This window comes from Parendozoicomonas sp. 209JJ7-1, from assembly GCF_058147085.1.
In genome coordinates, this window is the sequence record NZ_JBYVJU010000002.1 from 173,014 (window position 1) to 230,684 (window position 57,671).

The following is a 57,671-nucleotide window of genomic DNA, read 5'->3' on the forward strand; positions in this document are numbered from 1 at the left end:
TTGAACGCTTTTGCGGAAGGTCTGGATATTCACAAGGCGACAGCGGCGGAAGTGTTTGATGTGCCTCTTGATGAGGTGACATCCGACCAGCGCCGAAAGGCCAAGGCGATTAACTTCGGCCTTATTTACGGTATGTCCGCTTTTGGCCTGGCCAAACAGTTGGAGATTCCCCGTGGAGATGCCCAGAAGTATGTTGAGCTTTACTTTGCCCGTTACCCTGGCGTGAAATCCTATATGGACCGTACCCGGACCCTGGCCCATGAACAGGGTTATGTAGAAACCCTGGCTGGCCGCAGGCTGCATCTTCCCGAGATTAATGCCCGTAACAAGATGCGCCAGCAGGCGGCTGAACGAACTGCAATCAACGCTCCGATGCAGGGAACGGCCGCGGATATTATTAAAGCGGCGATGATCTCTGTAGACAGTTGGCTTCAGGAAGGTGAGTTCGATGCCCGCATTATTATGCAGGTACACGATGAACTGGTGCTGGAAGTCCGGGAAGATCAGAGTGATGAGGTGGTATCTGGCCTGAAAGAGCGTATGTCGGCAGCGGCAACCCTGGATGTGCCATTGGTGGTGGATGCCGGTATTGGCGATAACTGGGATGAAGCCCATTAAAGTAAGCCGTTAACCGGTTACAGATCCGTTCCTTGATTTACTGCGATTTTCACTATACTTCCGGTCGCAGTGAGGAGGAACGGCATGCAGAATATAAGAAAGCACTGGGCCGGTAGTGTTTTGTTATGTATTTGCCTGGTTTTTATTCAGGCAATACAGGCAGAACCTTTTCATCAGGCTTCTGATACAGAAGGTCTGTCTGCTGCCAGGGATTTTTCCTTCCTTTCTCCATCTTTTCCCGGTATTACCAGTATTGCCCTGCCCCAGGGTGATGATGGGCCTGTGACTGGAGAGATGTCTCTTGAAGAAAGGGGAATGGGTGAAAAAGCCGCCTCCCTGGTTCTCCAGGCCATGCCAGACAGCAAGAAACAGGAGTTTCTCTCCCGGCCCTGGGACTGGCAGGATACAGCCTGGAGATTTGGTAAATCAGAATCCCTTCATATTGCTGCCGTTGTTGGCATGCTGGCGGCCTCTTCTGTAGCCCGTAATGCTGTTAATTATGTTTTTGGACAGTCAGGCCCTGTTATTACGGCCCTTGGCCTACAGACAGTTATGGATTACGTCTCGTCTGGCAGCAGGAGGGACTTCCTGCTTCGTACAGGTTCGAATTTTTTTGAAAGAATTATTGACGGAGGCCAGCCTTCTTTCTGGAGGCGTGGGCTGGCTTTTGCTGTGGGCCATAGTGCCCTTGGTGCCAGATACTTACCTGAAATTGTGAAGCAGACCTACAGCTATTATGAGGGTTCCCGGCGAGTGCGATTTATGTCGGATTCCCTGGATCAACTTGTTGATCTGGAACTTGTTGCCCCAAAAGGTCTCGGTGAAAATGCTGAACTGGTTATCAATGTTGAGAGCAATGGTGGCGTTGGCGAAGGGATGGCTTCAGAACCTTTAACTGCCGCATGGCTGGATCTGGTCAAGGTTTGCCTTGCCCATAATGTCAGCTCTGTTCGTATTAAGCCCTGGGATAGTGGCCGGAGCCTGAAGGTTCAGCTTTGGGATCATAACCAGCTATCGTCAGAAGCTACCCTTATGTTGTCATTCTCAGGCAAGACTCCTCCTGTATGGGTCACAGACTGGCTGGTAAACAAAACCTGGCCTGAAACACTGGGAGAGGAAAGTCTTTTTAATCCTCTGGCTAAACCAGTGCTGACAACTATTACCTCTTTTATCAACAGCGGGTGGAAAGGGACGATAATGTCCTCCGGGCGGGTAGATGGCTCAACAGGGCCGCAAAAGCGACTGGCTGTTTTTTCCATGGGGGGGGTCGGATACCTGCTGGCAGACAGAAACCACACGGGGCTTATTGAACTGCCGGAGCTTTGGTTAAATACAGGGGAAGAATGGCCGGCTGGCGATATGGGCACCGCCCTGTCGTACCTGGAAGAACGACAGATTCCCGGTAACTTCCGTGGCATTGCTGGTCTGGGGATTGAGCTTTTGCGCAGTCTGGCAACAAGGGTTGCCATAACGGTTGGTGTGAACTGGCTTAACCCCCAGCAGACAATTAATGAGGATGATTTGCGTGCGGGGCATTGGGACAATAAAGAACTGACCCTCTCAAAAAGGGCGGAGCCTAAATTGTCACCAAGGCGGCACCGAATGACTAAAGCGAGGTATGGTTTTTACCCGGCAGAGCTTGAAACGGTTGATTTCAAAACGACTGTAAGCAAAGGCGATCCCGTCAGAACCCCCGCAGCCTGGATGGCATTGCCTGAATATCAGGGGGTTCAGGTGGAGAATTATGACCATTGGAAGAAGCATACGGATGGTTTCACTCAGGCGTTTTTCAAAAACAAAATTCCCCAAGAGGTGTTTGAGAAACTTCTTTGGTCAATAGGGGCTGGCGCAAGGGAGGGGCAATATGAACCCTTCCAAAAGCAAACTGTCCAGAAATAGTGTTGGAATATTCAAGGAAAGCATAGCGTCTAATCCTGCTCGAAAAGTCACTGAAAGCTGTTCGAAAAACAGACAGATGATGGACTTGAGAAAAAAGTAAAAAAAATTCAAAAAAGACGGAACTTTTTTCGAAAGGTGTTGTCTGAATATATGAGCGGTATGAAAACCCTCATTACTCCTTGTGTGTGTTTGGTGTTGTGACCCTGAAGAAGTGTGTGCTTCAGGGATTAAAACTTCCTCCGGTTATCTTCCCCCAGGTAACCGGAGTTTTTTTATGGAGGGCTTAAAAACTACTCTTCTTCCCACCCTTTCCCATCAAAGTCTTTACTTGCAGGTTCATCATCTATTTCCTGGGTAAACCAGGTATCCAGTTTTGTGCTCAGTTCATCGACTCCGTTTTTGTTCAGGGAGGAGAACAGCTGGATGGAAACCAGATCAGATATATCTTGCAGCTGGCTGCGCAGCTTCTGCATGGTGCCTTTTGCCGCGCCGAATTTCAGCTTGTCACTCTTTGTCAGCAGAATGTGCAGGGGCAGATGACTTTGACGAGCCCAGTCAATCATGATCTGATCAAACTCTTTCATCGGATGGCGGATGTCCATCAGCAGCACAACACCGACGAGATTTTCCCGCTGTTCCAGATAGGCACCGAGGTGTTTCTGCCATTCCAGTTTCATCTTTTCCGGCACTTTGGCATAGCCATAACCGGGAAGATCGACCAGTTTGTGCTCTGTATCGACTTCAAAGAAGTTGATAAGTTGTGTACGGCCCGGGGTTTTACTGGTCCTTGCCAGTTTATTGGAACCGGTAAGGGCGTTCAGGGCACTGGACTTACCTGCGTTGGAGCGACCGGCGAAGGCAATCTCCCTGCCAATGGCAGGCGGGCACTGATCCAGTCGGGCAGCACTGACCATAAATCGGGTGGCACGATAGTTCAGTTGAACGTGAGAAGACGTGTTTTCTGGCATGCAGCAGGCTCGTTTTAAAGACTCTTGTGATTTCTCAGGGATTGAAATAAACGCCTGAGTTCAGATTTACAGAAGGCATAGTATATAATGACCCCGCCTTAGCGCGAGTCTGCATATAAACAGGCTTGCAAAGAAGAATATATAAAGACAACAGCCTGCCCCGTGCGTGTTCCGTCAGAGTATGGGGATGCCCGGAGGCCTGACGAGGCCCTATGAAGATAATAACCAAAGCAACATTACTCCTTGGTGCTTTTCTCGTGGCTCAAGCGGGAATGGCTCAGAAAGCGCCGGAAGAGATTTATCAGAAGTCATGCCGTATCTGCCATGATTCCGGTGTCGCGGGAGCGCCCCGTAAAGGTATTGCCGGTGACTGGGATGCCCGGCTGAAGAAAGGTATGGGTTCTCTGGTCATGAGCGTGAGCAAGGGAATGGGCGCAATGCCTCCGAAAGGCATGTGCATGGATTGCAGCACTGAAGATTACAAAGCCGTGATAAGCTTTATGTCCAGCTCCCGGTGAAGGGGTTGGTTTGAGATCCATCGATAAAAAATAACTGAAGCCGGGTTGTGTTGATGAAAAAGCTAATAGTGAGTTTGCTTGTAAGCTTGGGGTGGGTCGGTTACGCAACCGCCGGGGGAAATGCCGCAGCAGGAAAAGATAAGGTCGCTACCTGTTCGGCCTGCCATGGCCCCGTAGGCATTAGTATTGCGCCTAACTATCCGAACCTCGCCGGTCAGGGCGAGGGTTACCTGATAAAACAGATCAATGATATCAAGAGCGGTGAGCGCAAGGTTCTGGAGATGACCGGCATGGTTGACAATCTCTCTGAGCAGGATATTGCTGACATAGCCGCGTTCTATGCCAGCCAGACTGCCGCTACCGGCCAGGCGAAAGAGTCTTCCGTAGCTATCGCCCAGAAGCTGTACCGTGGTGGTGATATCGAGAAGAAAATCCCAGCATGTACTGCCTGCCATATGCCTTCTGGTGAAGGTAACACCCTCGCGAAGTTCCCCTATCTTGCTGGCCAGAGCCCACAGTATCTCGCCAAGCAGCTGCGTGACTTCCGTGAAGGTGATCGTATCAACGATGGGGACACGAGAATCATGCGTGATATAGCTGAAAAGCTGAGTAACAAGCAGATTGATGCCCTCGCAAGTTATATCAGCGGTCTGCGTTAATTCTGTTACAGGTGAAGTCGTTCTGCGGCTTCATCTGCTTCCTCCTGCTGTTTTTTCCTGAGTCCCCCTCTTCTGAGCTTTTTACCTGCTAATTTAAAATAACCTGCTTTGAAATTGCCGGGAATTCTGGAGGGTATAATGCGCAGAGCCTGGAAACTGATCTTTCTGGTTATTTTGGTGATCCCTTACACGGGACATTCAGCAGAATATCAGGAAGGAAAGGATTTCAAGATTCTTAAACAACCGGTACCTACGTCCTCTCCGGGTAAGATTGAGGTAGATACCGTGTTCTGGTATGGCTGCCATCACTGTTTCGATCTGTTAAAACTGCAGAAAGACTGGATCAGGAAACAGAAAGACGATGTTGCTGTCAAAGAGGTTCCGGTGATCTTTGGAAAACCCTGGCAGGCCCATGCTCAGCTGTTTTATACCATTGAAGAGCTTGGCCTGCCGGATAAAGCAAGCTTTGCTGTGTTTGATGCCGTGCAGAAGCAGGGTAGGCGCCTGGATACTGAAAAGGAGATGAAAGATTTCCTTGTCAGTGAGTTCAAAATCAAACCGACCGATTTTGAACGGGCCTATAACTCTTTTGGCGTGCGCAACCAGATTCAGAAGGCAAGTGCCCTGTCACGGGGAACCCAGTTAACCGGAGTCCCCGCGATGGTTATTGACGGGCGTTATGTGACTGATCCGCAGCAGGCGGGTGGGTTGGAGAAAATGCTTCAGATCAGTGAGTTTCTTATTAGAAAAGTCAGGACCGAGAGAAGCGCAGCTAAAAAGAGGGCCGGAGAGGAGAAAAAGTGACATATCGGCCGGTTAAGCTGGAGGCACTCGGTCAAGGCGGTGCCAAGGTAGTGAACTATGCCGTTAAAAACCGTACAGGGCATGATCATCCGCCGCATGCATGAACACCGTTCTACGCAGGGTAGAGGGTTCACAAGAGAGCATGTGGCTACTTCCCCGCTGAGAAATTCAGAGGTTAAGCTAACTAATATAAACACCCTGCATCTGCTCAGTTTTAATATGCAGGTTGGTATCAGCACCCAGCAATACGGCCACTATGTGACTCGTAGCTGGCAGCATTTCCTGCCGTCCTCAGCCCGCCAGAAAAACCTCGACCGTATTGCGCGGCTTATCCATGATTATGACTTTGTTGCCTTGCAGGAAGCTGACGGTGGCAGTCTGCGTAGCGGGTTTATCAACCAGGTTGAGTACCTTGCCCATCGGGCGGACTTTCCCTGGTGGTACCAGCAGTTGAATCGTAACCTGGGGCGCATTGCCCAGCACAGTAACGGATTACTGACCCGGTGTTGTCTGGAGCAGTTGGAAGATCACAAACTTCCGGGATTAATTCCCGGCCGGGGAGCGATTGCAGTGGAGCTGGGACAGGAGAACCCTATTCTGGTTGTGATTATGCATCTTTCCCTCAGCCGCCGAGGAAGGGATAGGCAGCTTTCCTACATTAGAAAACTGGTGGAGAGATATGAACACGCCATCCTGATGGGAGATATGAATACCCACGCTGAACAGCTGCTGGGGGATTCACCACTATCCGGCCTTGGCTTGCACAGTGCTTCACTGGATGTAAATACGTTCCCGAGCTGGAGGCCCAGCAAATCACTGGACCATATTTTGTTGAGTTCTGAGCTTCACGCAAAATGCTTTTCGGTGCTGAATTTTCCCCAGTCAGATCATCTGCCCATTGCGGTTGAGGTGGAACTGCCTCCGGGTCTGACTGTCAGGTGCAAAACTGTTCCAGCAGTTCATTAAGGAACAGGCTGCCTCTGCGGGTTGGCTGCAGCCGTTCATTGTCGTCTGACAACAGTTCAAGATTGCGGGCTTTGGCCAAAGGTTGCTGAATCTCTTCAATGGGAAGACCTGTACGCTGTGTGAAGGCCTTGGCAGGCAGCCCCTCTTTCAACCGTAAGACATTCATCATAAATTCCAGGGGCAGCTCGTCCTGTTCCAGTACCCGTTCTCCGGCCTGAAAAGGTTTGTCAGAGTTGAGATAGTCAGCGGGTAATCGGGTTTTCCAATTACGCTTGATGGTCTCGGTTGTACAGCAGGTGATTTTCCCGTGGGCTCCTGCACCAATACCGATGAAGTCTCCGAACTGCCAGTAATTGAGGTTATGGCGAGACTGGCGGTCAGGCTGACTGTAAGCAGATATTTCGTACTGCGCATAGCCGTGTTTGGCCAGCAGTTCCTGACCTCTTTCCTGAATGGCCCATAGAGTGTCGTCTTCCGGAATCTTTGGTGGTTTGCTCCAGAAAACGGTATTGGGCTCAATGGTTAGCTGATACCAGGAGATATGTTCCGGATTCAGCTCAATGGCCAGTTCCAGGTCTTTCATTGCCAGTTTTTCAGACTGGTTCGGAAGACCATGCATCAGATCCAGATTTATATTGTCGAATCCGGACTGTCTAGCCATGGCAGTGGCACGCTGTGCCTCATCACCGGAATGTATACGACCAAGTTCTTTCAGACAGCTGTCGTTAAAGCTCTGCACGCCAATGGAAAGACGGTTGATACCCGCCTTTCGAAAACCATTAAAACGTTCCTGTTCAAAGGTGCCGGGGTTCGCCTCCATGGTGATCTCAATATCATCACTGAAGCTAACCTGTTGCTTTAACCGCTCAAACAGCTGTTCATAGGCTTGTGCTGTAAACAGGCTGGGTGTGCCGCCACCAATAAAAATACTCTGTAGGGTTCGGCTCTGAATATTGGAGCATTCAGCGGTGAAATCTGCCAGCAGGGCATCAATATATTGCTGTTCGGGAAGGTCCCCTTTCTGGGCGTGGGAGTTAAAGTCGCAGTAAGGGCACTTGCGAATACACCAGGGCACATGGATATACAGGCTCAGGGGTGGCAGCTGCAGCCCCTGATGAAGAACAGGCTGATTCACAGATTTTTAAGCCCTTCCAGCAGCTGTGCCATGGCTTTTGCCCGGTGACTCAGACGGTTTTTCTCGGCAGGTTCCAGTTCCGCCGCAGAGCAGTGACGTTCCTGAGAAAAGAATACAGGATCATAGCCGTGGCCATGATCGCCAATGGGTTCTTCAAGAATGTAGCCTTCCCAGGAACCCTGGCAGATCAGGGGAATAGGATCATCTGCATGACGGAGGTAAACCAGCAGGCACTGGAAGCGTGCGGTGCGTTGCTCGGTGGGAACACCTTCAAGCTCTTTCAGCAGTTTCTCAATATTGTCGGAGTCTGACGCGTTCTCACCGGAAAAGCGGCTGGAGTAAATACCGGGCGCGCCATTCAGATGATCAACTTCCAGGCCGGAGTCGTCTGCGATAGCGGGCAGTCCGGAAACCCGGGCGGCATGGCGGGCTTTCAGAATGGCGTTCTCAACAAAGGTCAGGCCGGTTTCTTCAACACTTTCAGAAAAGAATTCACTCTGGGTGCGCAGATTAATATTAAGGGGTGTCAGAAGCTGGCGGAATTCAGCCAGCTTACCGAGGTTACCGGTGGCAAGTACGATTTCACGACCTGTGTCTGATGGGTTGCTAATATCTGAGGACAAAATATTTCCTGCTATTGTTCGTGAGCTATTGTTCGTAAAGCTGCTGCCTTATTAAAACTACTGCTCGTAAAACTTCTGGCTGAATTTGATGGTTTCGGTGCGCATGCTGTTTTCGGGGGTTACCCGAATGGTGAAGTGTAGCAATTCATCATTGGTGAAACGAAACCTGGCCAGATAGTAAATGGCATCACCTTCATCTATTAACTGGTATTTCAGTTTTTTCTTCTGTCCGAGAAGGTTGCTACTTTCCACCTTAAGCTCTGCCTTAACTGGCTTGCCCTTTTTCAAAACAGAGATATTAATCAGGCCGAGGGTTCTGGAGCGTTCCAGATTGTAGGCTTTCGCTATCTTCGGCAGCAGGAACGTACTGTTAAAGGCGTTGAAGTAAACAACGTAATCACCAAAAGCCAGTTCTTTTTTCTCGTGATCTGATTGGCTGGCCGCAAAGCTGGTATTTACCATCAACAGCATGATCAGAGCTGAAAAAGTGGTGAACAGTCTACGGATTCTGAATATATTCATGGCCGGTCAGTCCTGGCTGTGGTTATTAACTGAGCGATTGTTAACTGGACACAGGTGATAGATTGCCACTTCTCCAAACAGGTTGGGAGCCATCTGTGCCAGACGGTTATTATGATACTGTTGATCCGCGACAAGCCGGTTAAGAATTTTCAGACTTCTCTGATGACACAAGGCTTCAAAATCCTTAAAGGTACAGAAGTGAATGTTAGGAGTATCGTACCAGCTGTAGGGCATAAACTCGGATACAGGCATCAGACCTTTAAGGGCAAGATGCGTACGGCAACGCCAGTGGCCAAAATTGGGGAAGGTGACGATGCACTCCTTCCCTACCCTGAGCATCTCATCAAGAACCTTATCCGGGTTGTGCAGAGCCTGCAGGGCTGAAGTCATCACAACGGTATCGAAACTGTTGTCAGCAAAGTTGGCCAGACCTTTGTCGATGTTCTGTTCGATAACAGAAACACCCCGTTCCAGGCATTTGTGAATATTGTCCGGGTCAATTTCCAGGCCATAACCCTGAATGTTCTTATCGTTTCTCAGTTGTTCCAGCAGGGTGCCATCACCGCAGGCCAGATCAAGAATATGGCTGTTGGGCTGAATCCACTGGCTGATAATATCGAAGTTTTTCTGCACTACACCCGCTCCATCCAGGTTCTCAGGGCCGCACTGTAGCGGGGAATATTCATAAGAAACGCGTCATGCCCCTGGGGAGCGTCTATGTCCAGATAGCTGACCTCTTTTCTGGAGGAGTGCAGGGCGTTCACAATTTCCCGGGAACGCTCAGGGGCGAAACGCCAGTCGGTTGTGAACGAAATCACCAGGAAGCGGGCAGTGGCCTCAGAGAGAGCGTTCACCAGATTATTGTCATAACGGCTGGCCGGATCATAATAATCCAGAGCACGGGTCATCAGCAGGTAGGTGTTGGCATCAAAGCGTTTGGTAAAGGATTCTCCCTGATAACGCAGATAGCTTTCTATCTGGAATTCCACACCATAATCGAAGTTAAAGCTGTCTTCCTTCATTTCCCGGCCAAACCTGGCCTTCATGGCATCATCGGAGAGATAGGTAATATGGCCAACCATACGTGCCAGGCCAAGGCCGCTGGCGGGAATAGCGTTTTCCTTCTGGTAATGTCCGCCATGGAAATTCTGGTCGGACATAATGGCTTGCCGGGCCACTTCGTTAAAAGCGATATTCTGAGCTGACAACTTGGGTGCTGAGGCAATAACTACAGCATTGCGTATTCTGTCCGGGAAGCGAATGGACCACTCCATAACCTGCATGCCCCCCAGACTGCCGCCAACAACGGCAGCCCACTGTTCAATTCCCAGATGATCTGCCAGCCGGGCCTGGCTTTCCACCCAGTCTTCTACGGTAACAACAGGAAAATCCGGTCCCCAGGTTTCACCGGTTTCCGGATTAATGGAGGTTGGTCCTGTACTACCCCCGCATCCCCCAAGGTTATTCAGGGAAACCACGAAAAATTTATCAGTATCAATGGGCTTGCCGGGGCCGATACTGGTATCCCACCACCCGGGTTTGCGGTCATCCATGGAGTGATAACCCGCTGCGTGATGATCACCGCTGAGGGCATGACAGATAAGTACAGCATTGTCCCCCTCGGCATTCAGGGTGCCGTAGGTTTCTATCACCAGTTCGTACTGGCTGAGCGTACGTCCACAACTAAGCGTCAGAGGTGTGGCAAACGGGATGGTTTCCGGTGTCACCAGCCCTACAGAGTCCTCTGGAATGATCTCTGGCATCAGGTTTGTTCTGCTCCGGATGGAATTTTAAAATTCGGTTTATGCGGGCAGTCTAAAGAGCACCGGGCCGGTGCGCAACCAGAGCCAGTGCGGGATGGGAGAGTTTCTACTTACGCGATAGCTGGGCCTGTGTGAAGCCTGACAATATTATCCTGGTGCATACCGGGAGCCGGGCGTCGAACCTCTTTGATCAGTGACTCAATTTGGGCTAGTTGATGCTCGTTATTGTGGATAAATGTATCGAGTTTCCCCAGCAGGTGTTCCCGGTTGCTGTCGGTCAGGCTCAGAGCCCGCAGCTGGATAAGCTGCTGCTCCAGCAGTTGCTTCTGCTCCAGGGCGTGCTGGATCATTGGCAAAAGGGCATTATCAGCCCAATTGCTGGCTTCTGCGGCCATTTCGTTGTGGAGCTCTGTTACCTTGGTGGCCAGGGTGTTCAGGAAACGCTTGGCAACTGTGTTCTGGTTGGTGAATACAGTGCTGAAGCTCTTGCGAAAATATTCTGCCTGCTGGCGAATTTCTTCCAGCCTGACCAGATAGACTTTTGCATCGTAAGAAGGCGGGCGCAGGGGGTCTTCGCCGGAAGCGTTGCGATGACGTTGGTAGATGGAGTCGATTAACCGGTTAGCCAGTTTCGCCTCTGTTCCCAGCTGGTAAATATCATCGTGGATCAGGCTAAAGAATACTGATATGGCTTTGCTGATACCGCGGGTGGTGAGGCGGGTGCGAATCTGGGACTGTACATTGTTCAGCCGGTTTCTGAACAGTTCCGGGCGACAGGCACGAACAAGGGATTCCCCTTGTTTCATAACCAGTCGACGGCTGGATTTTAACGACAGCAGCCGACGATGGTGAAGGTTGTACAGTTCCCGTGTGCGTGTGGTCAAATCACTTATCAGATAACGGTTGCCCTTGCGACTGTTGTTCATTTTCCACTGCTGGGACAGCAGGTCTTTCTGCCGGGTTTGCAGGATTGAACGACTGTTGTTCAGCAATGTCAGCAACTTCTGAACTATACGTCGGCTAATTAAATCTTCCTGGCGGGCAATCAATTCTTTTGACAACAGGTGCTCAAGTATATGGATACCACTGTCTTTAACCTGGCTTTGGTTATTGGTGATGCGTCCACTCAGCGCTTTGCGGGCTGATAAAGGTAGAACATCATCGGTGGAGATGCCGAGCTGGCGTGCCGTTGTCTGGCGAATATCTTCAATCATGGTATGAACCTGAGTCTCAGGGGTCAGGTCGTCATACAGGGAATCGATTTTATTCAGCACGGCAAACCGGTTGGACGGACGATAGCTGTTCAGCTGGCAGATATGATCGTTCCAGACGCTCATATCACTGGCTGTCACCCCGGTATCTGCCCCCAGCATATAAATAATGGCATCGGCAGCGGGCAGCATATGCAGGGTCAGTTCTGGCTCAGCACCTAAAGCGTTCAGACCGGGGGTATCCAGAATACGCAGGCCATACTCTAGAAGCGGGTGCTCAATATTCAGGATGGCATGGCGCCAGGCAGGTATGCAGACTTTGTCGCTGCAGTCTGCCGTATGTTCCAGATGTTCTGGCTCAAATCCTAATTCAATGGCTTCTTCCCTGGACACTTCCCGGGTGTGGGTTACAGAGGCCAGTGCCTGGGCAAGGTCTGCCGGGTTGCCCGGATCAAGAGGAGCTTCAAACCACTCTTCCGGCTGCAGACGATAATCGGCAATGGTCTTGTTCTGCAGGCGGGTTTCTATGGGCAGAAGCCGCAGGCCAGTGGGTTGTTCGTTATCAAAGAAGATTTCTGTGGGGCACATAGTTGTGCGACCGGCACGGGATGGTAACAGGCGTCTGCCGTAGCCGGAAAAGAACAGCGCATTAATAAGCTCTGTTTTACCCCGGGAAAACTCACCGATAAACGCCAGTGTCAGGTTATTACTGGAAAGGGTCTGGTGAGAGGATTGCAGAAGATTATCCAGCTCCGGAGATTGCAGGTGGTTGTGCTCCAGCCATGAGCGGTATCGACCCAGTTGTACCAGCAGCGAGCGCTTCCAGACCTGGTGGGCTGACATTTCCGTATTGAGCTGTTGCACATCAATCTCCTGTGATGACAATTTATTATTAAACCGATTTTTTGTAGCCACTTGATGCACGATTAAACCATATATTCTTTTACCGTGAAAATGTCCCCCAAGCATAATCATGCTTGGGGGGTATTTTCCGCTCATGGCTGTTTATGCGTCAGTTCCTTGCTGCTGTAACACCTTACATAACAGAACGTGCAGAAACAAAAAACGCCTGTCATTGGCAGGCGTTTTGGGAAAGTCAGTAAAGCCGGTTAAGACATCTCACATGCCTGGCAGGCCAACGGCAAAAATTGTAGGCAGGAGTTGTTTCAGGAAAAAGATACCGAACATTACCACCATTACGGAAAAGTCCAAGCCACCCATGGGAGGAATAATCCGGCGTACCCGGCTGCAAAGGGGCTCGGTCAGCTGGTTCAGAAGCAGCAGACCGGGGTTGTAGCTGTTGGGAGCTACCCAGCTGGCAATTACCATAATAATCAGGGCAAAGGTATAGATATCCAGAACGGCTTTGACCAGCAGATACAGGGTCAGGACAGAAACAGTACCCAGAGGAAAAGCCGCTGTGATGTAACCGAGGAACTGCATTTTCAGCAGTACAAACGCAAATTGTACGATAAAGGCCAGAACCAGCGCAGCGATATCAAGACCAGCAAAACCAGGGATGATTTTACGCAGCGGACTCAGCAGAGGGTTGGTAACTTTGACTATGGCCTGGGAAATCGGGTTATAAAAATCAGCTTTAACCAGCTGCAGTAAAAAGCGCAGCAGAATGGCCATCACAAACAGGCCACCAATGGTGTCGATCAATAAGGTAATTATCTGCATTTAAATGGAATCTCTTTTTTTGCCCTGCTCTGTTGAAATATGGGGGACATTTTCCTCCGATTCAATTGTACAGGGGCGTTAGTGTTATATGATCAGGCGCTTCCCAGCTCATCTGCCATCTCTTTGGCCCGTTTTTTACAGGCAACCATAGCCCTGCTAACCAGATCTCGCATGCCGCCCTGCTCAAAGGTAAGAATGGCCTGTTCTGTTGTTCCGCCTGGAGAGGTTACCCGGCGACGCAATTCCGCAACATCAACATCACTCTCTTTTACCATGGCTGCCGCCCCAAGAGCGGTTTGGGTCACCAGTTGGGTAGCCGTTTCCCGGGAAACACCCATTTTTTCTCCTGCCTCAATCATGGATTCCATCATCAGAAAGAAATAAGCAGGGCCGCTGCCGGATAGAGCGATCACATCATCAATGGTATCTTCGGTTTCCACCCACAGGCTGATACCAACAGCATTCATCACTTGCTCAGCCAGTGCTTTTTGTTCATCAGAAACCAGGTTGTTGGCATAAAGACCTGAGGCGCCTAGTTGCATCAGGGCAGGCGTATTTGGCATACAGCGCACGATAGCGAGATCGCCACCGCCCCACTTGCTCAGGCTGGCTTCGGGAATACCGGCCGCAACCGATACTAGCAGGGGCTGGTGTTCCTGCAGAGCGGGAGCAAGGGGCTCCAGCACGTTTTGCATAATCTGGGGTTTAACCGCCAGAACAATCACGCTGGCTTCGGCGATAGCGGTGCTGTTGTTCTGGGTGGCACGGATACCAAATTCTTCGGAGAGTTGCTGCAGTTTTTCCGCAGAAGGCTCTGCGGCAATAATATTTTCAGCAGGCCAGCCGTTTTTAACCAGCCCGCCAATAATACTCCCGGCCATATTTCCGGCACCGATAAAACCCAGAACGGGGGACGAAGCTGATGTTGCCATAATGCTTGGGTATTCCTGTGGACTGTCGTTTTGCTTAAGGTTACCGGTTAAGGTTACTGAGCCCGTTCTCTCGCGCCGAACAGGGCTGTACCAATACGAACCATGGTGGAGCCTTCTTCTATGGCGGCCATCATATCATCACTCATGCCCATGGACAGCGTATCCAGACCGGTTGCATCAGGGTAGCGTTTCTTCAGGGTTTGCAGGAGTTTATTCATGGCTCTGAACGGTTGGCGTTGCTGTTCCAGATTATCGCTGGGGGCGGGAATGGCCATTAATCCCCGCAGTTTGAGTTGTGGCAGGGTGAGGATTTCACTGGTAGCTTCAACAACCTGCTCCGGGGTGAAGCCGGATTTGGTGGCCTGATGGTCGATATTCACCTGCAGGCAGATATTCAGGGGCGGCAGGCTGTCGGGGCGTTGCTCACTGAGGCGACGGGCGATTTTTAACCTGTCTACACTGTGAACCCAGTCGAAGTGTTCAGCAACCAGACGGCTTTTGTTAGACTGAATGGGTCCGATAAAATGCCATTCTATACCTGCAAGGTCTTCAAGGGCCTGAATCTTGTCCACGCCCTCCTGGACATAGTTTTCCCCAAAGGCCCGCTGACCCGCCTGCCAGGCTTCCCGGATCATTTCTACAGGTTTGGTTTTACTCACCGCCAGCAAGGCCACTTCATCCCTGCGACCGCAGCTTCTGGCTGCGTCTTGAATCCGTGCGCGGGTCTTCTGAATACGCATTTCTATTGAGCTCATTGCCGTGTAATATCTTGTGGATATGGTGTTTCCGTGCGCTGCCGGAACAGGCACCAGAATAACAATCTCAACGATTATAAAGCGAATAATGTGTGCCGTCCGGGGTGACAGAGTAACCCGGGCGATCTCCGGGAGAACACATGGAAATTACCGAACTGCTGGCATTTGGCGTTAAACAAGGGTCGTCCGACCTGCACCTGTCTGCCGGCCTGCCTCCAATGATCCGGATCGACGGTGATGTCCGTCGTATCAACCTTCCCGCCCTGAATCACAAAGAAGTTCATGCCCTCATTTACGACATCATGAACGACAAGCAGCGGAAGGATTATGAAGAGAATCTGGAAACGGATTTCTCCTTTGATGTTCCCGGCGTGGCCCGTTTCCGTGTCAACGCATTTAACCAGAGCCGTGGCGCTGGTGCGGTTTTTCGGACGATTCCCTCGAAAGTCCTGAATATGGATGATCTGGGAATGGGACAGGTGTTCAAGGACATCGCCAACAAACCCAGGGGGCTGTGTGTGGTAACCGGGCCGACAGGCTCCGGTAAATCAACAACTCTGGCGGCGATGATTGATTACATCAACGAGAATCACTACGGCCATATTCTCACCATTGAAGACCCTGTTGAATTTGTTCACGAACCCAAGAAATGCCTGATTAACCAGCGGGAAGTCCACCGGGATACCCACGGTTTTAACGAAGCCCTGCGTTCAGCCCTCCGTGAAGACCCGGATATTATCCTAGTGGGGGAAATGCGGGACCTGGAAACTATTCGTCTGGCCCTGACCGCCGCGGAAACCGGTCATATGGTATTCGGAACCCTGCACACTACCTCAGCCGCTAAAACCATTGACCGTATTGTGGATGTATTCCCTGCTGCGGAAAAAGCCATGGTGCGCTCCATGCTTTCAGAATCCCTGCAGGCGGTTGTTGCCCAGACCCTGCTAAAGAAGATTGGCGGCGGCCGGGTGGCGGCCCATGAAATCATGCTGGGTACACCGGCGATTCGTAACCTGATTCGGGAAGACAAGGTCGCCCAGATGTATTCCTCTATCCAGACCGGTGGCAGCCTGGGCATGCAGACCCTTGATGGCTGTCTGCGTAATCTGCTGGATAAAGGCATCGTTTCCCGGGAAGCGGCTCGGGAAAAAGCAAAAACCCCGGAAAACTTCTAGTTTTAAAATAAATGTGGCTTTCATAAGAATGCTACGGGCTGACAGAGAAAAATTAAGAGGAACACCGGACAATGGATTTAACCCCGCTGCTCAAGCTGATGGTGGAAAAGAAAGCCTCAGATATGTTTATCACTGCGGGTACACCTCCAAGCATAAAGGTGAACGGACGGATTGTGCCGGTCACCAAAACACCACTGTCCCCTGAGCAGACCCGGGATACAGTGCTGGAGGTGATGAACGAAAGCCAGAAAGAGGCTTTCGAGCGGGAGCATGAATGTAACTTTGCGATCAGTGCCCGGGGCATAGGCCGTTTCCGGGTCAGTGCTTTTTACCAGCGCAACCTGGCCGGCATGGTACTGCGGCGTATTGAAACCCAGATTCCCAAGGTGGATGACCTTGGTCTGCCGGATGTGGTTAAAGAGCTGGCCATGACTAAGCGTGGTCTGATTATCTTTGCCGGTGGTACTGGTACAGGTAAGTCAACGTCACTGGCGTCCATGATTGGCCACCGAAACAGCAACAGTTCTGGCCATATCATCTCTATTGAAGACCCTATTGAATTTATCCATCAACACCGAGGCTGCATTGTCACCCAGCGGGAAGTTGGTCTGGATACGGAGAGTTTTGAGGTCGCCCTGAAAAACACCCTTCGTCAGGCTCCCGACGTGATTATGATTGGTGAGGTGCGAAGCCGGGAAACCATGGAGCATGCGGTGGCCTTTGCGGAAACCGGCCACCTCTGTCTGGCAACCTTGCATGCTAACAATGCTAACCAGGCGCTGGATCGTATTATCCACTTTTTCCCGGCGGATCGTCAGGGGCAGGTGTGGATGGATCTGTCTCTTAACCTGAAAGCGATTGTCGGTCAGCAGCTGATTCGTACGCCGGATGGTAAGGGTCGTCGCCCGGCGGTAGAGGTTCTGATTAATACACCTCTTGCGTCGGATATCATCCGTAAGGGGGATGTTCATGAGCTGAAAGCGTTGATGGCCCGCTCCAACGAGCAGGGTATGCAGACTTTCGACCAGGCTATTTACGAGTTATACAACAACGGCGAAATAACTTACGAAGATGCCCTGCTTCATGCAGATTCGGCAAATGACCTGCGTCTGATGATTAAGCTTGGTTCAGAAACAGACGCAGAACATCTCAGCAAGGTTGCCGGTGGCTTGAGTATCCAGGATGACGGTGACGAAAACCGGATTTAAATATTCAATCCGGTTTAACCAGAAGCTCGGCCCCTTCGCCGTTCATCCAGCTTTCCAGAATTAACTGGGCTGCCATGCCATCCACAGGGTCACTGCCATAGTGGCCTTTGTGCCCCAGTTTGCTGGCCCACTCTTTAGCTTCAAAGGATGTCAGTCGTTCATCAACAGGATGCCAGGGTTTGTTGAACCGGCCACGGAGGCGATTACCAAATTTTTTTGCCCGGCGAGACATTTCTGATTCCGTGCCATCCATATTTAATGGAATGCCAACAACAAAGGCATCGGGTTGCCACTCTTCAATAATCTTTCCAAGCTGGTTCCAGTCAGGGATGCCGTCCTTTGCACGAATAGAAGGAATGGCATTGGCTGTACTTGTTATGGCCTGGCCCATGGCTATGCCAATATTGCGGGTTCCGAAATCGAACCCCATGACGAATTTGTACACTCTATCTTCACTTGCTGGGTTATCTTCACTTATGTGGCTTGGATGTCACGCATGGCCGGTCTCATGGCTGAGAAGGGAAAGATCAATGCCAATACGTGATGCCGCCAGGCGCAGGCGCTGGTCATAAGGCGTGGAAAAAAGAATAGTTTTATCGGCCGGGCTGTTCAACCAGACGTTTTCCGCCAGTTCGTGCTCAAGCTGGCCCGCTCCCCAGCCGGCATAACCAAGGGTAACCAATCTTTGGTGTGGCTCCTGCCCTGCTCCGATTTTTTCAAGAATTTCCCGGGAAGAGCTCAGGGCGATATCCTTGCTGATGGTCATTGTGGTTTTTGGATCTGGCTTTTCGGAATATGTATGGAGAATAAAGCCGTGCTGTATTTCCACAGGTCCGCCCAGGAAAACCCTCTCAGCCTCTGTATGCTCCGGTGCCCCGGTGATATTTATCTGTTTCAGCATTTCGGCAAGGCTGATATCCAGGGGACGATTGATCACAATTCCCATGGCGCCGTCCGCATTATGCTCGCACAGATAGATGACCGCTCCGGTAAAGTTGGGGTCACCCATCTGAGGCATGGCTATCAGCAGTGTGTTGCGCAGGCTGGTTTGGGTAATGTTTCTTACCATGGTGCACCTTGGGCTGTACCCTTGGGCGTTAACCGCTGAAACTGTCGCCGGGCTCAAAGCGCCAGGTTCTGATGATTTCGATAACGTCGTGTTCTCTGAGTTCCGGAGGAAATGGAGAAAATGGCGCTGCCATACGCACGATATTGATAGCTGCGTCATCGAGTACCTTGTGCCCGGAGGAGCGAATAATTTCAACCTTCTTTAAGCTACCATCTCTGCGAATTTGCACAGCCACCCGCAGTTCGCCGTAAAGTTTCTGCTTTCTGGCCTGTGCAGGATAGTTGATGGTACCGATTCGCATAACCTTCCTGCGCCAGGCTTCCTGATAGTAGACATCTGCCTTGCGTGTTGAAGTGGAATTGATGCGATGGACTTTAGGTTTTTTAGTGTAGGCCTGACGCTTCTTGAAGAAGTTAGCCTCCAGGCTGGCGATTTCCTTGCTGAGGTCAATCCTGCGCTTTGGTGTTTCGTCCTGCTTTTCCGGAGTGGGCTTGCGCTTCTTGTCTTCGGTATGGGTTTTCACCGGCGATTGAACGGATGTCACGCGACGGGATTCCTGGGGCTCGCTCTTGGGCAGCTGGGCCTGTTGTTGCTGAACCTGAACAGGGCGCGGTGTATTGTCCTGGAAGGGAGCGGGAAGATCACTGGATGGCCGGGCCTTTTTGTCAAGGGAGCCACTGCCCTGCTGGTTTTCCTGGGCCAGGTAGTCAGCCTTGTCCGGGGCTTTTTCTGTCGCGAAGTTAGCGAGGGTGATTTCCAGGGTCTGGGCAGGAGGCTGTGGCGGCTCCAGGGTGAAACCCAGACCGTAAATCAGTAGGCCGTGTACAACAGCTGCTGCAGTAAAACTAATGACAACACTGGCCGGAGGCATGACCTCGGCGAGCTTTTCGAAAAACGTCTTTATTGTTCAACTCCTGCGTTTTTCAGATTTGGAGGCCCATTTTCGGAGCCTCCTTTTTATTAAGTGCGTATTTCTAAGCGATTCCGTGAAGCTTCACTCTGCTCCGGAATTCTCAAGGGCTTCTTCAATCGCGTCCATAAGCTTGTCTGCGGTTTTCAGACCCTGCTGGTCTTCCAGCTCTCTTACGCATGTTGGGCTTGTGACGTTTATTTCAGTGAGATGGTCACCGATTACGTCCAGCCCCACAAACATCAGCCCTTTCTCTTTCAGTGTCGGACCAACCTGTTTGGCGATCCATAAATCACGTTCGGAAAGAGGCTGGCTGACACCACTGCCACCGGCCGCAAGGTTGCCACGGGTTTCCCCTTTTTGAGGGATGCGGGCCAGGGCGTAGGGCATCGGTTCCCCGTTCACCATCAGGATGCGCTTGTCACCCTTGGTGATCTCTGGAATAAATTTCTGTGCCATGATCTGTTGTTGACCATAGTTCGTCAATGTTTCAAGGATAACATTGATATTGGGATCACCTTTTGTCACTCGGAAGATGGCTGTTCCGCCCATGCCATCGAGAGGTTTGTAAATTACGTCTTCGTGTTTGGTGGCAAAACCCTTAAGGGTGTTCATATCCCGACTGACCATGCTGTCGGTCGTGCACTGGGGGAACAGGGTGGCAAAGTATTTTTCGTTGCAGTCCCGAAGGCTGGCGGGTTTGTTCACGATCAGGGTGCCTGCCTGTTCGGCCTGCTCCAGCATATATGTGCTGTAGATAAATTCGTTATCGAAAGGCGGATCTTTACGCATCAGGATAACGTTCAGAGAAGAGAGTTCCTGAGGTTCTTTCTCACCCAGAGTGAACCAGTCTTCCGGGTTGGCCTGCACTTCCAGGGGGGCCATATTGCCCATAGCTACGCTGTCCTCCTGATACAGATCGCTCTGTTCCATATAAAACAGCTGCCACCCGCGCTTTGCCGCAGCCAGCAGCATAGCCAGTGAAGTGTCTTTCTTATAATTGATGCCCTCGATAGGGTCCATCACAATGCCGAGGCGAACAGTCATGGTTTTTGGCTCACAAAAGCGTCATATCAAGGTTTTATTCTAACGGAACAGGGATATTCAAAGAACCGCCTGCAAAGAATCAGTGAGTAGAGCTTGCAAAAGGAGCAACTGAGCGAGTGCATTAAAGAAAAAGTCAGACCTGTTGTGCAGGCCGGAAAAGCGTCTATAGCATGGATTCTGGATGTGTGTTAAAAAGGGGAAAACGCGTATACCGGTTGCAGACAACATAAAACATTTACCCGTACATATTCTCTTAATGGTATTGTCGTCTAACCACAGGCGGTACAGAACTCTTAAAATACGCACTGGCAGAGATAACGGGCACCCTTTTGGAGAAGGTTATAAGAATTATGAGTGATAATTTCGCAAATCTCCGGGTGATGATCATTGACGATAGCAAGACCATCCGGCGCACTGCTGAAACCCTTTTAAAGAAAGCTGGTTGTGAAGTCATCACCGCTATAGACGGTTTCGACGCTCTGGCAAAAATCGCAGACAATGAACCACATGTAATCTTTGTGGACATTATGATGCCGCGCCTGGATGGCTATCAGACCTGTGCCCTTATCAAAAATAACACCCATTTCAAAAGTACCCCGGTGATTATGCTGTCCAGTAAGGATGGTCTGTTTGATAAGGCCAAGGGGCGAATTGTTGGTTCGGATGAATATCTGACCAAGCCCTTCAGTAAAGATGAGCTGCTGGACGCTATTCGTGAATATGCGCCGGAAGTCGCATGATTGCATCTGTATACGGTTACGGACGTTCAGCTAGATAAAAGTATTCGGCGGCCTGCATGTTGAGCTTTCAGGCAGGCCATTGCATTAGTAGGGGTAATTATGACTCGGATATTAATTGTTGATGATTCGCCAACAGAAACAGCGATTCTGGAAAAGTTTCTGACCAAAAATGGTTGTGAAGTTCTAAAAGCGGACAATGGCGCTGATGGTGTGGCCTTGTGCCGTGCCGAAAAGCCAGATGCTGTGCTGATGGATATTGTTATGCCTGGTCTGAATGGATTCCAGGCTACCCGGCAGTTGAGCCGGGACGCGGAAACAAAGGATATTCCGGTGATTATTGTCACCACCAAGGATCAGGAAACGGACCGTGTCTGGGGAGAGCGCCAGGGTGCCAAGGGTTATCTCACCAAGCCGATTGATGAAAGTGTTCTGATGGAAACCCTTCGCGGCCTGATGGCTGCGGCTTAACGGTAGCCAGACTATGAAAGCACCTTTTGATCTGTTGCTGGATTATGACCAGCGTGCCAGACGTTACGCAGCAGGTTTGCCGGCCCAGGATGACGTTAAAAATTACTGGAATGGTGTTGGTTTTATCCTTCGCGGGCAGCGTTATGTGTCGCCCCTGGATGAAGTGCAGGAGATTCTTCATCTGCCGGATACGCTGACCCAGATTCCAGGTGTTTACCCCTGGGTGAATGGTGTCGCCAATGTTCGGGGGCGGCTGTTGCCGCTGATAGATCTGGGGAGTTTTCTTGGTCTCGATGGTACGCCGGAAGGCGAACAGCGGGTTTTGGTGATCGAGCAGGGTGAACTGTTCTGTGGCCTGGTAGTGGATGAAGTCCTGGGTATGCAGCACTTCGAAGTGGAACGTTATCGCAACAACATTCCGGCCACTGTACCGGAAAGCCTCCGCTTCTGTATGGCTGGCAGTTACTGGAGGGAGGCTGAATACCTGGTATTCAGCCTTCAGGCTCTGGCAAAGAGCGACCGGTTCCTGCAGGTGTCACCGGGCAGTGCCGTTGCCTGAGGCCTGAAAGGGCAACGGGCTGCATAAGAAATGAGCGGGATATGTCGTTTAGCTGAGGGAATAGGGCTGCGACATTTTCAAAATAATAAAACAGGGAATATCGCGGCTAGCGGGAGCCAGTGAAACAATGAAAGTTAACGAGTCAGGAACAGGAACGGGCAGGGTAACAGGGGCCCTGTTTGTCTTACTTATTGTTGCCCTGGTCGCGATGGTTGGTGCTTTCTGGTACATCAACAAGCAGGCAACACACGATAAAGAATATATTGCCAATGCTGGTGAATTGCGGGTTCTCTCAGAGCAGATCGCAAAAAACGCCTCGGAAGCTGTGTCCGGTAAGGAAGAAGCCTTCGCGTTGCTGCAGTCCGGTCGGGATGAATTCCAGCGCCGTTACAACATTCTTGAAGGTGGTGATGCGAAGATGGGGCTGCCCCCCGCATCATCCCAGCCAGGTATTGTTGAATCCCATATGGTCGATCTGACCGAAACCTGGAACCGTGTAAAGGGTCATGCCGATAACATTATCAGTAACGAAGAAACCGTACTGGCCCTTCACGATGTAGCCGCGACTCTGGCGGAAACCATTCCCCAGCTGCAGGTTGAATACGACGAAGTCGTACAAATCCTGCTGGAAAACAAAGCTCCTGCAGATCAGGTGGTTATCGCCCAGGAGCAGTCCCTGCGTGCGGAGCGTATCGTAAACAGCATTGGTCGTGTACTGGAAGGTGGCGAGAACGCTGTAATGGCGGCAGATAGCTTTGGTCGTGACGCCAAGCTGTTTGGACGGGTACTTGATGGCATGCTGGAAGGTAATCTGGCCATGGGTATCGACAAGGTGGCCGATGAAGAGGTTATCGACCTTCTTACCGAAATCTCCGACCTGTTCGCCTTTGTATCCGGCTCTGTAGACGAGATTCTGGAAACATCCCCTGAACTGTTCCTGGTACGTGAAGCTTCTGACCATATCTTTACCGACTCCGTAGAGCTTCTGGGTGATGCTACCAATCTGGCCAACTCTTTTGAAAACCTGGCGTCTGAACGGAGTATTATTCAGGGTAACGAATACACGGCGATTGTCCCCGGTATCCTGGCTCTGGTTACGGTACTGCTGATTGGTGGCGCTATGGTTCGTGACGCCCGGGTTCGTTTGGAAGAAACCGCTGCGAGCAACGAAGCCAACCAGTCTGCGATCCTGCGACTGCTGGACGAACTGGCGGACCTTGCGGATGGTGACCTGACCGTAAACGCGACGGTAACCGAAGACTTTACCGGTGCGATAGCCGACTCCATTAACTTCTCTATTGAACAGCTGCGTACTCTGGTAGAAACCATCAACCAGACTGCGGTATCGGTAGCAGGTGCTGCGGACGAAACCCAGAACACCGCTCACCACCTGGCCGAAGCTGCCGAGCACCAGGCCCAGGAAATTGCCGGAGCTTCCGCCGCTGTAAACGAGATGGCGGTGTCCATCGACCAGGTATCCGCTAACGCCGTAGAATCCGCGTCGGTTGCGGAACGTTCGGTAGATCTGGCGAACAAGGGTAATGAGGTTGTACACAACACCATTACCGGCATGGATACTATCCGTGAGCAGATTCAGGATACCTCGAAGCGAATCAAGCGACTGGGTGAATCTTCCCAGGAGATCGGTGATATCGTATCTCTGATTAACGACATTGCCGACCAGACCAACATCCTCGCACTTAACGCCGCTATCCAGGCATCCATGGCCGGGGACGCGGGTCGAGGCTTCGCAGTGGTTGCGGACGAAGTACAGCGCCTTGCGGAACGTGCATCTGCGGCAACCAAGCAGATTGAGGGACTGGTTAAGACCATCCAGACCGATACCAACGAAGCGGTAATCTCCATGGAGATGACCACCACCGAAGTGGTACGTGGTGCCAGTCTGGCCCAGGACGCGGGTGTTTCTCTGGAAGAGATTGAGTCCGTATCGAAGAGTCTTTCGAACCTTATCTCGAACATCTCCAACGCAGCCCGTCAGCAGTCTTCGTCTGCTGGCCACATCTCCAATACGATGAACGTAATCCAGGAGATTACCACCCAGACATCGGCCGGTACCAACGCAACAGCCCGTTCAATCGGTAACCTGGCAGAAATGGCCAGTGACATGCGTGAGTCCGTGTCCGGCTTTAAGCTGCCGGAGCTGGACGACCATGAGCCGGTTAAAGAGGTTGTGGAAATTGGTCTGGAACCGGACACTGAACAGGCAACAAAAGAAGTATAACGGGGTCTGGGGTTTCGCTGCCTGACGCAGCGGAACCCTCCTGAGGAGTCAGTATCATGCCGATGCCAACATGGATTAGTCATCCATTGCCAGATATGACCCGGGAGCAGTTTAATCGCTGGCAGACCCTACTGGAGGAGCGGACCGGTAATCATTTCAGCTGGCAGCGTCGCTCTATTCTGCAGGCTGGCCTTGGTCGGCGTATGCGTGAGCATGGCATGGATAATTACGATCGGTATCTGGAGCTGGTCAATGAGCCTTCGGCCCATATGGAATGGACCGCGCTTGTTGAAAACCTGACGGTGAGGGAAACCCGTTTTTTCCGTCACCCGTCCTCCTGTGATCTGGTCAGCAAACATCTTGATACTCTCCTCAAAAACCCGGATAAACGCTCTATTGAAGCCTGGAGCGTGGGTTGTTCCAGTGGTGAGGAAGCCTGGACTCTGGCCATGCTGATCAGTCAGAAAGTCAGCACCTTTAACCGGCTTATTCGGTTTGGCGTAACGGCCACGGATATCAGCCTGGAAGCTTTAGCACAAGCCCGTCAGGGGATTTATGACGAGCGCCGTATATTCCAGCTGGACCCGGTGCTTCAGGAACGCTTTTTCCGCCCCTGTGGTAACGGCAAGGTACAGGTGACAGAACGGCTGAGTGAACGGGTGTGCTTCTCCCGGGTGAATGTTTTGAATCTCAATCGGTCTCCGATGCGCAATATGGATCTGATTTTTTGCCAGAACCTGTTGATCTATTTCCGCCGCTGGCGACGGATAGCCATTTTGGAGCAGCTTGTCGAGCGCCTTGCGCAGGGGGGGCTGCTGGTCATCGGGCCTGGGGAAATAACCAACTGGCAGCACCCCGAGCTGGAACTGGCAGGCAGCACTGAGACGCTGGCTTTTATCCGGCGTAAGCGCTGAACACAGAATAAACAGAACAGTCGTGGTGAGAACCACGATGGACAGGAGAGATTATGGGGGATCGCCGCGATCACGGTGGGCGCAATCCAATGGAGTCCAGCCAGTCAGGACATGGCACTCAGTCCCAGGACTGGATCGCTCTGGATTGGGTGCGTGGGGAAATTACCGATACCCTCGCTCAGGCCCGCCAGTCTCTTGAGGCTTATGTTGACAATCCCCAGGACGACACCCGTCTGAGGTTCTGCCAGAACTATATCCATCAGGTACATGGCACCCTGGAAATGGTGGAGTTCTATGGGGCGGCTCTGCTTGCGGAGGAAATGGAAAGCCTGACCCGTGCCCTGCTGGATGAAACCCTGCCGGGCCAGAGTGAAGCCCTGGAAGTGCTGATGCAGGCTATTCTGCAACTGCCGTCTTATCTTGAGCAGATTCAGGTCGGTCGCTGTGATATTCCCCTGGTGATACTGCCGATACTAAATGACCTGCGCAGTGCCCGTGGCGAACACCTGTTGTCGGAAACCTCTCTGTTCAGCCCGGATCTGTCGTCTTTAACCCCGCCAGTGGAAACCAATCCCCTTGAACAGCTGAATAATGATTCTCTGGTTCAGTTGCTGAAAAAACTACGGCAGATGTATCAGTTTGCCCTGGTTGGCTTTTTTAAATCCCCGGCGGAGAAGTCCAATCAAGAATACCTCACCAAGGTATTCAGTCGCATGGAATCCCTGAGTAAAGAACTTCCGGTTTTTGATCTCTGGCCTGTGGCCCATGCCCTGATGCTGACTATGGTATCCGGCGAGGTGTATAACAGTCCCACGGTCAGAAACCTGTTCCGCCAGATTGACCAGGTTCTGCAGGGCCTGATTTCCAACGGTGCGATGGCGTTTAACCAGCCCCTGCCCGATGATCTGCTGAAAAATATTCTGTATTACGTAGCCGGCAGCGAAAACGCTGATCCGGTCACCAGCGCTGTCCGTGAACGCTACAAGTTGAGTGAAGCGCTGGTTGATGACGAAACCCTGGATCGTGAGCGCCAGCGCCTGAATGGCCCGGATCAGGAGGCCATGTCCACTGTTGTTAAGGCTCTTTCCGAAGAACTGATGACGGTGAAGGATGCTTTGGATCTTTATGTCCGCAACGCCGGTGATGCTCTTGAAACACTGTCTGCGCAACTGGTCGTCTTACGGCAGGTTGCGGATACTTTGGCAGTGCTTGGCCTTGGTGTTCCCCGGAAAATCATTCTGGAGCAGATCGATACTCTATCGTCCATGGTGAATAACCAGAGCCGTGATGATAACCAGCTGATGGATGTGGCTGGCAGTTTGCTCTATGTGGAGGCCACCCTCAGCGGCATGGTCAATGAGCCCAGTGCGGTCGTCCGTGAAAAGGAAGATGCCCCGGCTGATTTCCACAGTGGTCGTCGGGCGGTTATCCAGGAGGCCTGCTCAGGACTGGAACAGGCCAAAGAGAGCATTGTCGATTTTGTCGCTTCCAAGTGGGATAAGAACTGTCTGACTCCTGTTCCTGAAGTTCTTAACTCCGTATATGGCAGTCTGGAAATTATTGGCCAGCCCCGTGTAGCCGGGTTGATGAAGTCTGCCAGTGATTATATTTCCACACTGCTGGAACCCGCTGCCAGAGAACCTGAGTGGAGCAATCTGGAGCAGCTGGCGGATGTTCTTGCCGGAGCAGAATACTACCTTGAGCGTCTGGGTGATGAGTCCGACGAGCAGAGCATATCCATTCTGGATATGGCGGAAGAGAGTCTGGGTAAACTTCTAGCAACTGAAAGCGCTGCTGAAGAACCTGCAGAACCAGAGCTGGATATTGTTCTGGAGATCGAACCCGAACATGAGCTTGACGTTGATGTTGACGCGGAGCTTGATACTGATCTGGCAGATATTGAGGTTGATCCCAAAGGCTCTGAAGGCGATGAGGAAGAGATTGTTCTTGAGCTGGATGATCTGGAATCTGACGAGGCTGAAAACACTCCCGTTGAATTTTCTCTGGAAGATATTGCGGAGGAGCCGGCTGAAGAAATCAATATCGAGTTATCTTCCGATACTGAAGCTATAGCTGCAGACGTTGAAGAAGACGAAATCGAGATTGATCTGGACTTGGATCTTGAGCTTCTTGATCTGGATACAGAGGTCACCGTTGAAGAGGCTTCAGCTGAAGAAAGCGTTGTTGCTGAGCAGGGATCAGTCGAAGAAGAGATTGAAATCACGCTGGAAGATATCAATCTTGAAGATTTCTCTGAAATAGAAGAAGCGGCTCCTGTTGCTGAAGAGGAAATCATTCCTGATGATCTCAACCTTGAAAACCTGACTCCTATCGAAGAGAGTTCTCAGCCAGAGCCTGCTATTGAAGAGTTTGCTATTGAAGAGCCTGTGGCTCAGATGGTCCTTGAAGAAGATGAAGACGACAATGACCAGGAGCTGATTGATATTTTCGTGGAAGAAGCCGGAGAAGTGCGGGAAGTTCTATTGGATTACTTCCCCCGCTGGCAGGCTAACCGTGAAGATCAGGAAGCCCTGAAAGAATTTCGCCGTGGCTTCCATACCCTGAAGGGCAGCGGCCGTATGGTTGGCGCGACAGTAATAGGCGAGCTGGCCTGGTCTGTTGAGAATATGCTCAATCGCGTTATTGACGGTGCCACTGAAGGCCATGATGCCATGGTCAGTCTTGTGGAAAAGGTCATTACTCTGTTGCCTGAACTGGTGAACGAATATTCTGCCGGTACGCAGAAAATTACGGATACCGTGCAGACATACATGGATGGAGCCGATGCTTACTCCCGTGGTGGTGAAGTTCCTGAGCCTGTGACTGCTGAGCCAACACCGGAAATTGAACAGTCAGCAGAAGTTGAAGCAGAGCCTGAAGAAATGCCAGCGCTTCCGGTTGATACTGAGCTTGTGTCTATTTTCTGCAAGGAAGGCCGGTCTCATCTTCAGGTTGTTAATGATTACGTTGAAAAATTTAATGAAGCTGATGGCACCCTGGCTATCAGTGATGATCTGCAAAGAGCGCTGCACACTCTGAAAGGCAGCGCGGCTATGGCGGGCATTACCGCAATTGCGGTGCTGGCCGATGAGCTTGAGCATACTGCGAAAGAGTTTCGTTCTCTGGGGGTTGAGGCCGGTGAACAATTTGTCAGCATTCTTGCCCGTGCCAGCCTGATGGTTGAGCAGGGACTGGACCAGGTTTCCGGTTCCTCCTCCAATACCCTGGTAGAACTGGAAGGCAGCTCGGAACTTATCGCTGAAGTTCTTGCCCTGCTTGAACAGTGCACGGCTGAGCTTGAAAGGCCGGAAGAAGAGCAGGGGTCCGCCCAGCAATCCATGTCCAGCTTCCTGGCTGAACATATGAACCTTGTGCTGGACGCAACGCCGGGGCTTATGGCCTGGGACAGAAACCCGGGCGGAGAGTTGCTGGTGTCCCTGCAAAGTGGACTGCAGGAACTGGTTGATGATGCTCGACAGATAGAACTGGATGTGGTGGCTGAGCTGGGTGAGCAGCTGTCGGTGACTTATCAGGCTTTGGTCCATAAAGGCCAGCCAGCATCTGGTGAGGCTGTTGAAACTCTGATTGCCGGTCAGGACCAGTTGGTGAATATGCTGGATGAGATGGCCGGCCAGCAATTGCCGACAGCTTCAGAAGATGTACTTGCACGTCTGCAGTCGTTGACGGAAGAGCTTGAAGCCGAGCCTTCCCTGGATGACGTCCATGATGCAGCGGAAGATATTGTTGAAGATGTTGCGGAATCTCTGACGGAAAATTCTCCGGTAGCAGAAACACCTGTTGCTGTTGTTGAAGAGATTGTCGTTGAAGAAGTCGCTGCCGAGGAAACAGCTATTGAGCAGCCGCAGCCTGAAGTAACCGTTGTTGATGATGACCATGATCCGGAACTCGTTGCCATTTTCCTTGATGAGGCAATGGATAATCTGGATACAGCGTCGTCTGCCCTTTATCGCTGGCTGGATAAACATTCCGACCTGAGCATTCTGATGGAACTTCAGCGCTATCTGCACACCATCAAGGGTGGCGCGTTGATGGTTGGTATTTCTGAAATCAGTGATCTCAGCCATGAGCTGGAAGATATTTACGAAGCTCTGGGCCTCGGACGCCTGCGGGCATCCAATGACCTGATTAATCTTCTTCTGCGCGGCCACGATACCCTTGAAGAAATGCTGGGATCTATCCGCTCCAATCGGGATTGTGTACCCGCAGACAAGCTGTGCAGTGATATTCGCGCGGTTATGGCACAGGCGGATCAGCAGGAAAAAGATATTACTGAATCTGCTGGTGATACAGTTGTCAGTGTTGAACCTGTAGAGGTGCCGGAAACGGTATCCGTTTCTGATTACACAGATAATATTGATGATATTGACCCGGAGATGTTCGCCATCTTCAGGGAAGAAGCCACTGACCTGCTGGAACAGGTTGAAAGCCAGATTGCTACCTGGGGGCAGGAACCGGGGAATCCGGAATGTCCGGCGCAGTTAATGCGTGCCCTGCATACCCTGAAGGGCAGCGCCCGTATGGCCGGTCTGGCTGAGCTGGGTGAAATCAGCCATGAATTTGAGGTACAGGTGCAGGCTCTGCAGGAGTCCGGTAACCCGCAGGTGGGAGATATCAGCGCCTTTGCGTCCATGGTTGGGAAGATTCAGCACAGCTTTGATGCCGTTGTGGACTCCTTTGGCCAGGAGACGGAAGCTGATTCCCAGGCAGTTGAAAGTCAGCCAGAACTTCCTGTTGAAAAACATGAACAGGGCGGTAATGTTGTCAGTTTCCCTGGTGTGGAAGTTGAGGCTGTTGAACGTATACAGGCTCCTGCCAGCGAGCTGCTACAGAAAGCCGCCAGCGCCAATATTCATCTCGCAGACCGGGAAATGGTGCGTGTACCTGCGGATTTGCTGGATCAGCTGGTGAACCTTGCCGGTGAAACCAGTATTTCCCGTGCCCGGATTGAACAGCAGATCAGTGATTTCAGTTACACCCTGAATGAAATGCATACGACCATTGATCGTCTGCAGGAACAGCTGCGTCGTCTTGATATAGAAACCCAGGCGCAGATTCTGTCCCGTCACGAAGGTGAAGTGACCAGCCATCCCGATTTTGACCCCCTGGAAATGGACCAGTATTCGGAACTGACCCAGTTGTCCCGGGCACTTGTGGAATCAGCCACTGACCTTGCGGATCTTAAGGAAGCTCTGGAAGACAAGAACCGGGATTCAGAAACCCTGCTTCTGCAACAGTCCCGTATCAATACCGAGCTTCAGGAAGGCCTGATGCGTACCCGCATGTTGCCGTTTAACCGTCTGGTTCCTCGCCTGCGACGAATCGTACGGCAAGTGTCTTCGGAACTGGGTAAGCAGGTTGAGCTGAAAGTTGTGAATGCGGAAGGGGAAATGGATCGTTCGGTGATGGAACGCATGGTGGCCCCCCTTGAACATATGCTCCGTAACGCCATCGACCATGGTATCGAAGATATTCCGGCCCAGCGTGTGGCCCAGGGCAAAAACGAGATAGGTGAAATCAGTCTGAACCTTGCCCGTGAAGGTGGTGAAATTGTTCTTTCCCTGGCGGATGATGGCCGTGGTCTTGATCTGGATGCAGTTCGTGGCAAGGCTGTTGAACGTGGCCTGATAGCCAAAGGTGCAGAAGTCCCTGATGCGGAAGTGTCCCGCATGATCTTCCAGCCCGGCTTTACCACAGCCAAGAACGTGACCCAGATTTCCGGTCGTGGTGTGGGTATGGATGTGGTGAACAGCGAGCTTAAGCAGCTGGGTGGCCATATTGACATCAGTACAACGGAAGGCAAGGGAACCGAGTTTGAAATCCGTCTGCCCTTTACTCTCTCTGTTAACCGGGCATTGCTGGTTAACCTTGGTGAGGAACAGTTCGCGATTCCCCTGAATACACTTGAAGGTATTGTACGTCTCAGCCCGTTTGAACTGGAGAAACATTACCGTTCAGACGATCAGGGACTTGAATACGCTGGCCGTCATTACCAGCTGCGTTATCTGGGCGATCTGCTCCATAACAGTAAGCCCCGTCTGGATGGTATAAACCATGAGCTGCCGGTTCTGCTGATTCGCTCCGGTGACAGTGGTGTGGCTATTCATGTAGACAGCTTGGTGGCCAGCCGGGAAATCGTTGTAAAAAGTCTTGGCGCTCAGTTTGCCGGTGTTCGAGGGGTTACCGGCGCGACAATACTGGGTGATGGTCGTGTTGTTGTGATTCTTGATCCGGTAGGCCTGTCCTTCGGCCAGGGTGTACGGCAGAGTCTTGATGTTGCAGTTCAGTCCGCACAGGAAACAGTGGCTGAGCAGGAAAACAATCTTGTTATGGTGGTGGATGACTCAGTAACGGTACGGAAGGTAACTGGCCGTCTGCTGAAGCGGAATGGTTACAGCATACTCTTTGCCCGGGATGGTGTAGAAGCCATGGCCCTGCTCCAGGAGCATCGCCCTGCGGTTATGCTGCTGGATATTGAAATGCCCCGTATGGATGGTTTTGAAGTTGCCACAGCTGTACGAAATAACCCGGAACTGAAACATATACCCATTATCATGATTACTTCCCGGACCGGTGAGAAGCACCGTCAGCGGGCTAAGGAAATCGGTGTAAATGAATATCTTGGTAAGCCTTTCCAGGAAGGTCCCCTGCTGGAAACCATAGGTAGTTTTGCAAAACGCCATGATTGATAAGCCAAACCGTGCAGGAATAGGCATTATCGCTGACCGGGCTCTTGTCCGGCAGCGGTTGCGACAGACCCTGGAAGAGCAGGGTTTTGTCGTTGTTGCCAATATACCACCGGAGGGCTATCGCCCTGGTTTGCTGGAATCTCCCATGGTGAAAGTCTGGATTGTTGATTTAGATAACGAAGACGACAATGATCAGTTACTGGATCACCTCGCCGAATATCCCCGGGTGCCGGTTTTCTATAACATTGGCCTGCCGGAAAGCAGTACATCCTCTATTGAATTCAAGCGCTGGCAGCGACGTCTGATCGGTAAGCTGGAGCCGTTCCGGGAACCGGAAACACCTGTTGATCAGGATAAGAGCCAGCGGGTTGTGTCCTGGCCAATAAAATCGTCCCGTCAGCCAGATAAACGCACCAGTAGTAAACCCGCCGAACATGTCTGGGTGCTTGGGGCTTCCCTTGGCGGCCCCAATGCTGTGAAGCTGTTTCTCGACGCTCTTCCCCAGAACTTTCCCTGCGCATTTGTTTATGCCCAGCATATTGACCGGGAGTTTGAGTCAGTGCTGATGTCCACCGTAGCCAGGCACAGTGATTTCAGTATGGTCAGTGCCAGCCCCGGATTAGTGTTGAATGATGGTGATATACTGCTGGCTCCTGTTGAACAGAAAGTTGAGTTTGACAGCAAGCATCGCCTGCATCTTTTGGATACTCCGTGGAGCGGCTCCTATTGCCCCAATATTGATGAGGTGATGGAAACCGTCAGAAAAACCTGGCCTGATACCAGCGGTACAATTATTTTTTCCGGTATGGGGAGGGATGGTTGCAGAGAAGCTGCGATTTACAAATCCCATGGGCGGCCAGTCTGGGTGCAAAGCCCGGAAACCTGTGCCAGCAGCCTGATGCCGGAAGCCATTATTGATGAAGGGTTTGATAGTTTCTGTGGTAGCCCCCAGGAGCTGGCTGGCAAACTGGTAAAAATAATAAACCGTGAACGAGAACAGGTATCCACAGCTACTTCCTAGGGTCGTTTGCTGGTTTTGAGAAGAGAATAGTAAAGACGATGGCACAAGATAACCGACAGATCACAGCCATGCTGGTTCCGGTCATTAATGAGAAATTACTGATCCCGGGCAGTGTTGTTGCCGAATTAATACCCTTCTTAACTCCACAGGTTGTGAAAGGTACGCCGGACTGGCATATGGGAGAGATTTCCTGGCGAAGTCAGTCTATCCCGCTGATCTCTTTTGAGCGCCTGAATGACAAGGATTCATCATCTGCCAATATGGGCAAATCTGCTTATGCGCGGATTGCGGTTATCAACTGTGTTTCGGAAGACAGCAGCCTGCGGTTCTACGCCATTCCTCTGCAGGGAATACCCAGCACCCTCAGGGTGTCTGGGACAGATATCAGCAGACTCAAGAAAGCTGAACAAGGCATTGGTAAAGTTGAAAAATGTCAGATTCAGGCGACAGGTATTCAGGCTGTGATTCCTGACCTGGATCAGATTGAAAGACGTCTGCTTGAACTTTAAAAAGGCTGTTCATTTAAAAAGACTTCTGCTGACTGCAGTCTTTCTTAAATGACTGTTGCATCTCAGTGAGTTGTTTCTGGGTCAGTATAAACTGGGGTGGAGATATCTCCGGAAGGATTTTCTTCAGGCAGACTGTGCCAGCGTTTCCGCTTTTGCCCGTAAGGTTGTCCAGGGTTGCTTTGACAAGTTTTTTGCCCCCTGACAGTGTGTGGCCCTCAGTTATTGAGCCAATGCAACAGATAGCGCAATCAGGTAGCTCGCTTGCCGCCTGCTGGGATACTTCTTCTTCCTGACCATACTGCATTAATCCCAGGGCTGTGATTTTTCTTGTTATCTGAAATTGGTCCGGTGCAGTAATGGCAATTTCCTGAATACCACCATGGCAACGGTCTCCTCCTGGAATCTGTTTCACGACTTTGATATTTACATCGTGGGAAAGGTTTGTAGCCAGTGGCAGACCCTGTATCAGAAGTGCATAGGTAAAAATTCCGGTTCCCCCGCTGTTTTCTGTGTAGTTGATAAGGGTATGTTTGTCCTGCAGCTGCCCTATGATCTGGTAGTGTATGAATGTCGGGAGATTTCTGCTTTCCGAGCTGTCTTCCGAGTGCATGTTGTTCCATGTAGCCTGCCATAGGCCAGAGGTCTGTACCGGTTCATCCCTATAGCGGGCCTGGCAGGAGGCGAGGTCAAGGAGTGTTTTTGAAGCCTTTCCTGTTGCCTGCTGGTTCACCAGTTTATGAATGCACAAAGGGTGAACCGGCAGCATGTTTGCGCTTGAGGCGATAGGCAGTAACGCAAACAGTGTAAGAACGGTAAGCAATAGACATTTCATGGCGAGGCAGTGTAGTTGGCCTTATGATTCCTGCCAGTCACCCCAGAGATATTGTAAAAGGCTGAGAGCTGCCACGGGCGCTGTTTCGGTTCTTAAAACCCGAGGACCCAGTGTAAGTGAATGAAATTTTTTCTGTTCAGCCAGGGCGATTTCATCTGCACTCAAACCACCTTCCGGACCGACAAGCAAAGAGACAGATTCTGGTGTTTGGTAACCTGTCAGTGTTTTTTCTGTACGATGGTGAAGCACAAAATTGAGATTGGTTGTACGGTTTTCCAGCCATTCATTTATGTGTTGGGGCGGGTGAATAACCGGCACAATATTTCTGCCGCACTGCTCACAGGCGCTTATAATTACCTGTTGCCAGTGGCGCAGGCGCTTATCCTGCCTGTCGCTGTTAAATTTGACTTCGCAGCGTTCGGTAAACAGGGGCGTGATTTCTGTAACGCCGCACTCCACCGCTTTTTGAATGGCATAATCCATGCGTTCTCCCCGGCTCAGGGTCTGGCCGAGGAATATCTTCAGAGGGGATTCCCGGTCTGCATTACAGAACTCCAGGGGAACAACCTGAACCTTTTTCCTGGTCACTTCACTGACCCGGGCCTGCCAGAATCCACCCTTACCATTAAACAGAATCAACGGATCACTGGCTTTCATGCGCAGGACACGGCCAACATGGTTAGCGGCGGATTCCGGAAGGTCAATAGGCTGATAGGCCTGAAAAGAAACAGGAACAAAGATTCTGGGATTGCGCATGCAGTGTATGGGATATGAGAGGATAGAAACGGCTATTGTAACGGATGGGCCGGGAGGAATGTCCAGACCCATTGATAATGGAGGTTACTTCCCGGGATAAAGACCCAGATTTTTCAGAATGGCCAGAGAAGGCGTGGACTGGTTCAGGGTGTAGAAGTGAAGTGATGGAACACCAAAGCTAATCAGCCGTTCGCAAAGGCGGGTAACAACTTCTTCTCCAAACTGGCGAATGCTGGCGCTGTCATCGCCGTATGCTTCCAGTTGTCTGCGCAGCCAGCGGGGCAGTTCCGCGCCACAGGCATCGGAGAAGCGAGCCAGTCTCATGTAATTGGTGATGGGCATAATGCCGGGAACAACAGGAACATCTATGCCCATGGCCGCAACGCGATCCATAAAGTAGAAGTAGCTGTCGGCATTAAAGAAGTACTGGGTGATGGCGGAATTAGCCCCGGCTTCTACCTTGCGACGGAAATTATCCAGGTCGGAATCCATTGAGGCAGCCTGGGGATGGACTTCCGGATAAGCGGCTATCTCAATATGGAAGTGGTCACCTGTTGCTTCACGAATAAATTCCACCAACTGGCAGGCATACTGGAAATCAGAACGGTCAAAGCGCCCCATACCCGATGGCAGGTCGCCCCGCAGGGCAATAATTCTGTTGATGCCAAGGGACTGATAGTCCTTAAGCAGAGAGCGAATATGGTCTTTGTTATCACCAACACAGGCCAGGTGGGGCATAATAGGGAGGCTGGTGGCTTCCCTGGTAAGCAGCAGAGTGTTCCGTGTGCGGTCACGGGTAGACCCCCCTGCGCCATAGGTAACAGAGAAAAACTCGGGATTGGCCGTTGCAAGTTTTCCGGCGTGAACTTTTAACTTGTTAGCCCCTTCCTCAGTCTGGGTCGGGAAAAACTCAAAACTGACTGCAGTCATAATTGGTCGGGCCAGCATTTTTGGCCGTACCCGTTCTCCTGATATTTGTTTTATTCGTTTTTAATATTATCGAGCGTACCGGTACCGGAGTGTGTTGGAGCACTCCGGTACAGACGGGTTTAGTATTTGTAGTCGTCAGTTTTATAGGGGCCATCCACAGGCACCTTGATATAGTTGGACTGCTCTCCAGTCAGGCGGGTAATTACACCACCAAAGCCCTGTACCATGTATCTGGCCACTTCTTCGTCCAGTTTCTTGGGTAGAATATCAACATAGAGAGCGTCTTTCTTTTCGTCTGCGGGCAGATCAGCGAACTTACCTTCAAACAGGTGAATCTGGGCCAGAACCTGGTTGGCAAAAGAACCATCCATAATGCGTGACGGGTGACCTGTAGCGTTACCCAGGTTCACCAGGCGGCCTTCAGACAGAAGCAGGAGGTGATCGCTGTTGTTGTCGCTGCGGTAAATCTTGTGCACCTGGGGCTTGATCTCTTCCCAGCGCCAGTTTTCACGCATGTAGGCTGTGTCGATTTCTGTATCGAAGTGACCGATATTGCTGACCACACAACCCTTCTTCAGGTGACGCAGCATGGTGCTGTCACAGACATGAACATTGCCTGTGGTGGTCACAACAAGGTCAGTGGTTCCCAGCAGCTCTTTATTTACGCTGTTGTCATCACCTGTGTTTACACCATTGATGTAGGGAGATACGACTTCAAAGCCATCCATACATGCCTGCATGGCACAGATAGGGTCGATTTCGGTAACCCGGACAATCATCCCTTCCTGGCGCAGTGACGCCGCAGAACCCTTACCCACATCACCATAACCAACAATCAGTGCTTTCTTGCCAGCCAGAAGATGATCTGTAGCACGCTTGATAGCATCGTTGAGGGAGTGACGGCAGCCGTACTTGTTGTCGTTCTTGCTTTTGGTTATAGCGTCATTCACGTTGATAGCCGGGACCTTGAGGGAACCCTCTTCCAGCATTTCCAGCAGGCGGTGAACACCAGTGGTGGTTTCCTCGGAAATACCGTGGTTCTTTTCCAGCAGCTGGGGATATTTGTCGTGCAACAGGGCAGTCAGGTCACCGCCATCATCAAGAATCAGGTTGGGTGCCCAGCCGGGTACGTCAGCACCAACAGTTCGTTCCAGGCACCACTCGTACTCTTCTTCTGTTTCACCTTTCCAGGCAAATACGGGAATACCTTGGACAGCGATAGCGGCTGCGGCATGATCCTGGGTGGAGAAGATATTACAGGAAGACCAGCGTACCTCTGCACCCAGGGCTATCAGGGTTTCGATCAGCACGGCCGTCTGAATGGTCATATGAATGCAGCCCATAATGCGGGCACCTTTCAGGGGCTGGGAAGCCTGGTATCGCTGGCGAATGGCCATCAGGGCGGGCATTTCTGACTCAGCGATTTCAATTTCACGCTTTCCCCATTCGGCCTGGGTTATATCAGCAATTTTGTAATCACTGAATTCCGGAATATTGGCTGCGTTCATATTGCTTCTCTTATGTTGAGACAGGCTGGGTGATGCCCGGTTTTTTGATGATGTTCGTGAGTCTAACAGTTGATTTATAAAGCATCAAAATATTTTGATATAGATGTGGAGCTGTGTGTGCTGGTAAACGCTGGAATACGAAACGGGATAATCCATTATCTTTCCCAGTGCTTTTAAAAGGGTCTGCTTTAAAAGGGTCAGAGAAAATAACACTTCTGTCAGAGGGTGAACGGGAATGTTTGTGGTGAAGATCTGTCATAGGCATAGACCACGACGAGAGTCCTAATGGTCAGCCTGTGGCCGTGACCAGGCCATAGGGGTGAAAAAATCAGGGGTGGAAAAATCACTATTCCCGGACACTCAGACTGAAGGAGAATGCAGGGATGAAAACAGTACGACAGACAGCCAGATTGATCAGCATGCTATTAGTCGTGGTTCTTGGTGTCATGTTCAGCGTGAATGGCAGTGCTCAGATTGTGGCTAAGAAAGAAAGCCGCATTTACGCGGCAGGTATCGTAGAGAGAGCCGGTACCAAAATGTTCAGAAAAAGTACAACAAGGCCGGGCAGCACTCACACACAGCCCACTGTTGTAACACCAGTATCAAGTGTTTCAGATTCAAGTGTTTCAGATTCAAGTGATTTCAGAACTGTAACTCACGCAGGTGAGGTTAAACCTGTTCAGGAACAGGAAAGAGAAGAGCCTGTGGTTTCGCCACAGGATATAGACACCATCTTTGATGGTAATCTGATGAATGATGTAAAAAAAGCCTATGCAGGTGGAGTCAGTTCTATTCGTATGGGCGATTATAAAACCCGTATACAGAAGGCATTTCTTCATCTGGTAAATAACCTGCCCACACAGGGAGCTGTGCAATCAACGGGTGTCAGTGACGACGGATACACTGTGCCCCGTATGTCTGGAAACTGGTTCAGCACTTTCCCTATGGTTGCTGCCAATCTGAATAATGAGAATGGCGGAGCTGTTGCGGTTAACGTCAAGTTCAAAATGGTATTGGCTGGTCAGGAGAGAACAGAAAGCAAAGGTGTCTGCGGCCTGAGCAAAGAAGGGACGTTTGATGGTTTCTTTCGGGTATCCATAGTCAGTACTGGTTCGGCCGGGCAGTGGGTGGCGTATCTTCATCCGGTTTCGGAGAATGAGGAAGAAAGCAAAAAAGTTATTAAAGACTGTCTTGTAAATTATAGAGTGCCCTTTGGTCTGGGAGTAGGTGGAGGTCAGGTTGCGGGGCATCCGACACCAATGATGATTGAAGCCATACTGCTTATGGCTGCCAGAGGCCAGGTTTCTGGTACAACAATCACTTGGTTCTCCTCTGTCTACTCGTTTGAGCTTGACGGGAGGGACACGACTGCCCTTCACAGAGCTCTGAGAAATCCGTCAATCCGGAAACTTCCTGTCAAGATTACAGAGCAGGAATTCTCTATTGATCAAAACGACTGATTTAAGAGAGAAGTTGTGGAGATAAAAAACGGAGCCACAAGGCTCCGCTTTTTTTATGGTTTGCAGACTGTTTATTACAGCCCAGCCTGCACACGCAGCGCGTCAGCTTTATCGGTGAGCTCCCAGGTGAACGCTTGGTCTTCCCGGCCAAAGTGGCCGTAAGCGGCAGTTGCCTGATAAATCGGACGTTTCAGGTCGAGCATGGCGATCAGGCCTTTAGGACGCAAGTCAAAGTTTTCACGCACCAGCTCAACAATCTTTTCATCGCTGATTTTGCCTGTTCCGAAAGTGTTTACGCTGATGGAGGTCGGTTCGGCAACGCCAATGGCGTAGGACACCTGGATTTCACAACGGTCGGCCAGACCTGCGGCTACGATATTCTTGGCTACATAGCGTCCGGCATAAGCTGCCGAACGGTCAACCTTGGAGGGATCCTTGCCGGAGAAGGCACCACCACCGTGGCGAGCCATGCCGCCATAAGTGTCCACGATAATCTTGCGTCCGGTCAGGCCACAGTCACCTACCGGTCCACCGATCACGAAGTTACCGGTGGGGTTGATGTGATACTGGGTATCTGCATGAAGCCATTCGGCAGGCAGAACAGGCTTGATCACTTCTTCCAGAATTTCTCTGCGCAGCTGCTCCAGGCTGACCTCAGGGTCATGCTGGGTAGAAAGAACCACCGCGTCAATGGCAACGGGCTTGCCGTCGGAACCGTAGCGCAGGGTAACCTGGCTCTTGGCATCCGGGCGCAGCCAGGGCAGGGTCTTGTTCTTGCGCAGATCAGCCTGACGCTCAACCAGTTTGTGGGAGTAATAGATGGGAGCGGGCATCAAGGATTCGGTTTCGTTTGTGGCGTACCCAAACATAAGTCCCTGGTCGCCTGCGCCCTGTTCGTGGCTTTCGGTTTCGTCCACACCCATGGCGATGTCTACAGACTGCTTGCCGATCGCATTCAAAACCGCAACGCTTTCACCATCAAAGCCCAGGTCGCCATTGTCATAGCCAATGCTTTTCACGACATCACGCACCAGTTCTTCTATATCTACATAGGTGTTGGTACGCACCTCGCCGGCCACGATAACCATACCGGTCTTGACCATGGTTTCTACGGCTACACGGGCATTGGGGTCATCCTTGAGGATGGCGTCCAGAATGGCATCAGAAATCTGGTCAGCCACTTTGTCCGGGTGACCTTCGGAAACAGACTCTGAGGTAAACAGTGAGTATTCAGCCATGGTTTTTATTCCTCTGATAATCCTTGTCTTTGGCGCAGTCGGTAAAACCGTTGCACCTGAATTTGAAAGCCGTTACGCAGCCCTAAATACTGGGCTTCACCAGCAGTGAGGCCGGCTTCCCGTGCCCAGCCACTTAATTCCTGGGTACTGAACCCAAGCCACAGATCACCGCAGGTTTCCCGTACCCATTCCTGGTCATGACGGCTGAGTTCGCTGATAAACAGACTGGCACCTGGTCGTAATAAAGTAGCCGCTTCCCGGAAGATGGCCGCAGGGGCCGGCACATGGTGCAGAACCATGTTGGCAACAATGCAGTCTACGGAGAGACCTTCATCCGCCAGCAATGAAAGCTCTCCCAGGCGATATTCAATATTGGCAATTTTATGTTTGCGGGCATACCTGCGGGCTTGCTCCAGCATTTCCCGGGAGTTATCCAGGGCAATAACTGTTTTAAACCGGGAGGCAAGATCGGGCAGGAACGCGCCCTCACCAGGGCCAATTTCCACCACACTGTGATTTCCGGGCAGTTCTGTTTTCGCCAGAACTTCAAGTACTGTATTGGCGTACAGGGTGTGATCTGCGATCAATTCCTGGTGTTTTCTGAATGCCTGAATATTGCGGGAAAAGAACAGCCGGGATTGCTCTGCCCTGCTTTGACGAATTTCCTGAAGCCTTTCCCTGTGTATGGACTCAAGGGGAGTTTCGTCAATAGCTTCAAACATGGCCGCTATTACACGTCCACAGGCGGATTCCGCTGGCGGTAGGGCCCGGCGGTAAAAAATGGAGTTACCTTCCCTACGGGTAGAAACCAGGCCAGCTCTGGCCAGAACCTTAAGATGGTGGCTCAGTCCGGACTGGCGGGTATTCAGAATACGGGTCAATTCCAGAACCCCCAGAGATTCCGTACGCAACAGGCGCAGAACCTCCAGGCGCAAAGTGTCGCCCATAGCTTTGTTAAGGGATGCGAGTTCCAGTAACTGATAGTTGTGTTCTGCCGTTTGAGGCTGCGCGAGTGGGGCGGTCATAGCGAGGCAGTCTAACAGTTACGCTTAATAGCATCAAAATATTTTGATATAGGAGGTGTGGGGCTGAACGTACATAACTGGAAATTTGGCGAAAAGCGGATAATCTCATCACAGGAAATTGTGTAATCGTAAGGATGTGCTTGGAAGATGAGTTCCAACCCCTTTTGAATCTGTTGCCTGAGTGGTACAAGAGGCGGTTGCTATATGCTGACTCTTTTACTGAAGCGCCGCCCAGGGGGGAGACTGCAACACTGGCTGGCTTCTGTTCTCCTGCTGTCTATGCCGGTCGTGGCTGGCTCCGGCAAACTTTCAAAATCAATCTCTTTCCCCAATCTGCATGAACTATCCGCACAGAGTGAGCAAACTGACAGGGCAAGCCGCTTCAACACAGAGCCGGTGTTTAACCCTGAAGCAGGGCTGCTTTTTGTGGCCCAGGATTCTATAGGAAGCAAAGATACAAAAGGTGGAGGTATACACAGGGCATACAGGAGAAATGAGTTGAGAAGAACTGCAGGTGCAGAAACATGCAGTGAATCTTTGTGCCAATCGAAAGCAGTTCATTCTCCACAGCTTACAAGGCAGGACTCAGGTTACTTGAGTGATGCATCTGTAAAACAAAAAAGTGATGACGCTGTAAGCAGTCCGGAATCAACGGTTCCTTCCAGTCCTGTCGAGCCTGTTGATGCAGATTCCTCAGAGCTTCGGCACAGAGTGCCCTGGGGGGCTACGGTCGCTGAGCTGACGGAAGGTGTTGAAAAATTAAGCCTTGATTCAGCTCAAGAGGGAGTGGCGGAAGAAAGTAGTGTTGTAAAAGAAAAGCCGATTACGGCGGCCGTGGCTACAGAGGGTTGTGGAGAGGGTGCGGATAACAGTTTCCATAAAGAAGGTGCTGATTTCAGGGAAACTGTTGTTATTAATCTGGAAGAAGTGGAAAGAGTATCTGGCACCGATGGTCTTGAGGAACCAGATATTCTTCCAGAAGCAGAGTGCTGTAGCAGTCTTTCCGAGCGTCTGCTTATTGAATTTGGTTATCTGGAAAAAGCTCACCGGGAAATTGTCATGGACGTGGTTGATTCCTGGCTGAAGCTCAATAATATCAACCCCCAAAAACGCCCTGTCACAGCCGAAGATAAGAGAAAATGGGTCAGCATTGGACGCTCCCTTGCCAGGCTGGCACATGTTATTAATATGATTATCACTTGGGCGACATATACGGGAGCGGCTTATGTTATCACCTCTTATCCCAGTGAGGATGCCATTGCCACTATAGTGATTGGCCCGGAAGAGTGTCAGGCACAAGGGTCAATAAGTGGCCGGGCGGTTACCTATGAAATTGGTGATCGTCACTATATTCCCAGTGTTATGAGGGCTGTTGTTCTTGTCTGTCCGTTGTTAATGAATACATTCCTCAAGCTCAGCCTGGAGAAACTCGGGCACAAGATGATTGAGTATGCGGAACGGCATATCTGCAAGGGAGACAACTGTTGTTATATCGGGCAACCCGGAGGTGAGAAAAAATGCATACTGACCGATCCCCAGATCCAGGCGTTTGCCAACAAGATTAATAAAATTCCCCCTGATGCCCGTGAAAAAATTATTCGGGAATTTATGCGCCTGGAAGGGAAAAAAATCTGGGTAGACAAGAGTTTTCCCCTCACCGCAGATATTGTCGAGGTTGGAGAAAATCTCATTTTAAAGCGGGATACAAGATATACCCTTCATGGTTTAATACAACTGACAGGGCTTGGTCTCTGGGCAGCCTATCTGACCGTCGGGAGAAATCTGGAAGTCTTTCTGGCGACAAGTCTTGCCAATGTCACCATGGGGGGAAATGGTACCGCTGTTAACTGCACGATGCAGGGGGATGTGGTTGAGGCAAGAGCCGTTGTAACAGGCTATGACCCTGCAACCCTCGGGTATCTTTCAACAATTGCTATATTGTGGGGTGCTTTTCACTTTATTCCCAATATGATTCCGATTATCCAGGTGGGTGCTCATTACATATGCAAATCCGTATGTAGTCTGGTTCAGCGTTGTTTAACCCGGGAAATTAAAGAGGAATAGGCCAGGTGTTGTAAAACCGTATCTGCCAGGTATCTTTCAAAGGATTCAGTTCACGTTTTGCCCTCCAGCATTTAGAATACCGGGTTTTCCGGCCCTATCTTCGCAATCACTGGAGCCTCTGGTTCAATGAGCACCCGCAGAGAACGCGCTAATGCCATCCGTGCACTGAGCATGGATGCTGTCCAGAAAGCTAAATCCGGACACCCCGGTGCCCCTATGGGAATGGCAGATATTGCCGAAGTGCTGTGGCGTGACACGCTCAAGCATAACCCCAATAATCCCGAATGGGCTGACCGTGACCGTTTTGTGCTGTCCAACGGCCATGGCTCCATGCTGCTGTACTCCCTGCTGCACCTCACCGGTTATGATCTGAATATTGAAGACCTGCAGAACTTCCGTCAGCTGAACTCCCGTACCGCCGGTCACCCGGAGTATGGTTACGCGCCCGGTATTGAAACCACCACTGGCCCTCTCGGCCAGGGTATTGCCAATGCTGTGGGCATGGCGGCTTCCGAGAAGGTTCTGGCGGCGCAGTTCAACCGCCCTGGCCACAATGTTGTAGACCACAATACCTATGTTTTCCTGGGTGATGGCTGCATGATGGAAGGTATTTCCCATGAAGTTTGTTCCCTGGCCGGTACCCTTGGTTTGGGCAAGCTGGTGGCTTTTTATGATGACAACGGCATTTCCATTGATGGTGAAGTTGAAGGCTGGTTCACCGACGATACTGTAAAGCGTTTTGAGTCCTATGGCTGGGAAGTGATTCCTGCCGTAGACGGACATGACCCGGAAGCACTGATTGCGGCAATTGCCCAAGCCAGGCGCAATACAGATAAGCCAACCCTGATTTGCTGCAAAACTGTTATCGGTTTTGGTTCTCCCAACAAGGGCGGCAAGGAAGACTGTCACGGGGCCCCCCTGGGTGATGACGAGATCGCCCTGACCCGTGAACAGCTGGGCTGGACCCATGGACCTTTTGAGATTCCCGATGAGATTTATAAGGAGTGGGACTGTCGTGAAAAAGGTGCTGCTGCCGAATCTGAATGGAACACCCGCTTTGAGGTCTACAAGGCCGAACACCCTGAGCTGGCGACCGAGTTCGAACGCCGTATATCTGGAACGCTGCCTGCAGACTTCGCTGATCGCGCTGCCGAATATATCCGTAGCTGTCAGGCCGAAGGTGCCAAGGTTGCCAGCCGAAAAGCTTCTCAGAATACTCTGAATACATTCGGTCCCATGCTGCCGGAATTCCTGGGCGGCTCTGCCGACCTGGCGGGTTCCAACCTGACCATCTGGAATGGCTGCAAACCCATTACCCGTGATGATGCCAGCGGCAACTACATGCACTACGGTGTACGTGAGTTCGGCATGACCGCCATGATGAATGGTATGGCCTTGCACGGCGGTTTTATTCCTTACGGCGCAACCTTTCTGGTATTTATGGAGTACGCCTGTAACGCCCTGCGTATGGCCGCCCTGATGAAGATTCAGCAGATTCAGGTGTACACCCACGACTCTATTGGCCTGGGTGAAGACGGCCCGACTCACCAGCCTATCGAACAGCTGGCCAGTATGCGTCTGACCCCCAATCTGAACACCTGGCGTCCCTGTGACACTGTGGAATCTGCAGTGGCCTGGAAGCATGCTGTTGAAAACAAGACCGGTCCGAGCGCCCTGGTTTTCTCCCGTCAGGGTCTGCCCTGCATGAGCCGTACCGATACTCAGCTGGCGAATGTTGAACGTGGTGGTTATGTCCTGAAGGACAGTGATGGCGAGCCTGAGCTGATTCTGATCGCCACCGGTTCTGAAGTGGAACTGGCTGTAAAAGCACACGAAGAGCTGACTGCCAAAGGCCGTAAGGTTCGCGTTGTTTCCATGCCGTCTACTGAAGTGTTTGACGCTCAGGATGCCGCTTACCGTCAGAGCGTTCTGCCGGTGGAAGTGGGCGCGCGTATCGCCATCGAAGCTGCTGCCGCAGACTTCTGGTACAAATACGTTGGTCTGGAAGGCAAGGTTATCGGTATGACTACCTTTGGTGAGTCCGCTCCGGCCGTTGATCTGTTCCGCGAGTTTGGCTTTACTGTTGAGAATGTTCTGGCAGTTGCTGACGAAGTGCTGGTGGATCTGGACTAAAACTCGTCTTCAAAATTTTAAAAACGTTGAACAACGGTGCCATTGGGCACCGTTGTTGTTACTGGCTCTGGGTAAACCACTTCTCTTACTGACATTCCAGCAAAGATGACTGACAAACTGGGAATCATATATACATATCTATCTCTAAGTTACCAGCAGTGTTTAAATCTAACACACCGTGGTACACAGTTATGGAAGGTAAGATTAGTTCTTCAGTTACGCCTGATTCCGGGCAAAAAACAGAAGAGTCAGGACAGGCTTCTTCAATCTCCTGGCGTGCTGTCAGGTTTCTTGGCCGTACAGTTGTGGATGCGGGTAGCTATGCGTCTTCTTATCTAACTGGAACATCAGCGAGTAGAGAGGAAAATCTCTGCGAGAACCCTAAAGTCCCTGATCTGAGCAAGCACAAAACTATTGTTCAGAAACTTGCAGAGCGAAAGCTCCCTGGCGTTACTCTGGATAATGACTCCATGTTCAGTATGTCATCCGCTCTGTATATGGCAGAGATCAATTCGTTAGCTGAAGCAGAAACGCTGGGATTGGGCTTCATCCCGCCAGGACCATTTTTTCATACTTGGTACCCTCTCTATAATACTACTCTTTTTGATGGGAAAAATAATCGGGTAGGGTTTGATTATGTCTCTTCGGCGATAGAAGAGGCCGAGTTTTTAGAGAAATACGATATTCCACTGCTATTTATACACTCAACTCATGGTCTGGATAATGATCAAGTTGTACATATGAAAGCTCTCTTCGCTGATCAGGAAAATATTTTAAATTTGCATATTGAGGAAGACTTTAAAGGCGAATATTTAGAGACAAAACCGCAGACAACGGTAGGCGGCATCAGAAGAATGGATATCCTCCGGTATTGTACGTTACTGGATGCTGATCATGTGCTGGCTGTAGCGATACAAAAAGCAAAAAGGGAGGGGAAGTGCCGACTGGTCACAAGGCTTGAAAATAATAACGGCCAGTCTCTTACCTATCTGGATTTTGACACTGTGCTGATTCACCCTTCTCTTTATGAACTGGCTCCTCCAGGCTTTGTGTTTTGTGATAGTCCCAATTTTTTTTACAAAGTTGACAGTAGTCATATTCCAACACTGCCGGGAGCACTGCAGGAAAGGGCAAAAAATATAGAAAGCTATGTTTGCCATTTTCAGCACAAGATGGAAGGTTTGAAGTTTAACCGGGAGGAACTTACAAAGCGAAATGTGAGGTTACATGAAGCATTGCTTGATGGTGCAATTATTCGCGAATATAGAGCGATAACAGGAGATAAAAAGCCATTATCCTGGGCGGGAGTTACTAGTTTTATAAGGCTGGGCAAGGGTGTCACCCAATGGGTGGACTTCCCAAGACTTAGAGAGCACCCTGACCCCAGAACGGCGTGTGAACGAGACGGCGTAGCCCAACACCGATATGCAAATACTTCTCTCTCTGAGAGAGATGAGTTTATTCTCAGGCAACAACTCAAGACACTGACCGGGATGCAGCATTTGAAAATGTTTCATGACGGGTTGGATCACTCTTGGTGTTATGACCATATGTGACACCAGGGGCATTGAAGGAGTCAAAGTTATTGCCCTGTCTCTTTATTATTGACACTCCAGCAAGAGTGGTGGACAGGCCGAGAACCTTATTTACCTATTCATCTCTATATGCTCGACAGGCTTCTAGGCTCCTAGACGAGTGATACAGCAGATGGATAGAAAGGCAAGTTTTCCCACATATTCGAGTTTCTGTATATGCTTTTGCATATTTCTTTTTTTTGCGTTGACCGCTCTGTCGCAGACAGTAGCGCATTACCTTCCCTCGCATTACAGAATTCAACAGACAGAGAAGAAAACCGCTTTGCAAACCCACAAATTCCGAATCTTAGCCATTATAGAGAGATAGTTCTGACACTGGCAGAGCGGAAGATTCCCGATGTTACTCTGGACAAAGAGTCGATTTTCAGTATGTCCTCAGCCCTGTATATGTCAGGTATTGATTCACTGGCAAAGGCAGAAGTGCTGGAACTGAGATTTATTCCGCCAGGGCCTTTTTTTCACACTTGGTATCCTCTCTATAACACGACTCTTTTTAATGGGCAAAACAACTTAGAAGGATTTGACTATGTCTCTTTGGCGATAGAGGAGGCACATTTTTCAATAAGGTTGATCACTCTTATATCCCAGAATTACCGGAAGAACTTCAGGGTAGGGCAAAACTGGTGGAAAGCTTCATACGGCATTTCCAGCATAATAACAAAAAGCTCACTATTGGCAGAGCGGAGGTGCGAAAACTTAACGAAAGGCTACATGCAGCTCTGCTTGACGGCGACATTATTCATGAATACAGAATGATAACTGGAAGCTATCGTCCATTAGACTGGACAGTCACTATCAGTTTTATGAGGTGGAGCAAGGAACTCACCAAAAGAATAGATTTCCAGAGGCTGAAAGAGCAACCCGACCCTCTTGATGCATGTCTTTCAGCGTATGGAGGTTACAAGTATTCAGAGGTGCTCCCCAATATAGATGAGCTTACCCGAGAGCAGCTCAAGGCTCTGTCTGGAATGCAGCATATGAAAATGCTTCATGATGGGCATGATTATTCCTGGACTATGCACGATATGAGACGACGAGACCACTGAAAAAAACAAGGCCACTGTTCATATTTGCAGTTAAAAACCACTAATCTCATTGAGGTTATATATTTCTCATAATTGCTCGAATATGAGCTTTATCTACAATGATCTCCATCCTGTTACACGCCTCTATGCCAAGTTGAGCTTTAAGCCGCACTGCAATCTATTGCTTCTATCCATGCCACCTCATTTGCTATGTGAGTTACCATACAGGCCAGAGAATGAGATAAGACTTAGAAAAATATGACTTTCAGGATTGCAGTAAATGGTTTTGGCCGGATCGGACAGTGCGTCCTGCGGGCTCTTTATGAGAACGGGTACAGGGATGATATTCAGGTCGTTGCCATCAATGAACTGGCAGATACAAAGACAATTGCCTACCTTACCCGGTACGACACCACCCATGGGCAATTTCCAGGGAGTGTCAGCCACACAGAAGATGAGCTGATTATTAATGGCGAAGACCGTATACGCATCCTTCGTCAGTCCGATTCAGCCTGGCTGCCCTGGCGGCATCAGGAAATTGATCTTTTGCTGGAATGTTCCGGCTCCTTTAACAGCCGTGCCGGTGCCCTTCAGCATCTGAACAGTGGCGCTCCTCGTCTTTTGTTTTCCCAACCAGCTCAGCCGGATGTAGATGCCACAATTGTGTATGGCATTAATGAAGAACTGCTACAGGCGGATCATACGATTGTGTCCAGCGCATCCTGCACCACAAACTGCATTGTTCCTGTGCTTAAGCTTCTGGATGAAAAGTGGGGCATCAGCGAAGGTACCAGCACAACTATTCACTCTGCCATGAATGACCAGCCGGTGATTGATGCTTATCACAACAGCGATTTGCGGCTGACACGCAGCGCGTTACATTCGATTATTCCTGTTGATACCGGAATATCCAAAGGTATAGAACGCCTGCTTCCGAATCTGGCCGGGCGTTTTAAAGCACTTTCTATGCGGGTCCCGACGATTAATGTTTCGGCCATGGATCTTACGGTTAACCTGAAAACTGATGTTACCGAAGAAGTGGTGAATGACCTGATGAAACAAGCATCTGAACAGGGTCGTTTAAAAGGTATTCTTGGTTATACCCATGATCCCCATGCATCTGTGGATTTTAATCACGACAGTCGTTCAGGCATTGTGGATGGAACCCAGACCAGAGTCAGCGGTGGACGCATGCTGAAAATGCTCTGCTGGTTTGATAATGAGTGGGGATTTGCCAATCGGATGCTGGATGTTTCCCGCTTTTGGCTTGATTGCACAAGAACCTGAAAGTTTCTGACCAGTTATTAATCCGTCCAGATATCCGGCAGATGCTTTGCCCAGGCATCCGGACGTGTGCCGGGGAAATCCTCAATTCCCTGGAGCTGCTGTCTGAGAGAGGCGTCTTCTTTGGCCAGCTCCATCAGGCGATGGAAAGAGTTACTCTTGGAATTGTATGGACCCATTTGAAGTCCCAGGTTCCAGAAGTCCGGCATGTTACCATCATTGATGTCCTGAAACAGTGGCTCTGCCAATAACTCATAATGGACATTATGAGCCTCGCCAGACGGTTGATAGCCTAAAGCCTGTTTTTCATAGAAAACCTCATGCTGGATGGTTTTATCAGGACTCTTTTTGGAATCGCATTGCCCGATTCTCATTATAAAAAGGTCAAATGCGCTTCTGCCTGCCGGGGTTGTAAGGATATCGGGGCTGGTTTTCACCAAGTGAACAGCGCAGGCTGCGATTAAGGCTTTGGCTTTGTTTCTTCTGTTCAGAGGATCCTTGGGAGGAGCACTTTTATCCAGTCTCTCTTTCAATTCGTCATAACGCATCAGGGCATAATTGACTGCCTCCCGGCACTGCTTAAGCTCAACCTGCTGTTTGGCTTCACTGGTTGCCCCAGCTGAGTTCCAGGCTGGATTCAGCTGTTTAACTTTTCTTGATGCTATTGGGGAGCTACCGTTGGGAGCATCAGCCCGAAGGCCGGGAGTAGGCTTTGCATCTGGGTTTACGGTGACAGATTTACCCCTCCAGAGCCTGATAACAGCCTCTTTCAGACTCTTAAGCTGCCTGGATGCCCATTGGTAGACCCTGGAGCCGGTAATCAGGTTTTCAGCCATGGTGTATCTGCCTTTTCTGTTCTTATCGACAGATGTCGGCAGAAAGCAGGGTTACAAAAGAGTCTGGCCAGCTCACCATAATTGGGTTAATCATGATTATTTGCTGGAAGTGCTGGTAACGGGAGGGAGAGCAGAAGTTTCCATCGACTCTTCTTTATGTTCCTCTGAAGTTTGAGTAGCCGTAGACATCGTGGAACTGAAAGATGAGCGGGATGATGCAGATCCTTTTCTTGCTTGTACATGTGCTGCGGTATGTATTATCGGGATGAATGAAGGAAACAGGGGGCGAGAGAAAGCAGGAGTTGTTGTTGCATTAACAGTTGGTAATGATAGGTATGAAAAGGGCGTTTTTCTGATAGGTTGACGTATATGCTTTGGCGGGCCGCTTGTGATGGCTTGACAGGTTGAAGCTGTTAACTTCGATGAGCTCAGAGAGGGGAGACCCGGTTGATTTTGGGGGTGACGGAGTGCTTTGGATAACATATGTACAGGATTTGTCTGGGATTCCAGAGCACTTATCTTATCAGCCATGCTCAGGATATTATCCGGAATATGGCTTCTGGTGGCCATCTCCTCTATTTTAAGGTGTGAAATGTCCGGCAGGGGCAATTCGGCGATAGTTTGCATTTTTATCTGTTCATCTTCACTTGAATGATCCACTTTTTCGGGGAGGGTTGACTTGGCAACAACAATATACTCTTCAGCCATGCTGAAAGATAAATGAGGTATGAAGGTTATTTTGAAGCTTGTTTCATCAGTGCCTGCATGGTCATACCTGTCAGCAGATATCAAAGACTGGATTGAAAAATAACTCTGGGTGTTTGTAGATGGGATAATATTGACTTCTTCTGTTCTGTTAATTGAAGGAATCATTATATTTCTGGCCTCTCTGGAGGCAGGATGTTGAGGGACGGCTGGTTTAGCAAGATAGGCTTCATAGCGATAAGAGGGAAGTGGTTTTCTATAGTAAAAACTCGTAACGCTGAATGGCTCCTGATTGAATTGTGTGGCTCCCATCAGGGGTTGATGTTTGTTTGTTGTTCCCATAAATCCAAGTTGTATGTCCCTGGTATCTGAACGTCGGGCTGTAGAATACGCAGCCCATGGAGTTATATTGAGGTGCTGACTATGGGGTATAGAAAGAATATGTGACAGTTTGGTGACGGGAAATCTGGATTCGATAAAGAGTCCTGTGATTGCAGGTGCGGCATCATTGTTGACTGTTGCTTCGGTAAAATACTCTAGATGGCAGACAGTGATTTCTTTAGGGTGTTTCAAAAAAGTCTGGGAGCGCTGTGTAAAAGATAATTGTTTTTTGATCACTCTGAAATATCCTTGGGCTGGAACAGAGGGATTTTTCAGAAACTGGAAAACCTCAAGAGTGATGACACCAATCAATCTACCCTGGGGGGAGATGATATGAAAGAACTCGCTGGCCAGAGATTTTTGAAAGAAGAGAGTAAAGAAAAATACTGTAAAAAGATAAATAGCTGTTATTTTTCTGGACGCATTTATCATGGCATCACACTCCAGGTCGCATTGGGTTTATTATCCTGATGTGTGGGAGTTGTCCCATTCAGGATGTGCGACGACAGTGTAGATTGCGCAGCGTTTTTTGTGGTGATTTTATCCTTTTATAATTTTATAAATCTGTTATTTGGTGTTTTACAGGATTTTGTCTGGAATGGGTGTAACTCTGTTGTTGAAATGTCCGGGTGAGAGGTGGGCGGCGGTAAGCCCCCTGCAAGGAAAATGTTGGATAGCTTGTTATCCGGTCATAGGAATATCCTGTGTTCAGCATCATTGTTTTCGGTTGTGGTACGGTGGTCTGAGTCAGTCTGAATTGTTGAACACCTGAAATCCCCTCTGGGATTGAACTGGAAGGCTGGATTGCAGTGAAAAACTCCCGCGCTGACTGGTTGAATGCAGGTGCTTCCGTAAGGGAATAAACGGATGCCTGGGAAGATGTCTTTAAATCCCTGAATTCATATTGGCTTGCGTCTTGTGATAATGGACGCTGTTTTTTGTTTCCTGCTTTTTTGAAACTGATAATCCTCATATTCCGCTTTCTGGACCAAGCTTCTATGTAGAGTGTAAGAGCGCTTTTGTCCTGTCGGATATTGGATAATTGATCAGGTTTCAGGGAGATGAGGAAGTATTCAAGATGACAATCTGCACGTTCTTCCCAGAGTCGTTGTATAATTTGTTGGTTTCTCTTAGCAATATCCGCCAATTGACTGAGTAATGATGGATCTGCCGCTTCGAAAACCTCAAGTAAACGTCCACAATCGCAATTACATGCATGCCATAAAACTATGGCTTCATCTGTTGTCACTTTATCTGTTGTCATTTTGTCGGTTGAGCCTGACATGATAGTTTGGCTTTGCAGCCTGCCGGCAATCCCCGGCTGATTGAAATCCAAAAACCTTTTGGGATCGAACCCGAGTTCAGCGAACAAATTCTGTAATTCACGTGTCGTTAATTTTGAGTCCTGGATGACCTGATGGAGACCTTTAAGTAATTCGTTACGGTCGCAGCGCATAGAAAAGTTAACAATATCTGTGACAGAAAACACGGTGAGTATCAAATCTAGCCTGGTTTTGAATGTCTGTGGGCTTTCTTTGAAGAATTCATTACATCTGTTTGATATATCCGAACGAAATTCATTTTCAGGTAAGTAAATAATATTCTGATGATTTGGTTGGCTATCTACGGATACACTTTCATCATCAAGTACCTCTCTTTTTTTAATCGCAGCTGAATGGGCAGTGCCTGGCTCTCTGTTCAAGTAAGCTGTTCCAAGACCGGGTTGTTCCATGTCTTTGTATTGTGAGCGTTGTAAAGTAGAGGGTTTGTACAATGCATCCTGGGTCAGAAAAGCTTTTAACAGGGCTGTAGGTTTTTTTTTGCTAAGAACCTGGGATTCAGCCAGATCCAAATACTGGGTAAGACACTCAAATGTGATGGTTCCTGATAAATACTCCTGGAATAATTGTGATTGTGTCGCTTGCTGTACACAGGAAGCATTTTTTCGAAAAAAATCATATAGTTTGTTCCAACCTTTAGCCTGCCTGAGAGATTCGTTTTCCTGTGATAAGAGTGGCGAAATCCGAGTTTCTGTTTTCCTGACATTTTCAGCGCCCGCTTCTGTCCTTTTATGGGGGGCATGCTGCGCCATGGTTTCTTTACCCACCGTTTGACCAGTGTGTTGAAAGTCGCCCCCTTTAACCGTTCTGCTAAATGCTGTAGCACTAGTGAATACCTGCTCAGGACTTTGATCCGGAATTTCTGCTGACTGGGTTTGGGGTCTGCTTACACAGCATAGTAAGTGGCGCATGATGATTACCGATGATCTGGGTTGATACCTTGTTAGGAGTTGTGATGCCGCAATTAGTTCGTGCCACATTTTTTTTGTCATCGGGTTTAACCGAATTTGTTATTCAGTCATTCTCCAGGCACCGGTAACCTCTCCCCGAGTTTCACCACACAGGTGTATTTTTGCTAAAGTCCACGATTAAAGCTCTTTACTGATTAAAGCTCCTTACCGATTAAAGCTCCTTACTGAGGCAGACATTGACTATTGAAACCCCAACTGCGAACGCTGTGACCGAAAACCGTTTTGTCGGCCTGGCACTTCATGAACGCCTTTTGAAAGGTCTGGATACCCTGGGTTTCCATACGCCTACGGATGTTCAGCAGCAGACCATCCCCCAAGCCTGTGCTGGAACGGACCTTCTGGTCAGCGCAGAAACCGGAAGTGGTAAAACCGCCGCTTTTGTTCTGCCCATTCTTAACCGGTTGCTAAATGTTGATGCCCCCCGTTCCGCCACCCGTGCACTGGTGCTGGTACCGACCCGGGAACTGGCCCGTCAGGTTCTGCACCAGTGTGAAGCTCTGGGACAGTTCACGTTTATCAAGGCTGGCATGATTGTGGGTGGAGAAGATTACAAAACCCAGATCAAACTCCTGCGCAGGAACCCGGAAATCCTGGTAGCGACACCTGGTCGTCTTCTTGAGCATATGGGGCGAAAGGAAATAGACCTTTCTGACCTGGAAATGCTGGTACTGGATGAAGCCGACAGAATGCTGGATATGGGTTTCAGTGAAGATGTGCTGAAAATTGAACAGGCCTGCCGGCAGGATCGCCAGACGTTGCTGTTTTCTGCAACCTTGAAGCAGAAAGGCATGCGCCATGTGATCAAGCAGGTGCTGACAGAGCCCCAGACCCTGCTGCTAAGCACAGCCCAGGATCAACATGGCAGTATTCGTCAGCAGATTATGCTCGCCGATGATCCTGCCCATAAGATCCGTCAGATTATCTGGCTGCTGAAGTACGAAAAGTTCCAGAAGGCGATTGTTTTTACCAATACCCGTGAGCAGACCAATGCCCTGAATGCCATGCTGCGGAAAGAGCAGGATCTTCGTGTCAGCGCCCTTCACGGCGAAATGATTCAGCCTGACCGTAACCGGGTTATGATGCTGCTTCGGGAAGGCAAGGTAAATATTCTTGTGGCCACCGATGTTGCTGCCCGGGGCTTGGATATTCAGGGTGTTGATCTGGTGATTAACCTGGATATGGCCCGTAACGGTGATGACTATGTACACAGAATTGGTCGTACAGGTCGTGCCGGGCAGGAAGGTGTGGCGATCAGTTTGATCGGCCCTAACGAATGGAACCTGATGTCGGCCATTGAGCGTTATCTCAAAGTAAAGTTTGAGCGAAAACTGGTGAAAGAGGTGGCGGGCAGTTACAAGGGCCCGAAAAAAGTTAAAGCTTCGGGTAAGGCCGCAGGTTCCAGGAAGAAAAAGAAAACCGCAGGCAAAGGCTCTTTGGGTAAGAATTCTGGTTCTAAACGTCCCGCAACCAAAAAGCCCACAGGCCCACGGCGTAAGCCATCTGAAGGTATTGATACCGGGTTTGAGCCATTGAAACGAAAGAAAAAAACCAAGGCCATTCCCTGATCTGTTGTTTTTATTCAGCTATCTTCAAAGTCGGCAAGGATTCTCCTGCCGACTTTTCTCCCGGGCTGCACAGCCTTATAGCGTTCGGGTAAGGTGAGTGCATGAGCCGCCTGTCAGTGTTGTTTTAACCTAAAGTAGAGCAAAGCCAGTCCCAATCAAGTTTAAGGCTGGAGCAAGAGCAGCCTTGAAAGCCTTTTGGATTATCCCCCGTCTGGTGGACATACCTGTCCTGGGTTTGATAAACCTCCAGAAAAAACAGAAATCTTCGGCTGGATTCCAGACTATTGTCGTATAGGTAAACAATCAGATGATCTGGAGTGCTTCTCCCACTATCTTCCCTTAGATATATGAGAAGAGTTTCCTGAGGACTTTTCAGAGACGCAGAGATTATTTTTTCGATGGATGCCCTGTAAAACTTCGCTGCGTTTCCCTGAAAGTGCTTTAATTCTCTGAACCTGTGCAGAGAGTGGCCGAAATTTTTGTTCGGACATATGTTGCCTGTCTGTTTTTCCTCAGTCTTTACCGGATGGTCTGGATGTTCCCCTATCGCCAGTTTGTGACCTCTCTCTTTGTTCTTGTTCTCAACTCAATGGCCTGGGGGCTGGAGTCTCCCCAGACCTGTGGTACCAAGACTGTCGTAGGCCCAACAGCCTATGTTCGGGTGAAAGAGTCTGATCTTGTTTATCTTGCGCGGATCGACAGTAGCGCGAAGAAGGTGTCCCTGCGGGCCTGGGACCTGGTGATAGATAACCCTGCGAAAGATCCGGAGGATAATATTGGAAAAATGGTACGTTTCCGGACGGCCAACGAAAAAGGACAGGAAGCCACAGCCCGCGCATTGATTGTGGACAGCGTTCGTGTGAGCAGTTCCAACGGAATATCCCCGCGTTATGTTATTGAGCTGACGGTGACATATCTGGGCAGGAAAAAGGTGGTGCACGCTGATATCAGTGAGCGTCGTCGTATGACCTATCCGCTGCTTCTGGGAAGCAACTGGCTGGCCGGTGACTTTCTTATTGATGTCGATCTGCCGGAATACCGACCGTAATTTGAACTTTTATGCGCTGCGGTAGCGGTGAAGCGCTTAAAATACGGGCGGAATCCTGACGAATGCCTGACGAGTAGAGGGTGCTTGTGATAATGTCTGCAGCTTGTTTTCGGAAGCTACCATCACATCGCTGCGGCATCAGCGGAATCGGGTTATGAGACTTTCTTACAACACTCTCTTACAACACGAAAACTCCCTTCGGCACACGATGACGATGCCTGATTGCCTTTCCTGGTGCCCACCGGAATACCCCGTTTCTCTCTGCCATTGAACAAGAAGGATTCTCCCATGTCTGTTTTGAAGATGACTGACCTGGATCTGTCCGGAAAGCGTGTGCTTATTCGTGAAGACCTGAACGTACCGGTAAAGAACGGCCAGGTCACCAGCGATGCCCGTATTCTCGCGTCTCTGCCTACCATCAAGCTGGCTCTGGAAGCCGGCGCGAAGGTGATGGCCACTTCCCACCTCGGTCGCCCTGTTGAAGGCGAGTACAGCGAAGAGTTTTCCCTGCAACCGGTGGCGGATTATATCGGCAAGCTGCTGGGACGTGATGTTCGCTTGATCAAAGACTGGCTGGGCGGCGACTTTGATGTGGCAGAAGGCGAACTGGTTCTGCTGGAAAACGTGCGTTTCAATGTTGGCGAGAAAAAAGACAACGAAGAGCTGTCCCGCAAAATGGCGGCCCTGTGTGATGTGTATGTGATGGATGCGTTTGGTACGGCCCACCGTGCCCAGGCTTCTACCCACGGTGTTGGCAAATTTGCCCCGGTTGCCTGCGCTGGCCCGCTGCTGCAGGGGGAGCTGGATGCCCTGGGCAAGGCTCTGGATAACCCGGAAAAGCCGATGACCGCTATTGTTGGTGGCTCCAAGGTGTCTACCAAGCTGACGGTTCTGGAATCCTTGTCTACTGTTTGTGACCAGCTGATTGTCGGTGGTGGTATCGCCAATACCTTCCTGGCTGCCGCTGGCAAGCCTGTGGGCAAATCCCTGTATGAGGAAAACCTGATTCCCCAGGCCAAGGCGCTGATGGAAAAGGTTAATATTCCCCTGCCCGTTGATGTTGTGGTGGGCAAGAAGTTTGATGAAAATGAACCTGCGGTTATCAAGCTGGCAGATGACGTTGAAGATGACGATATGATCTTCGACGTTGGCCCCGAGACCGCTGAACTGTTTGCCAATATCCTTAAGGACGCACGTACCATCGTATGGAACGGCCCGGTTGGTGTATTCGAGTTTGACCAGTTCGGCGAAGGCACAAAAGCCCTGTCCCTGGCTATTGCTCAGTCTTCCGCATTCTCTATTGCTGGTGGCGGTGATACTCTGGCAGCCGTGGATAAATACGGAATCAAG

The 57,671-nt window shown here is 50.3% G+C and carries 48 protein-coding genes (2 of these 48 only partly in view); 25 read left to right on the plus strand and 23 right to left on the minus strand.

What is annotated here, in order from left to right:
* Positions 1–618 carry the 3' end of a DNA polymerase I gene (polA, locus tag ACY2RQ_RS02755; RefSeq protein WP_490111426.1) on the plus strand. The gene continues 2,163 nt to the left of window position 1, outside the view, so only the last 618 of its 2,781 coding nucleotides appear in the window; its start codon lies off the left edge, out of view; it ends in the stop codon at positions 616–618.
* 84 nt (positions 619–702) lie between these two features.
* Complete coding sequence (locus ACY2RQ_RS02760; RefSeq protein WP_490111427.1) at positions 703–2,517, plus strand: hypothetical protein; 1,815 nt, start codon at positions 703–705, stop codon at positions 2,515–2,517.
* Between the two features lie 290 nt (positions 2,518–2,807).
* Here ACY2RQ_RS02760 and yihA read toward each other — a convergent pair whose 3' ends face one another.
* Positions 2,808–3,485 carry a ribosome biogenesis GTP-binding protein YihA/YsxC gene (yihA, locus tag ACY2RQ_RS02765; RefSeq protein ID WP_490111428.1) on the minus strand — a complete coding sequence of 226 codons (678 nt, stop codon included), beginning with the start codon at positions 3,483–3,485 and terminating at the stop codon, positions 2,808–2,810.
* 212 nt (positions 3,486–3,697) lie between these two features.
* Here yihA and ACY2RQ_RS02770 point away from each other — a divergent pair, with 212 nt between their 5' ends.
* The 4 genes from ACY2RQ_RS02770 (at position 3,698) to ACY2RQ_RS02785 (ending at position 6,432) form a co-directional block, all read left to right on the plus strand.
* A complete protein-coding gene (locus ACY2RQ_RS02770) occupies positions 3,698–4,003 on the plus strand; it encodes a c-type cytochrome (RefSeq protein WP_490111429.1) in 306 nt (101 codons plus the stop codon).
* 53 nt (positions 4,004–4,056) lie between these two features.
* The gene (locus ACY2RQ_RS02775) at positions 4,057–4,662 is read left to right on the plus strand and encodes a c-type cytochrome (protein ID WP_490111430.1); all 606 of its coding nucleotides are present in this window, start codon (positions 4,057–4,059) and stop codon (positions 4,660–4,662) included.
* Positions 4,663–4,800: 138 nt separating this feature from the next.
* Positions 4,801–5,466: a thiol:disulfide interchange protein DsbA/DsbL gene (locus tag ACY2RQ_RS02780; RefSeq protein ID WP_490111431.1), complete on the plus strand. Its 666-nt coding sequence runs from the start codon at positions 4,801–4,803 to the stop codon at positions 5,464–5,466.
* A gap of 57 nt (positions 5,467–5,523) precedes the next feature.
* Positions 5,524–6,432: an endonuclease/exonuclease/phosphatase family protein gene (locus tag ACY2RQ_RS02785; RefSeq protein ID WP_490111432.1), complete on the plus strand. Its 909-nt coding sequence runs from the start codon at positions 5,524–5,526 to the stop codon at positions 6,430–6,432.
* Here the strand turns inward: ACY2RQ_RS02785 and hemW are convergent.
* From hemW to ACY2RQ_RS02830, 9 genes are all read right to left on the minus strand, one after another.
* Positions 6,401–7,567 carry a radical SAM family heme chaperone HemW gene (hemW, locus tag ACY2RQ_RS02790; protein WP_490111433.1) on the minus strand — a complete coding sequence of 389 codons (1,167 nt, stop codon included), beginning with the start codon at positions 7,565–7,567 and terminating at the stop codon, positions 6,401–6,403. The two genes, ACY2RQ_RS02785 and hemW, sit on opposite strands and share 32 nt — an antisense overlap.
* Positions 7,564–8,190, minus strand: coding sequence for an RdgB/HAM1 family non-canonical purine NTP pyrophosphatase (gene rdgB / locus ACY2RQ_RS02795; protein WP_490111434.1), 627 nt, complete (start codon positions 8,188–8,190; stop codon positions 7,564–7,566). Before rdgB ends, hemW begins: the two co-directional genes overlap by 4 nt.
* Before the next feature lie 57 nt (positions 8,191–8,247).
* Complete coding sequence (locus ACY2RQ_RS02800) at positions 8,248–8,712, minus strand: DUF4426 domain-containing protein (protein ID WP_490111435.1); 465 nt, start codon at positions 8,710–8,712, stop codon at positions 8,248–8,250.
* A gap of 6 nt (positions 8,713–8,718) precedes the next feature.
* A complete protein-coding gene (gene metW, locus ACY2RQ_RS02805; RefSeq protein WP_490111436.1) occupies positions 8,719–9,345 on the minus strand; it encodes a methionine biosynthesis protein MetW in 627 nt (208 codons plus the stop codon).
* A complete protein-coding gene (gene metX, locus ACY2RQ_RS02810; protein WP_490111437.1) occupies positions 9,345–10,475 on the minus strand; it encodes a homoserine O-succinyltransferase MetX in 1,131 nt (376 codons plus the stop codon). The genes metW and metX overlap by 1 nt, the downstream gene beginning before the upstream one ends.
* 110 nt (positions 10,476–10,585) lie before the next feature.
* Complete coding sequence (locus ACY2RQ_RS02815; RefSeq protein ID WP_490111438.1) at positions 10,586–12,550, minus strand: dynamin family protein; 1,965 nt, start codon at positions 12,548–12,550, stop codon at positions 10,586–10,588.
* A gap of 255 nt (positions 12,551–12,805) precedes the next feature.
* Entirely contained in the window at positions 12,806–13,369 is a 564-nt protein-coding gene (locus tag ACY2RQ_RS02820; RefSeq protein ID WP_490111439.1) for a YggT family protein, read from the minus strand.
* Positions 13,370–13,461: 92 nt separating this feature from the next.
* Positions 13,462–14,301, minus strand: coding sequence for a pyrroline-5-carboxylate reductase (gene proC / locus ACY2RQ_RS02825; RefSeq protein ID WP_490111440.1), 840 nt, complete (start codon positions 14,299–14,301; stop codon positions 13,462–13,464).
* Between the two features lie 53 nt (positions 14,302–14,354).
* On the minus strand, positions 14,355–15,056 hold the full coding sequence (locus ACY2RQ_RS02830) for a YggS family pyridoxal phosphate-dependent enzyme (RefSeq protein ID WP_490111441.1): 702 nt from the start codon (positions 15,054–15,056) through the stop codon (positions 14,355–14,357).
* A gap of 140 nt (positions 15,057–15,196) precedes the next feature.
* On the opposite strand from ACY2RQ_RS02830, the gene ACY2RQ_RS02835 reads away from it, so the two are divergent.
* Positions 15,197–16,231 (plus strand): type IV pilus twitching motility protein PilT, encoded by a 1,035-nt coding sequence (locus ACY2RQ_RS02835; RefSeq protein WP_490111442.1) that lies wholly within the window; start codon positions 15,197–15,199, stop codon positions 16,229–16,231.
* A 71-nt stretch (positions 16,232–16,302) separates the two neighbouring features.
* A complete protein-coding gene (locus ACY2RQ_RS02840; protein ID WP_490111443.1) occupies positions 16,303–17,439 on the plus strand; it encodes a PilT/PilU family type 4a pilus ATPase in 1,137 nt (378 codons plus the stop codon).
* Between the two features lie 4 nt (positions 17,440–17,443).
* Here the strand turns inward: ACY2RQ_RS02840 and ruvX are convergent, their stop codons facing one another.
* The 4 genes from ruvX to gshB form a co-directional block, all read right to left on the minus strand.
* Entirely contained in the window at positions 17,444–17,869 is a 426-nt protein-coding gene (gene ruvX, locus ACY2RQ_RS02845) for a Holliday junction resolvase RuvX (protein ID WP_490111444.1), read from the minus strand.
* A 60-nt stretch (positions 17,870–17,929) separates the two neighbouring features.
* Positions 17,930–18,508 carry a YqgE/AlgH family protein gene (locus ACY2RQ_RS02850; RefSeq protein WP_490111445.1) on the minus strand — a complete coding sequence of 193 codons (579 nt, stop codon included), beginning with the start codon at positions 18,506–18,508 and terminating at the stop codon, positions 17,930–17,932.
* A gap of 28 nt (positions 18,509–18,536) precedes the next feature.
* On the minus strand, positions 18,537–19,379 hold the full coding sequence (locus ACY2RQ_RS02855) for an energy transducer TonB (protein ID WP_490111446.1): 843 nt from the start codon (positions 19,377–19,379) through the stop codon (positions 18,537–18,539).
* Positions 19,380–19,502: 123 nt separating this feature from the next.
* A complete protein-coding gene (gene gshB, locus ACY2RQ_RS02860) occupies positions 19,503–20,465 on the minus strand; it encodes a glutathione synthase (RefSeq protein ID WP_490111447.1) in 963 nt (320 codons plus the stop codon).
* A gap of 350 nt (positions 20,466–20,815) precedes the next feature.
* Between gshB and pilG the strand changes: the two genes are divergently transcribed.
* The 8 genes from pilG (at position 20,816) to ACY2RQ_RS02900 (ending at position 33,625) form a co-directional block, all read left to right on the plus strand.
* Entirely contained in the window at positions 20,816–21,205 is a 390-nt protein-coding gene (gene pilG, locus ACY2RQ_RS02865) for a twitching motility response regulator PilG (RefSeq protein ID WP_490111448.1), read from the plus strand.
* A 99-nt stretch (positions 21,206–21,304) separates the two neighbouring features.
* The gene (gene pilH, locus ACY2RQ_RS02870; protein ID WP_490111449.1) at positions 21,305–21,673 is read left to right on the plus strand and encodes a twitching motility response regulator PilH; all 369 of its coding nucleotides are present in this window, start codon (positions 21,305–21,307) and stop codon (positions 21,671–21,673) included.
* Between the two features lie 13 nt (positions 21,674–21,686).
* A complete protein-coding gene (locus ACY2RQ_RS02875; protein ID WP_490111450.1) occupies positions 21,687–22,232 on the plus strand; it encodes a chemotaxis protein CheW in 546 nt (181 codons plus the stop codon).
* A 127-nt stretch (positions 22,233–22,359) separates the two neighbouring features.
* Complete coding sequence (locus tag ACY2RQ_RS02880; RefSeq protein ID WP_490111451.1) at positions 22,360–24,474, plus strand: methyl-accepting chemotaxis protein; 2,115 nt, start codon at positions 22,360–22,362, stop codon at positions 24,472–24,474.
* Between the two features lie 56 nt (positions 24,475–24,530).
* Positions 24,531–25,388 (plus strand): CheR family methyltransferase, encoded by an 858-nt coding sequence (locus ACY2RQ_RS02885; protein ID WP_490111452.1) that lies wholly within the window; start codon positions 24,531–24,533, stop codon positions 25,386–25,388.
* Between the two features lie 53 nt (positions 25,389–25,441).
* On the plus strand, positions 25,442–32,095 hold the full coding sequence (locus ACY2RQ_RS02890) for a hybrid sensor histidine kinase/response regulator (protein WP_490111453.1): 6,654 nt from the start codon (positions 25,442–25,444) through the stop codon (positions 32,093–32,095).
* Entirely contained in the window at positions 32,088–33,116 is a 1,029-nt protein-coding gene (locus tag ACY2RQ_RS02895; protein WP_490111454.1) for a chemotaxis protein CheB, read from the plus strand. Before ACY2RQ_RS02890 ends, ACY2RQ_RS02895 begins: the two co-directional genes overlap by 8 nt.
* A 38-nt stretch (positions 33,117–33,154) precedes the next feature.
* Complete coding sequence (locus tag ACY2RQ_RS02900) at positions 33,155–33,625, plus strand: chemotaxis protein CheW (RefSeq protein ID WP_490111455.1); 471 nt, start codon at positions 33,155–33,157, stop codon at positions 33,623–33,625.
* A gap of 13 nt (positions 33,626–33,638) precedes the next feature.
* Here ACY2RQ_RS02900 and ACY2RQ_RS02905 read toward each other — a convergent pair whose 3' ends face one another.
* From ACY2RQ_RS02905 to ahcY, 4 genes are all read right to left on the minus strand, one after another.
* Positions 33,639–34,445 carry a hypothetical protein gene (locus ACY2RQ_RS02905; RefSeq protein WP_490111456.1) on the minus strand — a complete coding sequence of 269 codons (807 nt, stop codon included), beginning with the start codon at positions 34,443–34,445 and terminating at the stop codon, positions 33,639–33,641.
* A gap of 33 nt (positions 34,446–34,478) precedes the next feature.
* A complete protein-coding gene (locus tag ACY2RQ_RS02910) occupies positions 34,479–35,213 on the minus strand; it encodes a 16S rRNA (uracil(1498)-N(3))-methyltransferase (protein ID WP_490111457.1) in 735 nt (244 codons plus the stop codon).
* An 84-nt stretch (positions 35,214–35,297) separates the two neighbouring features.
* Complete coding sequence (gene metF / locus ACY2RQ_RS02915; RefSeq protein WP_490111458.1) at positions 35,298–36,143, minus strand: methylenetetrahydrofolate reductase [NAD(P)H]; 846 nt, start codon at positions 36,141–36,143, stop codon at positions 35,298–35,300.
* A gap of 119 nt (positions 36,144–36,262) precedes the next feature.
* Positions 36,263–37,651 carry an adenosylhomocysteinase gene (ahcY, locus tag ACY2RQ_RS02920; RefSeq protein ID WP_490111459.1) on the minus strand — a complete coding sequence of 463 codons (1,389 nt, stop codon included), beginning with the start codon at positions 37,649–37,651 and terminating at the stop codon, positions 36,263–36,265.
* 383 nt (positions 37,652–38,034) lie between these two features.
* Between ahcY and ACY2RQ_RS02925 the strand changes: the two genes are divergently transcribed.
* Complete coding sequence (locus tag ACY2RQ_RS02925) at positions 38,035–39,111, plus strand: hypothetical protein (protein ID WP_490111460.1); 1,077 nt, start codon at positions 38,035–38,037, stop codon at positions 39,109–39,111.
* Between the two features lie 74 nt (positions 39,112–39,185).
* Here the strand turns inward: ACY2RQ_RS02925 and metK are convergent, their stop codons facing one another.
* Complete coding sequence (metK, locus tag ACY2RQ_RS02930; RefSeq protein WP_490111461.1) at positions 39,186–40,349, minus strand: methionine adenosyltransferase; 1,164 nt, start codon at positions 40,347–40,349, stop codon at positions 39,186–39,188.
* 5 nt (positions 40,350–40,354) lie between these two features.
* On the minus strand, positions 40,355–41,374 hold the full coding sequence (locus ACY2RQ_RS02935) for an ArsR/SmtB family transcription factor (RefSeq protein ID WP_490111462.1): 1,020 nt from the start codon (positions 41,372–41,374) through the stop codon (positions 40,355–40,357).
* A gap of 594 nt (positions 41,375–41,968) precedes the next feature.
* On the opposite strand from ACY2RQ_RS02935, the gene ACY2RQ_RS02940 reads away from it, so the two are divergent.
* The 5 genes from ACY2RQ_RS02940 (at position 41,969) to ACY2RQ_RS02960 (ending at position 49,478) form a co-directional block, all read left to right on the plus strand.
* Complete coding sequence (locus ACY2RQ_RS02940) at positions 41,969–43,438, plus strand: hypothetical protein (protein WP_490111463.1); 1,470 nt, start codon at positions 41,969–41,971, stop codon at positions 43,436–43,438.
* Between the two features lie 126 nt (positions 43,439–43,564).
* Entirely contained in the window at positions 43,565–45,571 is a 2,007-nt protein-coding gene (tkt, locus tag ACY2RQ_RS02945; protein ID WP_490111464.1) for a transketolase, read from the plus strand.
* Between the two features lie 191 nt (positions 45,572–45,762).
* The gene (locus tag ACY2RQ_RS02950; protein WP_490111465.1) at positions 45,763–47,127 is read left to right on the plus strand and encodes a hypothetical protein; all 1,365 of its coding nucleotides are present in this window, start codon (positions 45,763–45,765) and stop codon (positions 47,125–47,127) included.
* Between the two features lie 195 nt (positions 47,128–47,322).
* Positions 47,323–47,922 carry a hypothetical protein gene (locus ACY2RQ_RS02955; protein ID WP_490111466.1) on the plus strand — a complete coding sequence of 200 codons (600 nt, stop codon included), beginning with the start codon at positions 47,323–47,325 and terminating at the stop codon, positions 47,920–47,922.
* A 527-nt stretch (positions 47,923–48,449) separates the two neighbouring features.
* Complete coding sequence (locus ACY2RQ_RS02960; protein WP_490111467.1) at positions 48,450–49,478, plus strand: type I glyceraldehyde-3-phosphate dehydrogenase; 1,029 nt, start codon at positions 48,450–48,452, stop codon at positions 49,476–49,478.
* A 17-nt stretch (positions 49,479–49,495) separates the two neighbouring features.
* Here the strand turns inward: ACY2RQ_RS02960 and ACY2RQ_RS02965 are convergent, their stop codons facing one another.
* The 3 genes from ACY2RQ_RS02965 to ACY2RQ_RS02975 form a co-directional block, all read right to left on the minus strand.
* The gene (locus ACY2RQ_RS02965) at positions 49,496–50,311 is read right to left on the minus strand and encodes a hypothetical protein (protein WP_490111468.1); all 816 of its coding nucleotides are present in this window, start codon (positions 50,309–50,311) and stop codon (positions 49,496–49,498) included.
* Positions 50,312–50,407: 96 nt separating this feature from the next.
* Positions 50,408–51,829 (minus strand): hypothetical protein, encoded by a 1,422-nt coding sequence (locus ACY2RQ_RS02970; protein WP_490111469.1) that lies wholly within the window; start codon positions 51,827–51,829, stop codon positions 50,408–50,410.
* Positions 51,830–51,953: 124 nt separating this feature from the next.
* Entirely contained in the window at positions 51,954–53,504 is a 1,551-nt protein-coding gene (locus tag ACY2RQ_RS02975) for a hypothetical protein (protein WP_490111470.1), read from the minus strand.
* A gap of 380 nt (positions 53,505–53,884) precedes the next feature.
* Here ACY2RQ_RS02975 and ACY2RQ_RS02980 point away from each other — a divergent pair, with 380 nt between their 5' ends.
* From ACY2RQ_RS02980 to ACY2RQ_RS02990, 3 genes are all read left to right on the plus strand, one after another.
* Positions 53,885–55,273 (plus strand): DEAD/DEAH box helicase, encoded by a 1,389-nt coding sequence (locus ACY2RQ_RS02980; RefSeq protein ID WP_490111471.1) that lies wholly within the window; start codon positions 53,885–53,887, stop codon positions 55,271–55,273.
* 466 nt (positions 55,274–55,739) lie between these two features.
* Positions 55,740–56,321, plus strand: a complete 582-nt coding sequence (locus tag ACY2RQ_RS02985) for a putative ATP-dependent zinc protease (protein WP_490111472.1) — start codon at positions 55,740–55,742, stop codon at positions 56,319–56,321.
* A 288-nt stretch (positions 56,322–56,609) separates the two neighbouring features.
* Positions 56,610–57,671: the 5' portion of a phosphoglycerate kinase gene (locus ACY2RQ_RS02990; protein ID WP_490111473.1), read on the plus strand. Its footprint extends 102 nt past the window's final position; the window shows 1,062 of its 1,164 coding nt (coding positions 1–1,062); its start codon is at positions 56,610–56,612; the stop codon falls past the right edge of the window.

Bases quoted from the DNA above. Each gene is read 5' to 3' on its own strand.
- pilH (WP_490111449.1), top strand. From the start codon at position 21,305: ATGACTCGGATATTAATTGTTGATGATTCGCCAACAGAAACAGCGATT.
- ACY2RQ_RS02850 (WP_490111445.1), bottom strand. From the start codon at position 18,508: ATGGTAAGAAACATTACCCAAACCAGCCTGCGCAACACACTGCTGATA.
- tkt (WP_490111464.1), top strand. From the start codon at position 43,565: ATGAGCACCCGCAGAGAACGCGCTAATGCCATCCGTGCACTGAGCATG.
- pilG (WP_490111448.1), top strand. From the start codon at position 20,816: ATGAGTGATAATTTCGCAAATCTCCGGGTGATGATCATTGACGATAGC.
- ACY2RQ_RS02925 (WP_490111460.1), top strand. From the start codon at position 38,035: ATGAAAACAGTACGACAGACAGCCAGATTGATCAGCATGCTATTAGTC.
- ACY2RQ_RS02885 (WP_490111452.1), top strand. From the start codon at position 24,531: ATGCCGATGCCAACATGGATTAGTCATCCATTGCCAGATATGACCCGG.
- ACY2RQ_RS02960 (WP_490111467.1), top strand. From the start codon at position 48,450: ATGACTTTCAGGATTGCAGTAAATGGTTTTGGCCGGATCGGACAGTGC.
- ACY2RQ_RS02895 (WP_490111454.1), top strand. From the start codon at position 32,088: ATGATTGATAAGCCAAACCGTGCAGGAATAGGCATTATCGCTGACCGG.
- ACY2RQ_RS02820 (WP_490111439.1), bottom strand. From the start codon at position 13,369: ATGCAGATAATTACCTTATTGATCGACACCATTGGTGGCCTGTTTGTG.
- ACY2RQ_RS02760 (WP_490111427.1), top strand. From the start codon at position 703: ATGCAGAATATAAGAAAGCACTGGGCCGGTAGTGTTTTGTTATGTATT.
- metF (WP_490111458.1), bottom strand. From the start codon at position 36,143: ATGACTGCAGTCAGTTTTGAGTTTTTCCCGACCCAGACTGAGGAAGGG.
- ACY2RQ_RS02950 (WP_490111465.1), top strand. From the start codon at position 45,763: ATGGAAGGTAAGATTAGTTCTTCAGTTACGCCTGATTCCGGGCAAAAA.
- ACY2RQ_RS02785 (WP_490111432.1), top strand. From the start codon at position 5,524: ATGCCGTTAAAAACCGTACAGGGCATGATCATCCGCCGCATGCATGAA.
- ahcY (WP_490111459.1), bottom strand. From the start codon at position 37,651: ATGAACGCAGCCAATATTCCGGAATTCAGTGATTACAAAATTGCTGAT.
- ACY2RQ_RS02780 (WP_490111431.1), top strand. From the start codon at position 4,801: ATGCGCAGAGCCTGGAAACTGATCTTTCTGGTTATTTTGGTGATCCCT.
- ACY2RQ_RS02880 (WP_490111451.1), top strand. From the start codon at position 22,360: ATGAAAGTTAACGAGTCAGGAACAGGAACGGGCAGGGTAACAGGGGCC.
- ACY2RQ_RS02855 (WP_490111446.1), bottom strand. From the start codon at position 19,379: ATGCCTCCGGCCAGTGTTGTCATTAGTTTTACTGCAGCAGCTGTTGTA.
- ACY2RQ_RS02935 (WP_490111462.1), bottom strand. From the start codon at position 41,374: ATGACCGCCCCACTCGCGCAGCCTCAAACGGCAGAACACAACTATCAG.
- ACY2RQ_RS02800 (WP_490111435.1), bottom strand. From the start codon at position 8,712: ATGAATATATTCAGAATCCGTAGACTGTTCACCACTTTTTCAGCTCTG.
- ACY2RQ_RS02910 (WP_490111457.1), bottom strand. From the start codon at position 35,213: ATGCGCAATCCCAGAATCTTTGTTCCTGTTTCTTTTCAGGCCTATCAG.
- ACY2RQ_RS02875 (WP_490111450.1), top strand. From the start codon at position 21,687: ATGAAAGCACCTTTTGATCTGTTGCTGGATTATGACCAGCGTGCCAGA.
- ACY2RQ_RS02840 (WP_490111443.1), top strand. From the start codon at position 16,303: ATGGATTTAACCCCGCTGCTCAAGCTGATGGTGGAAAAGAAAGCCTCA.
- ruvX (WP_490111444.1), bottom strand. From the start codon at position 17,869: ATGGGGTTCGATTTCGGAACCCGCAATATTGGCATAGCCATGGGCCAG.
- metK (WP_490111461.1), bottom strand. From the start codon at position 40,349: ATGGCTGAATACTCACTGTTTACCTCAGAGTCTGTTTCCGAAGGTCAC.
- ACY2RQ_RS02970 (WP_490111469.1), bottom strand. From the start codon at position 51,829: ATGATAAATGCGTCCAGAAAAATAACAGCTATTTATCTTTTTACAGTA.
- metX (WP_490111437.1), bottom strand. From the start codon at position 10,475: ATGCCAGAGATCATTCCAGAGGACTCTGTAGGGCTGGTGACACCGGAA.
- ACY2RQ_RS02900 (WP_490111455.1), top strand. From the start codon at position 33,155: ATGGCACAAGATAACCGACAGATCACAGCCATGCTGGTTCCGGTCATT.
- gshB (WP_490111447.1), bottom strand. From the start codon at position 20,465: ATGACTGTTCGCCTCGGCATTGTGATGGACCCTATCGAGGGCATCAAT.
- yihA (WP_490111428.1), bottom strand. From the start codon at position 3,485: ATGCCAGAAAACACGTCTTCTCACGTTCAACTGAACTATCGTGCCACC.
- ACY2RQ_RS02835 (WP_490111442.1), top strand. From the start codon at position 15,197: ATGGAAATTACCGAACTGCTGGCATTTGGCGTTAAACAAGGGTCGTCC.
- ACY2RQ_RS02830 (WP_490111441.1), bottom strand. From the start codon at position 15,056: ATGAGCTCAATAGAAATGCGTATTCAGAAGACCCGCGCACGGATTCAA.
- ACY2RQ_RS02965 (WP_490111468.1), bottom strand. From the start codon at position 50,311: ATGGCTGAAAACCTGATTACCGGCTCCAGGGTCTACCAATGGGCATCC.
- ACY2RQ_RS02770 (WP_490111429.1), top strand. From the start codon at position 3,698: ATGAAGATAATAACCAAAGCAACATTACTCCTTGGTGCTTTTCTCGTG.
- ACY2RQ_RS02890 (WP_490111453.1), top strand. From the start codon at position 25,442: ATGGGGGATCGCCGCGATCACGGTGGGCGCAATCCAATGGAGTCCAGC.
- ACY2RQ_RS02775 (WP_490111430.1), top strand. From the start codon at position 4,057: ATGAAAAAGCTAATAGTGAGTTTGCTTGTAAGCTTGGGGTGGGTCGGT.
- ACY2RQ_RS02955 (WP_490111466.1), top strand. From the start codon at position 47,323: ATGCTTTTGCATATTTCTTTTTTTTGCGTTGACCGCTCTGTCGCAGAC.
- proC (WP_490111440.1), bottom strand. From the start codon at position 14,301: ATGGCAACATCAGCTTCGTCCCCCGTTCTGGGTTTTATCGGTGCCGGA.